This window comes from Prosthecobacter sp. (assembly GCF_020439865.1).
In the GTDB taxonomy this organism is placed as follows: Bacteria; Verrucomicrobiota; Verrucomicrobiia; order Verrucomicrobiales; family Verrucomicrobiaceae; genus Prosthecobacter.
The window spans coordinates 1-42945 of the sequence record NZ_JAGRPF010000043.1; the positions used below are offsets into that span (position 1 = coordinate 1).

32 protein-coding genes are annotated in these 42945 nt (G+C 58.9%); 23 read left to right on the top strand and 9 right to left on the bottom strand.

Going from position 1 to position 42945, the window contains the following annotated elements; genetic code table 11:
* Both KDL09_RS04135 and fbaA read right to left on the bottom strand, forming a co-directional pair.
* On the bottom strand, nt 1-245 hold a 245-nt coding region (locus KDL09_RS04135), incomplete at its 3' end, for a hypothetical protein (RefSeq protein WP_294381702.1).
* 60 nt (nt 246-305) lie between these two features.
* On the bottom strand, nt 306-1337 hold the full coding sequence (gene fbaA / locus KDL09_RS04140) for a class II fructose-bisphosphate aldolase (protein ID WP_294381704.1): 1032 nt from the start codon (nt 1335-1337) through the stop codon (nt 306-308).
* A 176-nt stretch (nt 1338-1513) separates the two neighbouring features.
* On the opposite strand from fbaA, the gene KDL09_RS04145 reads away from it, so the two are divergent.
* The 6 genes from KDL09_RS04145 to KDL09_RS04170 all read left to right on the top strand — a co-directional run bounded on the left by KDL09_RS04145 (nt 1514) and on the right by KDL09_RS04170 (nt 8203).
* A complete protein-coding gene (locus KDL09_RS04145; protein ID WP_294381707.1) occupies nt 1514-3238 on the top strand; it encodes an SUMF1/EgtB/PvdO family nonheme iron enzyme in 1725 nt (574 codons plus the stop codon).
* A gap of 129 nt (nt 3239-3367) precedes the next feature.
* Entirely contained in the window at nt 3368-4906 is a 1539-nt protein-coding gene (locus KDL09_RS04150) for an MFS transporter (protein WP_294381710.1), read from the top strand.
* A 240-nt stretch (nt 4907-5146) separates the two neighbouring features.
* Nucleotides 5147-5593 (top strand): MarR family transcriptional regulator, encoded by a 447-nt coding sequence (locus KDL09_RS04155; protein WP_294381713.1) that lies wholly within the window; start codon nt 5147-5149, stop codon nt 5591-5593.
* A gap of 81 nt (nt 5594-5674) precedes the next feature.
* Nucleotides 5675-6337: a polyphenol oxidase family protein gene (locus tag KDL09_RS04160; protein WP_294381716.1), complete on the top strand. Its 663-nt coding sequence runs from the start codon at nt 5675-5677 to the stop codon at nt 6335-6337.
* A gap of 6 nt (nt 6338-6343) precedes the next feature.
* Nucleotides 6344-7183, top strand: a complete 840-nt coding sequence (gene ispE, locus KDL09_RS04165; RefSeq protein WP_294381720.1) for a 4-(cytidine 5'-diphospho)-2-C-methyl-D-erythritol kinase — start codon at nt 6344-6346, stop codon at nt 7181-7183.
* A gap of 273 nt (nt 7184-7456) precedes the next feature.
* Nucleotides 7457-8203, top strand: a complete 747-nt coding sequence (locus tag KDL09_RS04170) for a HesA/MoeB/ThiF family protein (RefSeq protein WP_294381724.1) — start codon at nt 7457-7459, stop codon at nt 8201-8203.
* Nucleotides 8204-8212: 9 nt separating this feature from the next.
* Here KDL09_RS04170 and KDL09_RS04175 read toward each other — a convergent pair whose 3' ends face one another.
* Nucleotides 8213-8542, bottom strand: coding sequence for a Dabb family protein (locus KDL09_RS04175; protein WP_294381726.1), 330 nt, complete (start codon nt 8540-8542; stop codon nt 8213-8215).
* A gap of 260 nt (nt 8543-8802) precedes the next feature.
* Between KDL09_RS04175 and KDL09_RS04180 the strand changes: the two genes are divergently transcribed.
* Nucleotides 8803-10365 (top strand): glucose-6-phosphate isomerase, encoded by a 1563-nt coding sequence (locus tag KDL09_RS04180; RefSeq protein ID WP_294381730.1) that lies wholly within the window; start codon nt 8803-8805, stop codon nt 10363-10365.
* A 77-nt stretch (nt 10366-10442) separates the two neighbouring features.
* Complete coding sequence (locus tag KDL09_RS04185) at nt 10443-10796, top strand: hypothetical protein (RefSeq protein ID WP_294381732.1); 354 nt, start codon at nt 10443-10445, stop codon at nt 10794-10796.
* Here KDL09_RS04185 and KDL09_RS04190 read toward each other — a convergent pair whose 3' ends face one another.
* Complete coding sequence (locus KDL09_RS04190) at nt 10797-11546, bottom strand: RDD family protein (protein ID WP_294381735.1); 750 nt, start codon at nt 11544-11546, stop codon at nt 10797-10799.
* 70 nt (nt 11547-11616) lie between these two features.
* On the opposite strand from KDL09_RS04190, the gene KDL09_RS04195 reads away from it, so the two are divergent.
* Complete coding sequence (locus KDL09_RS04195; RefSeq protein ID WP_294381738.1) at nt 11617-13353, top strand: ABC transporter ATP-binding protein; 1737 nt, start codon at nt 11617-11619, stop codon at nt 13351-13353.
* A 76-nt stretch (nt 13354-13429) separates the two neighbouring features.
* On the opposite strand, the gene KDL09_RS04200 is transcribed toward KDL09_RS04195, so the two are convergent.
* Both KDL09_RS04200 and KDL09_RS04205 read right to left on the bottom strand, forming a co-directional pair.
* Complete coding sequence (locus KDL09_RS04200; RefSeq protein ID WP_294381741.1) at nt 13430-14077, bottom strand: hypothetical protein; 648 nt, start codon at nt 14075-14077, stop codon at nt 13430-13432.
* Between the two features lie 91 nt (nt 14078-14168).
* Nucleotides 14169-23384, bottom strand: a complete 9216-nt coding sequence (locus KDL09_RS04205; protein WP_294381744.1) for an Ig-like domain-containing protein — start codon at nt 23382-23384, stop codon at nt 14169-14171.
* Nucleotides 23385-23624: 240 nt separating this feature from the next.
* On the opposite strand from KDL09_RS04205, the gene KDL09_RS04210 reads away from it, so the two are divergent.
* Nucleotides 23625-25610: a DNA gyrase/topoisomerase IV subunit A gene (locus tag KDL09_RS04210; RefSeq protein ID WP_345781068.1), complete on the top strand. Its 1986-nt coding sequence runs from the start codon at nt 23625-23627 to the stop codon at nt 25608-25610.
* Nucleotides 25611-25614: 4 nt separating this feature from the next.
* Here the strand turns inward: KDL09_RS04210 and purB are convergent, their stop codons facing one another.
* Nucleotides 25615-27042, bottom strand: coding sequence for an adenylosuccinate lyase (gene purB, locus KDL09_RS04215; protein WP_294381750.1), 1428 nt, complete (start codon nt 27040-27042; stop codon nt 25615-25617).
* A 440-nt stretch (nt 27043-27482) separates the two neighbouring features.
* Here purB and KDL09_RS04220 point away from each other — a divergent pair, with 440 nt between their 5' ends.
* Nucleotides 27483-28049, top strand: a complete 567-nt coding sequence (locus KDL09_RS04220) for a response regulator (RefSeq protein WP_294381753.1) — start codon at nt 27483-27485, stop codon at nt 28047-28049.
* A gap of 64 nt (nt 28050-28113) precedes the next feature.
* On the opposite strand, the gene KDL09_RS04225 is transcribed toward KDL09_RS04220, so the two are convergent.
* Nucleotides 28114-29040 carry an amidohydrolase family protein gene (locus KDL09_RS04225; RefSeq protein WP_294381756.1) on the bottom strand — a complete coding sequence of 309 codons (927 nt, stop codon included), beginning with the start codon at nt 29038-29040 and terminating at the stop codon, nt 28114-28116.
* A 75-nt stretch (nt 29041-29115) separates the two neighbouring features.
* On the opposite strand from KDL09_RS04225, the gene KDL09_RS04230 reads away from it, so the two are divergent.
* From KDL09_RS04230 to KDL09_RS04280, 11 genes are all read left to right on the top strand, one after another.
* Nucleotides 29116-29715: a TIGR00730 family Rossman fold protein gene (locus KDL09_RS04230; protein ID WP_294381759.1), complete on the top strand. Its 600-nt coding sequence runs from the start codon at nt 29116-29118 to the stop codon at nt 29713-29715.
* A gap of 730 nt (nt 29716-30445) precedes the next feature.
* Nucleotides 30446-31456, top strand: coding sequence for an NAD(P)-dependent alcohol dehydrogenase (locus tag KDL09_RS04235; RefSeq protein WP_294381761.1), 1011 nt, complete (start codon nt 30446-30448; stop codon nt 31454-31456).
* Between the two features lie 31 nt (nt 31457-31487).
* Nucleotides 31488-33221 (top strand): arylsulfatase, encoded by a 1734-nt coding sequence (locus tag KDL09_RS04240; RefSeq protein ID WP_294381763.1) that lies wholly within the window; start codon nt 31488-31490, stop codon nt 33219-33221.
* A 32-nt stretch (nt 33222-33253) separates the two neighbouring features.
* The gene (locus tag KDL09_RS04245; RefSeq protein ID WP_294381766.1) at nt 33254-33715 is read left to right on the top strand and encodes a hypothetical protein; all 462 of its coding nucleotides are present in this window, start codon (nt 33254-33256) and stop codon (nt 33713-33715) included.
* A gap of 99 nt (nt 33716-33814) precedes the next feature.
* Nucleotides 33815-34441, top strand: coding sequence for a hypothetical protein (locus KDL09_RS04250; protein ID WP_294381769.1), 627 nt, complete (start codon nt 33815-33817; stop codon nt 34439-34441).
* Nucleotides 34442-34562: 121 nt separating this feature from the next.
* On the top strand, nt 34563-34928 hold the full coding sequence (locus KDL09_RS04255; RefSeq protein WP_294381772.1) for a hypothetical protein: 366 nt from the start codon (nt 34563-34565) through the stop codon (nt 34926-34928).
* Nucleotides 34929-34963: 35 nt separating this feature from the next.
* A complete protein-coding gene (locus tag KDL09_RS04260) occupies nt 34964-35353 on the top strand; it encodes a phage holin family protein (RefSeq protein ID WP_294381774.1) in 390 nt (129 codons plus the stop codon).
* Nucleotides 35350-35727 carry a hypothetical protein gene (locus tag KDL09_RS04265; RefSeq protein WP_294381777.1) on the top strand — a complete coding sequence of 126 codons (378 nt, stop codon included), beginning with the start codon at nt 35350-35352 and terminating at the stop codon, nt 35725-35727. Before KDL09_RS04260 ends, KDL09_RS04265 begins: the two co-directional genes overlap by 4 nt.
* A 15-nt stretch (nt 35728-35742) precedes the next feature.
* A complete protein-coding gene (locus KDL09_RS04270) occupies nt 35743-36846 on the top strand; it encodes a type IV pilus twitching motility protein PilT (protein WP_294381781.1) in 1104 nt (367 codons plus the stop codon).
* 38 nt (nt 36847-36884) lie between these two features.
* Entirely contained in the window at nt 36885-37988 is a 1104-nt protein-coding gene (locus tag KDL09_RS04275; protein ID WP_294381785.1) for a type IV pilus twitching motility protein PilT, read from the top strand.
* A gap of 77 nt (nt 37989-38065) precedes the next feature.
* On the top strand, nt 38066-39466 hold the full coding sequence (locus KDL09_RS04280) for a hypothetical protein (RefSeq protein WP_294381790.1): 1401 nt from the start codon (nt 38066-38068) through the stop codon (nt 39464-39466).
* 18 nt (nt 39467-39484) lie between these two features.
* Here KDL09_RS04280 and KDL09_RS04285 read toward each other — a convergent pair whose 3' ends face one another.
* Entirely contained in the window at nt 39485-40198 is a 714-nt protein-coding gene (locus tag KDL09_RS04285; RefSeq protein ID WP_294381794.1) for a hypothetical protein, read from the bottom strand.
* A 182-nt stretch (nt 40199-40380) separates the two neighbouring features.
* Between KDL09_RS04285 and KDL09_RS04290 the strand changes: the two genes are divergently transcribed.
* On the top strand, nt 40381-41589 hold the full coding sequence (locus KDL09_RS04290) for a saccharopine dehydrogenase family protein (RefSeq protein WP_294381797.1): 1209 nt from the start codon (nt 40381-40383) through the stop codon (nt 41587-41589).
* Nucleotides 41590-42945: the final 1356 nt, after the last annotated feature.

Sequence of the window (42945 nt, forward strand, 5' to 3'; positions counted from 1 at the left end):
AGGTGCTGCCAGTCAACAGCTGGTGAGAGGTCCGAGTCTCCGAGGTGCTGCCAGCCAATGGCGGGTGAGAGGTCCGAGTCTCCGGGGTGCTGCCAGCCAATAGGCGGTGACGTTCCGGACTCTCCGGGATGCTGCCAGCTATTGGCGGGTGAGGAGCCGGAGTGAGCTTTCTCCTTGGGGATGAAGGCGGGAGGCGTGGTGGGGAGAGCCGACGAGTCGTCGCCACTCCCAAGCGAAAGGGCCATGCTTTCGCATGGCCCTCGTGGGAGTGGGAGACCCCGAACGGACGGACAGGAATGTCCGTCTTACACGGTGCCGAAGATGGTCTTGCCGGTGCTGAGGAGGTCGTCGCAGGCTTCCTTCATGCGGTCGCAGAGGCCCTGCTCGCCTTTCTTGAGGTAGGAACGCGGGTCGTAGGCTTTCTTGTCGCCGATCTCGCCGTCGATCTTGAGGACGCCGTCGTAGTTCTTCATCATGTGGGCGACGATGGGACGGGTGAAGGCGTACTGGGTGTCGGTGTCGATGTTCATCTTGATGACGCCGTAGCCGAGGGTCTCGCGGATTTCTTCGAGCGGGGTGCCGGAACCGCCGTGGAAGACGAGGTCCATTTCGGCAGCGGCGCCGTACTTGGCGGTGACGGCGGCCTGGCCGTCCTTGAGGATGGTGGGCTTGAGCTTCACCGCGCCGGGCTTGTAGGAGCCGTGGACGTTGCCAAAGGTGGCGGCGAACATGAAGCGACCGATGCCGTTGAGGGTTTCATACACGGTGACCATGTCCTCGGGAGTGGTGTAGAGCTTGTCATTGGAGACGCCCGAGGTGTCGTGACCGTCTTCTTCACCGCCGACGACGCCGGCTTCGATTTCGAGGATGATTTCGAGCTCGGCGCACTGCTGGAGGAGTTCCTTGGAGATCTTCATGTTCTCTTCGAGCGGGAGCTCGGAGCCGTCGAACATGTGGGAGTTGAAGAGATTGCCTTTGCCGGCTTCGCGGCGCGCCTTGGTGGCGGCGATGAGGGGCTTGAGGAATTTTTCGACGTTCTTCGGATGGCAGTGGTCGGTGTGGAGGGCGACGAGGACGTCGTACTTCGCAGCGAGGATGTGCACGGCCTCGGCGAGAACGATGGCGCCGAGGGCCATGTCTTTGACGGAGGTGCCGGAGGCGAACTCACCGCCGCCGGTGGAGACCTGGATGATGCCGTCGGATTTGCTCTCAGCGAAGGCCTTCAGCGCGCCGTTGATCGTGGGGAGGGAGGTGACGTTGATCGCAGGATAGGCATAGCCGCCTTTCTGAGCGGCATCGAGCATGGCACGGTATTGGGCGGGGGTGGCTACGGGCATCTTAGGGTGTTGTTAGGGAGTTGAGCGCCCGAGGGAAGCAAGAAACGGGCCGGGTGCAAGAAGCGCTTCGCATGAGGCCATCCGCACTTCGGTAGACGGAGCAGCAGCAGGTGCAATCTGCCCGGCTGCTTCCTCGCATTGGACATCCCCCCAAGCCTATGCTATCCGCACGACCCATGTTTTCTCCCCGACCTCTTGTCTCTCTGCTGGCACTTGCTCCCGCGCTTCTCGGCGCTGCGGAAAAGGTGGACTTCAACACCCAGATCAAGCCGCTGCTCGAAGGCGCCTGCACGCACTGCCATGGTGCCAAGGAAGACAAAGGTGACTTCCGGATGCACACACTGGAGGACATCAAAAAGGGTAACGAAAACGGTCCCGGCCTGACGCCAGGAGATTTGAAGAAGAGCTCGATCTACACCACGCTGCTGCTGGCTCCGGATGAGGACACGGCGATGCCGCCGAAGAAGGAAGGCATGCTGGAAAAGAGCCAGATCGAGGTGATCAAGGCCTGGATCGAACAGGGCGCCGACTGGCCCGCAGGCGTGGTGCTGGAGCAGACGCCGCGCATCAAGTTCGAGAAGCACATCCAGCCGATTCTGGAGCAGAACTGCCTGTCCTGTCACAACCCTGACAAGGCGAAAGGTGATCTGATCCTGAGCACGAAGAAGGAAGCCTTCACCACCGGTGAGAACGCGCCGAACATCGTGGCCTTTGATCTGAAGAAGAGCGCGATCTATCACTCGACCACGCTGGCTGCCGACGATGACGATTTGATGCCACCGAAAAAGAGCGGCGGTCCTTTGAGCAAGGAGGATGTCAATTTCCTCAAGCTGTGGATCGAACAGGGCGCCCCATGGCCGGATGACCTGAAGCTGACAGCAAAGGAGAAGAAGGCGCCGGGCACGAACAATCCGGACAACATGGAACTGGTGAAGAAGATCCACGCCTTCATCGTGCAGACTTCGAAGGAGAAGAAGGAAGCGGAGATGAAGCCGTATGATTCGAAGATCCCCAAGACGGGCATCCCGTTCAGCATGGTCGTGATCCCGAGCGGTGAATTCACGATGGGCAGTCCTGAGGGCGAAGAGGGCCGCAGCGATGACGAGAGCCCGCAGGTGAAGAAGACGCTGAAGCCGTTCTGGATGGGCAAGTACGAAGTGACGTGGGATGAATACGAGCCTTTCCAGCTCACCAGTGTTGGCCGTAACAAGGACGGCTCCCGTCAGGTGTGGAAGCCGACCGACAAGCCGGAAGATCTGATCTCCCAGCCCACCCCGCCCTATCAGCCGATGGATTTCGGCATGGGCCGTGACCATTTCCCTGCGATCTGCATGACCCAGCACGCGGCGAACAAGTACTGCCAGTGGCTGAGCGCCCAGACCGGTCACTTCTACCGTCTGCCCACGGAAGCAGAGTGGGAGTATGCCGCACGCGCCGGAACGAAGACCGCCTACTTCTTCGGCGATGATGCTTCACAACTGAAGGATTACGCATGGTACTTCGACAACGCGCCGAACTTCCAGTACTCCAAGATCGGCAAGAAGAAGCCGAATCCCTGGGGCCTCTACGACATCTACGGCAACGTGTGCGAGTGGTGCCTCGATCAATACACGCCGACCACACCTTCGGCCGCCATTCTCGGCAACGACTGGGTGCGGTCGAAGACCCCCTACCCTCACGTCGCCCGCGGCGGCACGTATGACGATGATCCCGAGTACTGCCGCAGTGCCGCGCGCAAGGCCTCCGATCCTCTGTGGAAGCAGCAGGATCCTCAGCTCCCGAAGAGCATCTGGTATCTGACCGACGCGACGTGGCTGGGCTTCCGCATCGTGCGTCCGCTGGAGATTCCGACGGTGGAAGAAATGTTTGCCGCCTGGAACAACGGTGTGGCAAAGGAGTAACCGAAAGTCACCTCCCGACATATCACTGACAGGCCGCTGCCACCTCAGCGGCCTGTTTTTTTTGCTCGCCATCGGCATCGAACTGCGTTCAACCTCTTCACTTCACTCTCTCCCACCCCGACCTGACTCATGACGCAATCCAACTCCTCCTCCCGTGGCGCTGTCGCCGCCCTTGTTGCTGCCTTCCTTGGCTGGCTCTTTGACGGTTTTGAAATGGGACTCTTCCCGCTGATCGGGAAACCCGCATTGCAGGATCTGCTGCCTGGCTCCACAGCCGTCATTCAGGGACAATGGTTCACCGTGATCATCGCCGTCTTCCTCGTGGGCGCAGCGACCGGCGGCGTGCTGTTTGGCTGGCTGGGTGACAAGCTGGGGCGCGTCAAGGCGATGACGCTGGCGATCTTTACGTATGCAATTTTCAGCGGGCTCTGCGCCTTCGTAACCGAGGCCTGGCACTTCGCCGGACTGCGCTTCATCGCATCGCTCGGCATGGGTGGTGAGTGGGCGCTTGGCGTCGCGCTGGTGAACGAAATCTGGGGCGGCAAGAACCGTGCATGGATCGCCGGGATGATCGGCGCGGCATCGAACATCGGCTTCCTTTTGACCGGACTGATCAGTTGGAGGCTCAATGAAAGCCTGGACGTGGTGACCGGCTGGATTCACGCGATGGGCCTGTCGCCGGAGAATACCGACTACCTCCTGCACAATCGCGCGTGGCGGTTCATCGCCGTAAGCAGCGCACTGCCCGCGATCATCAATTTCTTCATCCTCGTCTTCGTGCCCGAGTCCCACAAGTGGGAGGAGGAAAAGAAGTCTGGCAGCACCTCGCACTGGGCGACGATGGATCTCATGGGCGTGCTCATCGCGTGCGTGGCAGCCATGGGGATCATTTACGTCTGGTCGCCCTTGGCGTCGCTCGGCGGTGGGGTGGCCGGTATCGTGACCTTGGCGGGTCTGGCAGTCGCTCTGTGGGGTTACATGCACCCAGTGCGTCAGTACATGTCCCGTTCCGTGGCTGCCGGCAGCACCCAGTCCGCCGACCGCAGCACGATCATGCGGAATTTGCTCATCGGGGCCGGTCTGGCAGCCGTAGCCCTGCTGGGCACATGGGGATCGGCGCAGCAGGCAGCACGCTGGGCTTCCGATCTTGCCCCGAAAGGCAGCACACTTCCGATTATCGATTATGTGGTGATCTCCACTGCGCTCGGTGCCATTCTGGCGACCCTGATCACGCCCCTGATCGCCGACAAACTGGGACGCCGTGTGACCTACACACTGCTTTGCGCTGCGAGCCTTGCTGCTTCATTGGGCTTCTTCCGGATCAACGTGCCTTTCACCGGTGACAGCATTCCCTCCACTCTGATGGTCAGCGCCTTCCTGCTTGGCGGCATCACTGCCTCCTTCTACGGTTTCTTCCCGCTCTACTTCCCCGAACTCTTCCCCACCAGCGTGCGCGCCACCGGCCAGGGGTTCTGCTTCAACTTCGGCCGTCTCATTGCTGCCATTGGAGCTCTGCAGTTCGGTAATCTCATGCTCATGTTCAAAGGCGAGAACGTTACGGCTATCCAGTCAGCCGCGAATGCCTACTCGGTGCTTTCCTGCATTTATCTGGTTGGCATGGTTTTGGTCTGGTTTGCCCCAGAAACCAAGGGGCGCTCGCTACAGTAAAGGAGCAGATTCATGCATGGGGCAGTGTGAAGGGAGCAGGGCGAGAAAGTTTTCTTGCCTTCGATCCTTTCGTGGATAATAATTCACGTATATTAACCTCTCAGAAATAAGAATCTTTTAACCGAGATGAGTAAAAATTTATGGATTCTATGATTTTATCTTGATCCTACCTTTGGAACTCGTTACATTAACCATAATTCGAGATTTTCTCGGAACCCATAGCTCTAAGGAACCACCTCCATGATTAACGGAACCAAAACCCCAGCCAAAGACCACGCCAAACTGGCAGATTTCATCCTGTTCAGTCAGCGCGAGTTCCTGCTGAATCTCTCCCGCGAGCTGAACCGAGATAACATCTCCTTCGCTCAGTTCTTCCTGCTCAGCTACCTCGCCACCTCGAAGGAGCTGACCATGACGGATATCGCCCGCAAGATGGGACACTCCACCGCAGCCGCCACCGGCCTTGTGGACCGTCTTGAAAAACTCGGCCTGATGGAGCGCACCCACGCCGTCGATGATCGCCGCAAGGTGCTGGTCCGCATCACTTCCCGTGGGATCGAACTGGTCAGCCGTCTGCGTGACGAACTGCAAAACCAGATCGCCGACGCCATGAGCGAAACATCTTCAGAAGACGCAGCCAGCTTCATGACTTCCTATCGTGCGTTGGACACGGCGGAGGTCCGCTGATCGATCTTCTTCCCCTCTTTTTGCAAAGGCGCATGGTTTTGTCCGTGCGCCTTTGTTTTTTTCATGACAGCATCTGGGACGATGAATGCCAACCTGTGGATGACCTTCCCCGCTCTCGAAGAGTTGCCCGGCTTTGCGCATCGTTTTACCCTGCGGCACACTGAGATCGATGTGGATGCCGAGCGTTCGGTGGTCGTAGATCGTCTTTGGCGATGGCACCGCTCGCAGGTCGAGGAAATGGGCTTTCCGAAAACCTCTCTGTGCATCGCCGAACAAGTTCACGGGCGCGAGGTGGCGGTGGTCTCCGCTCCTGGCGGCGAAATCATTTCAGGCACGGATGGAATGATCTCCAACACGCTAGGTCTGATGATCGGCATCTATGTGGCTGATTGCTGTGCCGTCTATTTGGTGGACAAGCGCACAGGGGCCTTTGGCGTGCTTCATTCCGGCAAAAAAGGTTCCGAGTTCGGCATCACCGCACACGCGATTGATCGAATGAAACTCCACTTCGGCACCAACCCTGCCGACCTGCATGTTCAACTCAGCCCCTGCATCCGTCCCCCCGCCTACGAGATCGATTTTGCCGCCCAGATACGGCAACAAGCGCTGGACGCCGGGGTGCCGACCCGGCAGATACATGACACCGGACTCTGCACGTCTTTGGATTTGCGTCGGTTTTATTCCTACCGCATGGAAAAAGGCCGCACGGGGCGCATGCTGGCGCTTCTGGGACGCATCGCCTGATTTGTCATGACTTTTCATTCCCCCGCCAAGATCAACCTCTGGCTGCGCATTCTAGGAAAGCGCGCCGATGGCTTCCATGAGGTGCAGACCCGCCTGTGTCGGTTGGCACTGGGAGATACGGTTGAGATCGAGCTTCGCGGCACTGGCAAAGACGTCTCCCTGACCTGTTCTGATCCCACCGTACCCCTGGATGAATCGAATCTCGCCCTGCGTGCCTTGCGTGCCTTTGAGAACCGCACCGGCAAGCAGTCCTCATGGCGCATTCATTTGGAAAAAAAAATCCCGGCAGGTGCCGGCCTTGGTGGCGGCAGCAGCAATGCAGCCACTGTGCTGAAAGGAGCCAATCAACTGGCCGGATCTCCATTGTCTCAGGCGCAATTGCTTGAATTGGGAGCTCAGATAGGCTCTGACGTGCCCTGCTTCGTCATCGACAGTCCAGCAGCTGACGGCGCAGGGCGAGGGGAACAGGTGACTGCGGCTGATTTTCCTTGGCAACTGCCGCTTGTCTTGATCAAGCCCCCCTTTCCCATTCCCACTCCTTGGGCCTACAAACGCTGGGCTGCCTCAAAGGAAATGCCAGGTGTCCTCTACGCTCCACAACTTTGCCCTTGGGGTGCAATGGTGAATGATCTGGAGCGGCCTGTTTTTGAGAAGTTCTTGCTCCTGCCGTCCATGAAAACTTGGTTGCTCGAGCACGGCGAGGTTCAGGCAGCCTTGATGTCCGGTTCTGGCAGCACCATGTTTGCGATCACTCAAACCCCGGTTCAGGCGGCAGAACTGGCGGAAAAAGCCCGGGAATGGTGCGGTGAAACGGCTTGGATTCAGCCTACTCAAACAGCCGGCTGAGGCGTCCGAGGCTTTGCCTCCCAAAAATTTGGGGCCGGGCGGCTCCCGATTCCGCCCGGCCCCTGGTTTGATCAACCTCAACTTAATCCTGCGGTGAAGCAGGGTTTTAGTTAACAACCAATCACTCTCAAGACCCAGTCTATGGAGGGCTGAAATCCCCGCATGAACTGTTGATGGGGTTAGATTGGCCACTTCACAGAGTGTTGAAAAAAGATGAAAAAAGTTTTTGCTGAAGGCAGTCGCGCCCCTCCGCCGTCTCTCTAAGCCTCACCCATGCCTGATCTCCCCCCTCTGACCAACCACGAGCGCGCCGTTTATGAATGGCAAATGTGGGTGCCGGGCGTGGGAGAGGAGGGCCAACGAAAGCTCAAGGCCTCCTCGGTGCTCATTTCGCGTGTCGGGGGATTGGGAGGGCTGGTGGCACTGGAACTCGCCGCTGCCGGTGTTGGTCGCCTCATTCTTGCGCATGGTGGTGACCTACGCCCCTCTGACTTGAATCGCCAGCTCCTGCAAACCCACGAGCACATCGGGAAGCCGCGCATGGAATCCATCGTACGTCGGCTGCACGACCTCAATCCCCGCTGTGAAGTCATTGGCGTGCCTGAAAACGTCACTTCCCTCAATGCGTGTGACCTTGTCGCCAGGGCGGACGTCGTGGTGGACGCCGCCCCGATGTTCCAGGAACGCTTGGCATTGAACGCCGCCGCAGTGCGCGCAGGCAAGCCGATGGTCGAATGTGCGATGCACACCCTTCAAGCCAGCGTGACAACATTCATGCCAGGGAAAACGGGCTGTTTGGCATGCTATGTTCCCGAGGTGCCTGCGGATTGGAAAAGGCAGTTCCCTGTGTTTGGAGCCACGTCGGGAACGGCCGCCTGCATCGGAGCGATGGAGGTGATCAAGCTCATCACCGGCATCGGCAGCACACTTTGCGGAGAATTGCTCTCGATGGACCTCGGCACGATGCAGTTTCGCAAAGTGAAGTTGCCCAAACTGGCAGACTGCGCCGTGTGCGGCTGAAGTGCGGCGTCACTTCGCCACGTAGTCAACCACGCAGACCTTGTCGAGCAGTGGTTTCAGCTTCGCCACAAAGGCCTGATGTTCCGCATGCGGCAGATAGACGTTGAGCCCATCCTTGTCCGCGAAGGTCACGAAGAAGCAGTGAGTAAAGCCGTCATTCAGCCCCTCCGGACTCACGTTCGTTCCCCACTCATAGCCTTTCACCGTATCGATCTTCTTTGCCAGTTCGCCGAAGGCCTTTTCAATGCCCTGCACCTGTTCAGCCGTCGCCTCATCCTTGAACTTGAAAAGAACCACATGGCGGTAAGGAGCATCGGCGGCGGAAGCGGAGGAGATCATGGCGAGTAGGAGGAGACAAAAGGCAAACGTTCGGGCTTTCATGGCTGCGCATTCTGCCGTGCTCTCCATTCACGTCAATCTCGGCCTAAGAGCACACGGAGCCGGGACTCACCTGCTTTTTGTGAGCCCTCCCACACCTGGCGTCTGGCGTCCAAACCGGTTGCGGCGCGGCATGGGACGTGCTTTGAACATGGCTTAATGCGTGAACGCCCGCACACGCCAAGCAGCCAACACTCCAATCCATTCATCCTCTCTCCGCCATGAGCCACTGGGACCGTTTCCAAAAGTATTTTGTTCGCTACTCCGACCTCGGGTTTTCCATCGATATCAGCCGTATGGCGTTCGAGGACAGTCTTTTCACCACGCTGGCTGAACGCATTGAATGTGCCATGAAGTCGATGGATGCGCTTGAAGCCGGAGCCATCGCGAATCCGGATGAGAAGCGCATGGTCGGGCATTACTGGCTGCGGAACTCGCAACTCGCGCCGAGCGAGGCCTTGAAGCTGGAAATCGACACGACTCTGGAGGCGACACTAAAGTTCGCGAAGGATGCGCATGCGGGAGTAATTACGGCGGCCAACGGAAAGAAGTTCACCCGCGTGCTGGTGGTTGGCATCGGCGGTTCCGCGTTGGGGCCGCAACTGGTGGCTCATGCGATCACCCCGGCCAATCCGCCGATGGCGATCTCGTTTTTCGACAACACGGACCCTGACGGCATTGACCGCGTGGTTGCCGAAATCGGCGACGAACTGGCAACGACGCTGACACTGGTGATTTCCAAGTCCGGCGGCACGAAGGAGACACGCAATGGCATGCTCGAAGCCGAGGCGGCCTACAAGAAGGCAGGGCTTGAGTTTGCCAAGCATGCCGTGGCGGTGACCGGTGACGGCAGCGAACTGGACAAGCACGCCAAGGCACAGGGCTGGCTGGCCGGTTTCCCGATGTGGGACTGGGTGGGTGGTCGCACTAGTGTGATGAGCGCCGTGGGGACGATTGCAGCAGCGTTGCAGGGTGTGGATGTGCGGCAGTTCCTCGCCGGTGCTGCGGCGATGGATGCAGAAACACGCATCCGTCCTGCACGTGAAAACGCAGCAATGCTGCTGGCGCTGATGTGGTATCACGCAGGCAAAGGCAAGGGTCTCAAGGACATGGTGGTGCTGCCCTACAAGGACCGGCTCGTGCTGTTCAGCAAATATCTTCAGCAGCTTGTGATGGAAAGCCTCGGCAAGGAGCACGACCTCTCCGGAGCAGTGGTGAATCAAGGCATCGCTGTCTATGGCAACAAGGGCAGCACGGATCAGCATGCTTACGTGCAGCAGCTCCGTGACGGTGTGAACAATTTCTTCGCCACCTTCATCGAGGTGCGCAAGGCACGCGACACGGGCGCCTTTGAGGTTGAGCCTGGATTTACCAGTGGCGACTATCTGCAGGGTTTCCTGCGGGGCACACGCAAGGCGCTGGCTGAGAAGGGCCGGGAATCAATCACGCTCAGCATTGCAGAAATCAATGCCTTCAGCCTCGGCATGCTCATCGGCCTGTTTGAACGTGCCGTGGGCTTTTACGCCGGCTTGGTGAACATCAACGCTTACCATCAACCCGGGGTTGAGGCAGGCAAAAAGGCGGCCACTGAGTTTCTCACTCAGCTCGCCAAGGTGCGTGATGCGCTCACAAGCACGGGCATGACTGCGGATGAGGTGTCGGCCAAGCTCGGGATCGACGCCGAAGATGCCTTTCACATGCTGAATCACCTGACAGCGAACGGTCTGGCGAAAACTGTGGCGCTAGGCGTGAATCCCGTTCAGGATCAATTTGCCGCATCGTGACAAATCGCCGTTTGCACACGTATGTTGGGCATTCTATTAATCGCTTCCTCTGAGGAAGCTTGCCCCAAGAAGTCGTCATGCGTGAAATTCCCATCCAGTATCAAATCGCCTGCGTCATTTTGACCGCCCTGTTCATCTGGTCGTTCAGTATCGCTCGTGAACCGCGTGGCTGGCGGCGATTGTTTCAATCCATGTTCGCCAAGTCGGAGACTTTCTCCGTGAACAGGAACAAGACCATTGATGAGGCCTTGAAGCGCTATGGCATTGTCATTGCCATGATCATTCTGGTGGTGGACGTGTCGTGTTTCGTCATGGGGGTGACCTACCCGTTTCGTCAGAAACTGAAGTCCCTTTCTCCCGAACAGCGGGAGAACATGAACGAGATCAACAAATTTGAAAACACCAAGTCCGGCGTCTCACCGCTGCCTTGATCAGTAGTTCCGCCTTGTCACGATGGTGTCGGCCACCAGGTCGTGCAGGCAACGGCGGTCCTTGCGGAAAATCATCAGCACGTTTCCAAGTGACAGGATGGGTCCGACCACCTGAATGCTCTCGATGACCGCGAAAAGGAACCACCGTAAAAACACGGCCTTCACAAAGCCGGCCTTGGAGCCATCTTGGGCACGTACAATCTGAATGCCTGTCAGGAGTTTGCCAATCGATTGACCGCGGACTCCGAGCAATACCACATTCGAAAGCACAATGATGAGCATAAGCCAGCTCATGGTCATCACGGTTGGATTGCCTGCTGTCTGCACCTTTTCGATCTGCCGCTGCAGCGCATCTATCAACGCTGTTGGATCGTTTTGATGATCCCGTATTTCAGCCTCAAAGCCCGCATCCATCATGGCCGAGAACAGCACAAAGAGCGGGACCAGCATCATTGTCCAGTCGATGAGCCTGGCTGCAAGCCTGAGTCCTCGCGGGGCCATCTCGACATTCAGCGTCCGATCTTGCCTGACTTCTTCCCGCAATGCGGTGAGATCCGGCGGATCGCCCCGTGTCACCCCGGCTTCCTCGTCCAGTCGCTGCAAGTGTTCCCCAAGAGCCTGCCATTCCTTCATGCCCTCCGCCCAGCACAAGTCCGTGGGAAGGAGGCGCCCGTTGCGCAGCCCGGCGCTTACATCAAGATCACTGAAGGTGCCGAGCTGTTCTTCGCCGCGTGCCAGGTGGTATTTCATGTGGTTGTCGGTTGCTGAAGACCGGATGCTAGATAGCTCCTAACCAGCCTGCATCAAGCCCCCATCCCATTTGAAAACCATCGTCCGCGTCTTTTCCTATCTGCGTCGCTATCCATTGCTCGGAACGGCGCAGATTGCGTGCGCCATCCTCGGCACGCTCATGGTGATTGTGTTCCCGTCCATCACCCGCGAGGTCATGGATGTCGTCGTGCCAGGAAAGCAATGGGATCGTATAACGCCTCTCGCGTTGTTCGCTCTGGCCGCCTACTTTGCCCAGCATCTATTCAATTCGCTGCGCATTCAGCTCAACAACACCTTTGAGCAGAAGGTCATCTTTGATCTTCGCAGCGACATCTATCAACGCCTGCAAACCCTGCCCCTGCGCTGGTTCGACAACCGCCCCTCCGGTGATATCATGACCACTGTTTCCGAGGACATTCCCTCCGTCGAACGCGTGCTCATCGACGGCATCGAGCAAGGACTCGTCTCCGTTCTGCAAATCGTTGTCGTCGGTGCGTTCATGCTGCAGGCCGATCCCACTCTCACGCTTTACGCGCTCATTCCCCTGCCCTTTCTCGTCGTCGGCGCCCTCACCTACACTCGCACCTCGCGCGATCGGCATCGTAAGGTTCGCAAGGCCAGCAGCGCCATGAACTCGCTCCTCCAAGACAACGTCTCAGGCATGCGCCAGATCAAAGCGTATGCCATGGAGAGCGAAGAGCACACCCGCTTTAATCGAGCGAGTGACGCCCTGCGCCGCGCCACACTGCACGTCATGCGCATCTGGGCCATTTACCGTCCTGGCATGCACTTTCTCACCAGCATCGGCATGGTCATCGTGCTCTGGGTCGGCGCGCGTCAGCTCATGGCGGGCAGGATTCAAACCGGTGACCTCACAGCTTTTCTCCTTCTGCTCAAATTCTTCTACGATCCCATCGAGAGCCTGCACCAGCTCAATCAGATCCTGCAGGCCGGACGCGCAGCCGGCGAGCGCGTGTTCGACATCCTCGATGCGGAACCCGAGGCTGACACCACCGGCGGGCGCGAACTGGCGACCATCACCGGGCATGTGCGCTATGAAAATGTCGGTTTCAGCTACGCGGGAAAAACTCCCACCGTGCACAGTGTTTCGCTCGATGCATACCCGGGTCAGACCATCGCGCTGGTCGGTCCCACCGGTGCGGGCAAATCTACGCTCATCAACCTCCTCACGCGTTTCTACGAGTACGATGAAGGCGTCATCACCATCGACGGCGCCCCTGTTCATGAACTCAACAAAGCCTGGCTCCGTCGTCACATCGGCTACGTCACGCAGGAAAGTTTTCTCTTCAACGGCACCGTGCGCGAAAACTTGGTGATCGGTCGTCGCGACGCCACGGATGAGAAGCTTTGGGAGGCTTTGAAGAGCGCCAATGCCGACGCTTTTGTCAGACGACTTCCTGATTTGCTCGACACCCATGTAGGCGAACGAGGTGTGAAACTCAGCGTTGGCGAAAAACAGCGCATCAGCATTGCCCGCGCCTTGCTGCGCAATCCGCCAATTCTCCTTCTCGATGAAGCCACCGCCAGCGTCGATACCGAGACCGAGCGCCAGATTCAGGAGGCTCTGGAACGCCTCATGGCCCATCGCACGAGTTTCGTCATTGCGCATCGGCTGAGCACGGTGCGAAATGCCGACCGAATCTACGTTCTCGATCACGGCCGCATCCTTGAGCAGGGCAGTCATGATGAACTCCTTGTGCAGGATGGCATGTATGCCCGCCTGTGCCGCACTTCCCTCATCGCGGCCGAGCGTCCTGCAGGATGAGCGATGCCATCTGGGGGGGAGAACTTCGTTCAACAGACCACAGGCCTCTTTGCCTTACTTGTCGGGGCATTTCCTCTCACTGGCGTTGGCTGAACTTGGACAATTGCACCAGGTCAATCAACGCCTCACGATCCTTGTCGTTGTTGGTCGTCATGGTGATGGCAAAATCGTAGCCTTGAATCAGTCGGCCATACATTTTCTGAACGCCCAGGACGCTTTTGCCGGATGGATGCATGATCTCCACCTCCCAGGTTTGGAACTCCAGTCCGTTGATCGTTTCCACGCCTGACTTCATCCGGCCCAACTTCACGCCCGACTGCGCATAGCTGTTTCTGATCAACTCAATGACGCCCTTGTGCGTTTCCTGCCACGGGCCGTCGGCGGCCTCGTCATAGGGCTCGATCGTTGAAAGCAAAGTGTTGAAGCGGTCTTTGCGAAGATTGAGGAGCTGCTTGAGTCCCGAGACATCCACTGTCGCTTCCGCCGTTTTCTCGATGGCCTTCAGCCCCTGCTCCTGAAGCTTCTTGGTTGTCTCCTTGGTCATGACATCCCAGCCTGCAGGGACACGCGTGCTCCAGCCGATTTCTTCCGCCACGTAGGCCAGCGATTCGTCGAGCTTCCCTGTTTCAATCTCCTGCTGTTTCTCCGTCAGTGACTGCCCTTTTCGACACGCACTCAGCCCCAGACAGAGCAGAATCCCAAACATGACATGGATCGGTTTCATAGGCGGAGGGATGTCCTGTGCGTTTTTAGCGCATGTGCTTCCTCCGCGCAATCATCACCTCTGGGCGAGTTTCCAGCACGTCTTTGTAATGTTATGGCGCAGGAATGATCCAGGCCGGACGGTCGGTTTGGGGCTGGGCTTTGATGAAGGTGGCGCGCCCAGATTTGAGAAGGGCGACATCGTTTTGGGAGAGCATGGTGGCGTCACCCGTGGGGATCCAGATGGGAACCGGCTGACCGGGCATCTGGAAAAGCCAGTAGCCGATGTAGCCGGTTCCAGGAATGGAGGCATCGCCCTTCCAGAGCTGGAGTTGATCCGCTCTGGCAAAGGATGTAGAAGCGACGAAACCAGAACTGGTGAGTCCGGCCTTGGCTGGCGTGGTGTCGAGTGGCCAGGGATTCGCCACGAGGTTGTAGCCTGTCTTCAACGGACAGGCGAAGGCGGTTGTGCGCACGCTGCCAGTCGTGAGCATCGTCGGAGGGATGGATGTGATGATCTGCACCATCAATCCCATGCCCGGCGGGATGGGCACATCGTTCATGCTGGAGAGCGTTTCATCACCACTCAGGACCCAGCGTTGCTCGCCGCCGTTCGCATAGAGCCAGCAGGTGCGATAACCGGAAGGGGCGTAGAACAGCACCTGATCGGCGCTGACGGCGATGTCAGCTCCATGGAAGTTCGCAGGGTCAAACACCTCTCCAAGCGTGCGATGCGGCCGCAATGCGACACGCACGCCAGCGAGATCAGTCCAAGCCGGCGTGGCGAGCGTGTTGTTTGCCGAGCCCGTGGCGATGACGCAGGCGTCAGGGGTGATGCTTAGTAGATCAAGCCGGTGACCTGTCTGCGGGCCGCTCACGACCTCGAGATAGTAACGCCGCGTGGGATCGGCGTTCGCCGCAAGGGCCGCCTGCTCGCCGAACGTGAAGCTGTCGGCACCGACGTTGGCGATGATCCCGGTGAACAGAGCGTCACTGACGAGGTTTAGCCCAAAACTCTGGGTGCCAGCGCGCAGACCTGCCTCCTGCCACCCCACAGGCGTGCTGACCGCGCTGGTGCCATCGCTCTGCGTGACGCGCAGACGGATGATTCCGCGAGCGAGACTCTGACCAGTGAGCGTGTGAAGATTGCTCCATGTGACGCGTTCGAGGCCATTGCCTTGATCGACGACTGTGGGGGCGACGACGAGAGGAGTCCAGGTGATGAGATCATCGGTGCCTTCGAGCACAAAGGTGAAACCGCTTTGCCCCGCGGGTCGCAGGAGTGTGGCGTCAATCCTGCTTTGATCGCGTGCGATGAGTTGCAGTCCCTCGCCGGGCAGGCTGATGCCACTGGAGGTGGAACTGCCAAGTGCGCGTTCCAACAAATCGGACGTGCCATCACTGTCAGCGTCTGAGGACGACGGTGGAGACGCTGAGCCAAGCGTGGTGGTGAGCGTCGAGGACGCGGAAGTTGTGCTGGCTGCGCTGACGAGCAATTGGCTGTTCGGAATGATTCCCCGTGCCTGGCTGGCGCTCTCCCAGACGAGCCTGGCCGTGGCGTCGCCACCATGCTCGTAGAATTCCATGGTGACAGAGACAGGAACACCGGCCTGAAGGCTGACAAGCCCGGTGTCCCATGATTCACCGTGATCCGTCCAGTTATCGACGAGCAATTTGCCATCCACCCAGAGACGTACACCGTCATCGCTCACCGAAACGATGTCATACACCTCGGTGTAAAGCGGGACGATGAATCCTTGCCAGCGAACACTGAAGCCGTCCGACGGAATGCGTGCATCGGGGCTGCCTGCTCCCCAGGTGAAATCGAGGGTGGAATCGATGCGGGTAAAGCTGAGCTGCTCGAAGTTTTGGCCGACGTAGTAGTCTGCGCTGAGACCATTCGTGACAACTACGGGTGCGTACGTCACGGAGAGGATATTCGAGACCGTATTGCCGTTGCCCGCGCCATCTTGCGCGGCTCCGGCCGGCAGACTGATTGTGACGTCACCCGCCGTTGTCGGCGCCACGGTGACGGACCACACGGCACCCGCTGCTGAAAGAGCGGTCACAGTGCCGTTGGTGACGATGAATTCGGATGCGAGCAGTCCGGTGACATTCTCACTAAACGTGGCAGTGACCACAAAGGGAGCTGAGACGTTTGCTGACACAGTGGAAAGCACCACCGAAGGCGGCGTAGTGTCAGCGAGTCCGTAGTTCACGGTGAGCAGGTTCGAGACCGTGTTCCTCGTCCCTGCACTGTTCAACGCCGCATCCGCCGGGATTCTTACCGTGACGCTTCCAACCGCGGTCGGAGTGATGGTAACACTGTAGCTCGATCCGCTGCCACTGAGAGCCGATGCCGTGCCGTTGGTCACCTGAAAGTCCGCCAACGATAGTCCCGTCACGGACTGGCTGAAGGTGGATGTTACCATGAACGGTGCGGTGACATTCGTTGAAGCGGTGGTGAGAACAACGCTCGGCGGAGGAATGACAGGAGCGGTGTAGTTCACACTCAAAGCGTTTGATGCAAGGCTGGTGTTGCTCGCAGCATCCACTGCTGAACCGGCTGGCATTGCCACGGTCACAGCCCCATTTGTGACGGGAGTCACAAGAATGCTGTAAGCAGATCCGCTGCCACTAAGGGCAGAAGCGGTGCCGTTGGTGACATTGAAATCACTCAACGTAACACCCGTGACCGGTTCGTTGAAGGCGGCGTTCACCGTAAACGGCGCGCTCACGCTGGTTGAAGCTGTGGAGAGTGCGACTGACGGCGGCGTGGTGTCGGGCGCACTTGTGGTATTGATGAACTCGATCCAGTTAAAATTAACCCCGCCGTCGGGGAACTCGATCCGGACAACCGCGGAGCCCGAACTGGCGACATTTATGCCGGACACGCTGAAGTCGCTCCAACTGTTCCATCCGCCGGTCGCGGTGATGTTAAACGTGGTGACGGTGGTGCCATTGATCAGCAGGCGCATCCGGGAAGGACCTGCGAGCACCGTGGCCATGCGAACCTTGATGTCATAGGTTCCCGGCGAAAGCATGGTGGTGTAGCGCACCCACTCACCGGCTTCGATCCAGCCAATTGAAGGCGTGTTGTCCGTGTCTTCCGACGGTTCAATATCGACACTGGTGTCGCGATAATTGAGCCCTGAAGACAACTGGCCGATGTTTGCCGTGTCGGTATCGTGGTAGGCGACGCCTTCCCCACCTTCATCGAAATCTTCGGCCTGCAGTTTGAGCGTCTGCACGACACCCGGCGAGTAGGTGACGTTGAGTGTGTTAGAGGCGAGATTTGTGTTCGTTGCCACATCACTCACGGCTCCTGACGGCAGCATCACTGTCACCACCCCGGCGGCGACCGGAGTGATCGTGACACCATAACTCGTTCCGCTGCCGGTAAGCGTGGATGCGGAACCGTTGGTCACGGCAAAATCACTGAGGGCGAGTCCGGTCACGACTTCGCTCGAAGTGATGCTGACGTTGAAAGCTCCGCTCACCGTGGCGTTCACCGTCGCGAGCGTAACCACCGGTCTGGTCAAATCCGAGCTGTTGGTGATGTTGAGCGTGTTAGAGGCGAGATTCGCCACGCCGAGGGAATCCGTCATCACACCCGCAGGAACGACAATCTGCACCGCAGGAGATGACGGCGTCACATTGAAACTGAAATTGGTGCCCGTGAGGGCGAAACCACTGACTGACCCACCGGTGACATTCACGTCGGTAACAGTGAAGCCGGTGGCAGACTCGCTGAGAACTCCGGTGACGGCGAATGTGCCGTTGACCGTCGCGCTTGCGACTGCGAGCACGATATTGATCGGCGCAGGCGCATTGGTCGGCAGGTCATCGATCTGGGAGACGTAGGCCGCGAGCTGATCGACCTGCGCCGTCGTGAGGGTGAGCCCCTGATGAGCGCGGATGGCATCTGCCAATGTTGTTGCGCTGCCATCGTGCAGATAGGGCGCAGTCCGCCACGTGCCGCGCAGCGTAGGAACATCCAGACCGGTGAGTGGTCCGCCAAGGCGCTTGCCACTGACAGGCTTGATCGTGCTAATGTCTGCAAAGACGTTTAGTGCACTGTTGGTAAATCGGGTGCCGCTGTGACAGGCTGCACAATTTTGTGCCTTGAACAACGTCTGTCCGGCTGTGCCGCTCGTGGTGAGGGCGCCGCTGCTGGTGCGGTTCGGGCTGTTTCCATTGGTTGAGAGTGATTGCACATAGGCAGCCAGCGCGTCGAGATCAGCGCTGATGCCCGCCTTCAGATCTCCGAGGGGTTGATTGCGGGTGCCTGCATTGAAGTGCGCATCAGTCATCAGTCCGGTGCCGCCTGCAAGGTTGCGTATCTGTGCTTCAAAATCCTGCACCTCGTCGAAGTTGCCTGTCCAGTGCAGCATGCCGTGGGTTGCATGACCTCTGAGTGTGATGGTGTTGCGCAACCCTTCACCGAATCCGGTCAAATCCCACACGCGGCCATCGTGGCCGCCATCGTTGTGACAGGAGGCGCAGCTCATGTAGCCCTGCAACGCGAGCCGGGGATCCTGGGCGTCGTAAAAGTGCTGTTTCCCCTTCAACACCTGTGCCGTGAGCTTTTCAGTGGTGACGGTGTTAAGCGTGGCACTGGTTGTTGGCGCATTGCTGCCGCCCTGCTGAATGCCGCCCACGTCATGCACCGTGATCGTACGATCCATGAAATTCTGCACATACAGTGTGCCGCCATCGGGAGAGACAACCACGCCCTGTGGTGCACGTCCGGCAGGAAAGCGGATGACTTCCTGACGAGACCACGCGTCGAGGATCACCACCTCGCGGGTCGCTTCCAATGTCGTGTAAACATAGATGCCCCATGGGTCGAACGCAGCAGCGCTCGGCATGCCGGCATTGTCCACATCAACCCTCGAGGCCAGGTGCTCGGCCTGCGTGGCGAGGTCAATGCGCGAAACGATCGAACGTACGGTGTTTTCGTGATTCAAAGGGAGTCCGTCACGCAACGTGCCGCGTTGAATGTTGTCCTGCTTCGACGGCACCCAGGCAGACAGTCCATCGGGCGAAATGACAGCCGCACCGAGATAGTTTGGCAGTCCGCGCGCTGACGTCTCCGTGTCGGACGCCGTGCTTGGATTGAGCAAAATCGTGCGCTGCACCGCGAGCGAAGCCGTGCCGATCACCACCACCTGGCCGCCTGCACCGGTGAGATTGGGGGTGGCGGTGTTTTCGCCGACGACACGTGGTGTGACGAAACGCGTTGCATAGAGCTGCGTCCCGTCTGCTGAGATCGACAGATGGCGAACGGGGCCTCCTGCGGCGATCGAAGCGAGTTGCGCCCCCGTGCTGGGGTTCAATTTCAACACGGTGCCCGTATCCTCCAATGCCACCCACGCCGCCGTGCCCGCAGGATCGAAGACAATGCCAAATGGACGTGACCCACGGGCCAGACTGACTGTCGAGACCACCTTCCGAGTGCTTGTGTTGATGATGCTGATCGTCGCTGTCTCAGAATTCGTCACCCACAGCCTGCCGTCGGGTGCAAAGGCCAGCGCACGAGGAGAAGTGCCCACGGTGAGCTCGGTGTAGCGCGCCTTGGTCACGACATCGAAAGCGGTGACGCTGTTGTTGTCCGGATTGACGCACCAGACACGATCGTTGCCCGTGGTCAGATCCTGAAACGCAATGCTTGAGGAGATGTTGGGCTTCCTGGTCGTCAAGGGCGCATAGACCGCTTGGTAGAACGTGCTGGTGATGGCCACGCCGGTGTCATCCGTGGCAGTGAGCGTCACCAAGTAGCGCCCGGGTCCCGCGTAGGTGTGGGTGATGCTCGTTGTCGCAGACCACGCCGTCTCGGGCGTGCCGTCACCAAAGTTCCATCGGTAACGTGGGTTCACTCCATTGGATGACTGAGCCGTAAACGTGAGAGAACTGCCTGTTGCCTTGGGCGCAGATGCGAGAGGCTGCAGTGTGAGCCCCGGAGAAACAGTCCAGGTAAAAGACACGCTCGCAGGAGCGCTCAATCCGTCATCCGCACGAATGGTCACATTGAAGGTGCCTGCGGTGGTCACCGTCCCCGAAATCACTCCCGATCCCGATGAAATGCTCAACCCTGGAGGCAGTCCCGTCGCGCTGAATGTGATCGGATCATTTTCAGGATCGTTTGCCAGAACTGGAAGTGACACCACCGCTCCGACCACCGAGCTTTGATTGCCCGGACTGGTGATCTGAGGCGACTGATTCTGCGGCACCGTGCCTGTAGGATGGCGGAGATCGCGCAGTTCGATGATGTCCGAGAGGGACAGCGGTGCGTGGTGCAGCGTGACCTCGTCCACGGCCCCGCCAAAGAACGCAGTACCCGGACTGTCAGCCGCTCCGACCACCAGCGGTTTGGCAAGGTTGACCACGTAGATGCCACTGTCTTCGGCCACGAGGGAACCGTCGATGTAAAGCCTGCGAACTCCTGTTCGGGTGCTGCCGCTGACACTCGTCGTGCGGAATGTGGCCGCCACGTGCGTCCATTGTCCGACAGACACAGTGCCGCCGTTTAACGCCGTGGTATCCGCTCCGGTGCGCAGTTGCCAGCGACTGTCCGCCGTGATCCACAGACCATAGCCTCGTTTGGTGCTGGTCGATTCGTCACGCGAAGCCAAAACGCACCGCGCAGTTCCGGCCGACGCGTCGCTGCGCACCCACGCGGCAATGGTGAAATCATTTGGATTCAGCGCCGCATTGTAGGGCACCACAACGCTTTGGCTGCTGCCATCAAACGAGGCGCTTCGTCCTGTGCCTGGATTGCCGCTAAGCGCCGGATTTGAGATGGTGGTGTTTGCTCCGCCGCTGGCAGCGCCTTGAATGGCAAACAGACTCGACGAGGCGGCTTTCACTTCGCCACTCACACCGCCCCAAGCCAGTTCCTCAAATCTCCAAGTAACTGAAGGATTCTCAACAGGCAGGTAGGGCGAGAGATAAGTGCCACCGATGACCGAAACCGTCGAGTCGCCCGGCTTTTGCCAGCCCACAGAGAGATGATCGTCGCCGTTTCCTTCTTTCATCAGAGCCTCGATGTAGTAAGGCGTTCCGGCCTGAAGCGTGATCAACACCGAAGTCTGTTGCGGGTACCAAGACCATGTCTCAGACGGCACCCATGCGGGCTGACTCGCGATCTCCACCGCATTCAGAGGATTGGCATCAGTGCTGAGCAACAGTCTCGATTGATCGTCACTCGCGATGTAGAAACGATACTGTCCGGTGACCGGCACATGGAGAAAGCCTCGAACACGCTGTCCGGTCTGGTCATCCCAGTTCGAAGGTGTCTCAAATGAGGACAGCAGATCTCGACCGTTCGGATTGGCAGGATAGACCGTGTTACCGGTCAGGCTGGCTAGGGTGGTCCCACTGATACTTGTCCACCACTCGCGCATGATCTGGCCGTTTCCGAGATTTGGCAGCAGGACGATCCAATTGAATGAAACCGATGCTGACTGCCCCGCTTCGCTCACCAGAATCGTGGCCCGATAGGTTCCCGGTGCCGCCGTGACCGTGCCGGAGATCAAACCTGTGACGGCGTTGATTCCAAGCCCCGCAGGCAGCCCGCTGGCCGAAAAGCTCAATGCACCACCGGCCGCGCTCGCATTGATTTGCAGGGATGCCACGCTGTTTTGATTCACTGTCTGCTGGCCGGGATTTGTCACGACCGGAACAGTGTCATTCGTCACCTGAACGATGTGAGACTTCGACCACACACCGTTCGCGTCGACGGCAAACATCATCCAGTAGCCTGGTGTGAGAACGTTGATGCTCGAAGGCGCGCTTACAGCATAGACACCCGCCGAGGGAGTTGTGTGCGTGAAGCGAACGTGGCGTAGTCCCGTGCTCACCGAGTGAGTCAATCCAGACATGCTGATGCAACTGAAGTACTGCACTCCGTTACTTGCGTTGACGGTGAAAACAGTGGCAGGACCGATGCGATCAGGTGCCGCCGTGATTTCAGGTCTGACCGCCGGTGTGCCGTCTGAATTGAACAGCTGAGGCGGTGTGAACACCTGCGCGTCCTGATGATCAGTCAGCGCATCCCCGGACAATCCGCCACCACCGGACCAGACGCGTCCGTCCGGAAGCAGCATCGCCAGCGAGTGGTAATTTCGCGGCACAGTGAGGTCCGCCACGGCACGCCACTGTCCGGTAGTGGGATTCCAGATCTCAGGCGAATAAACCGTCCCCACGTCACTGAAAAATTGCCCGGAGGTGTTTCCTCCGACGATCATGACTTCGCCGTTCGGCAGCATGACCGAGTTGGCAAACGAGCGCGCACTCGCCATCGGGGCCACAGGTGTCACCACCGGAGTCGCGGCGTTCAGATCGACCGTGAAAGCCTTGTTCACCACTCTTCCATCGTCGATGGCGGTGAAACCGCCCGTCACAAGCACCTTGCCCACGTCATACATCGCCCATGCGCCCTGTTTCGGGTATTGGGTGCCCGGAGTCGTGGCGCCCGCAGAGGTCATCGATCCCGTGCCGCTTGTGGTGATCCAGTCCATGGACGGATGGGGGCCGAAGTGCGCCACACGCCCGTCTGGAGCCACGAGGAAAAAGGGATGCCAGTTGGTCTCGATCGCATTCGCGATCGGAGGATTGGCCACGTTTTGCCAGGCGATGCCGCTCATGCGCCTCCACCCGGAACTCGCGTTCCACTGCTCAATGGTTCCATTGCCATTGCCACCACCGTTGCCTCCTGCTGTCAGCACTTCGCCATTTGGCAGCGCGATGCTGGTGTTGTACCATCGACCGTCAGCCATCGTCTGCGCCGGAATCCATTCGTTGGTGCGCCAGTCAAACAAACTCGCCAGCGCCGTTGTTCCATTGATGCCGTTACCACCGTTCACCAGCAGACGGCCGTCTTGAAGCAGCGACAGTCCGCCGCAGAACATGTCGTGACGCCCATTATTGATCTCGGTGAACTGGCCTGTGGCCGGATCCCATACCGCAGCATAGGTGAATTGAGGCCCGTCAGGAAAGGTCGTGCGCTGATTTGATGCGTAGGTGAGGAGCCGTCCGTCAGGCAGCATGGCAGCTGTTACCGGGATATGCGGCGTCCATGGTATGACCGCACTCCAACTCCCTTTCGTCGCAAATTCGGCTGGTGAGACCGCACCAATGTTCATCACCACGGCTTCGGCCGCTGGTGCCAACCGTGCAGCCTCCGCCATCAGCGCATCGGCTTCGGCGTGACTGGCGACGTCAGCCCGGGTGTGGGAGCCGAGCACTAACAGCGGTACAAGCAGGCCCTTGAGCAGACGTCCCGGGCGTCGGAATTCCCGCTGAAAAATAGCGATGCCGCGAATCATGGATGAGCAGGTTTTCAAAACCGAGGATCAACCTTCCTGCTGAGCGCCTTCACAATTCAGGAGTTTGTAAATGCGCTTTCGCCTCGTGAACCTTCGGCACGAATTGATAGTTCGCATCGCGTCGCTTCACGTCCTTGCACTCCCCCACGCATTGCCTATCCTCGCCACCCCTGTTCCCTTCCCCTTTGCACCGTGGCCAAAAAGTCCTCCAAAAAATCCGCTGAAGAAGCCTTTTCCCCAATTCTTCCATCCGCCGCTCCCGTGGAGCACAAGCCGGTGGACACTCTCTATGGTGACTGGTTCCTCGACTACGCCAGCTACGTCATTCTCGAACGCGCCGTTCCTCACATCAACGACGGCCTGAAGCCGGTGCATCGCCGCATCCTGCACAGCATGGATGAACTCGAAGACGGCCGTTACAACAAGGTCGCCAACGTCGTCGGCAACACGATGAAGTACCACCCTCACGGTGATGCGTCGATCGGCGACGCCATGGTGCAGCTTGGCCAGAAGGATTTGCTGATCGACACCCAGGGCAACTGGGGCAACACGCTCACTGGCGACAACGCCGCCGCCCCCCGTTACATCGAAGCACGCCTGTCAAAGTTCGCCCTCGACGTCGTCTTCAGCCCGAAAGTCACCGAATGGGCCGCCTCCTATGACGGCCGCAACAAGGAGCCGGTGACCTTGCCCGTGAAATTTCCCCTTCTGCTTGCTCAGGGTGTCGAAGGGATCGCGGTCGGACTTTCGTGCCGCATTCTGCCGCACAACTTCGTGGAGCTCTGCGACGCCAGCATTGCGGCATTGCGTGGCGAGCAGTTTGATCTCCTGCCCGATTTCATCTCCGGCGGCATCATGGATGCCACCGACTACAACGGCGGCCTGCGCGGCGGGCGCATTCGTGTGCGAGCCAAGATCGAAGACGGCCCGAAGAAGAACATACTCGTCATCACCGAGATTCCCTATGGCACCACCACCGGTGGATTGATGGACAGCATCGTGGCCGCAAACGAGAAGGGCAAAATCAAGATCGCCCGCGTTGATGACAACACCTCGGACAAGGTGGAGATCGTCGTCCAGCTTCCAAGCGGCACCGACACCGAGCAGACGATCCAGGCCCTTTACGCCTTCACGGACTGCGAGATCTCGCTTTCGCCGAATGCGGTCGTGATCCAGGACGACAAGCCGCGCTTCATGAGCGTGAACGATCTGCTCAAAGCCAGCGCCGAGAACACCAAAAAGATACTCGGGCATGAGCTCGAAATCCTGCTAGGCGAACTGAATGAAAAATGGCATTTCAGCTCGCTGGAAAAGATCTTCATCGAGAACCGCATCTACCGCCGCATTGAAGAGTGCGAAACCTGGGAGGCAGTCCTGGACGCCATTTGGAAAGGCCTCAAGCCGCACCTCGCCCTGCTCAAACGCGAAGTGACCAATGACGATGTCGCGCGTCTGACGGAGATCAAAATCAAGCGCATCTCCAAGTTCAACAGCTTCGAAGCTGACGAGCAGATCCGCGAACTCGAGGAGGAGATCGATCAGGCGGAGAAGTTACTCCGGGGGCTGACCAAGTATACCATCCGGCATTTTGAGGAATTGAAAAAGACCTACGGTGCAGGCCGTGAGCGCAAGACCGTCATCAGCAGCTTTGATCGCGTGGCCGCCGCCGAGGTCATTGTGCAGGGCGAGACTCTCTACCTGAATGCGAAGGACGGCTTTGCCGGCACCGGCCTGAAACGTGAAGGCGAGCCCATTTGCAAATGCTCCCCGCTGGACGACGTGATCTTCTTCACCCGCGAAGGAAACATGAGCGTCACCAAGGCCGCGCCGAAGTTCTTTGTGGGCAAAAACCCGCAGTACGTCAATCTGTTCAAGAAGGACGACACTGCTGTCTACACGATGATCTATCGCGACGGCCGCCAGGGGAATCTCATGGCAAAACGTTTCCGCGTCGGCGGCATCACCCGCGACAAAGAGTACGTGCTGACCAAGGGCACCCCCGGCTCGATGGTCCTGTATTTCATCCGCCACGAGACCGAGGAGGATTCCAACGCCCAGAACGTCATCGTCCACCTCAAGCCGGCCCTCTATCTGCGCAACCTGTCGATCAAGTTCCCCTTCAACTCCATCGCCATAAAAGGCCGAGAGTCGCAGGGCAACATCATCACCAAACATGCGGTGGATCGCGTCGTGCGCGAGCCAAAGAGCGGCGAGAACGCCTCGTGAGGCTCTACAGAATCACCCCGGGCTGATAGGCTGCAGCCTGCGGGAATTCGTGGGTGATCGCCGCCACGCGGGCGCAGAAGGCATCAACCTGCTGCGGGGCGTCACCTGCGTTGGTTCTTCCTGCGTCAACAACGCGCTGCATGTCGGCGGCGGTGAGAGTGAGACGCGGATCATGCACGAGCCGGGTCAGAAGATCGTTTTCGCGGACCTTGCCGGTGCGCATGTCCTTGGCGACCTGCACCGCATGCTCCTTGATCACTTCGTGGGCGGTTTCCCGCCCTGCTCCCGCCTTGACCGCCTCCATCATGACAGTGGTGGTCAACAGGAAGGGCAGATAGCGCATCAGTTCCTGCTCAACGACGGCCTCAAAAACCTCCATTTGATTGAGAACGGTAAGGAGTGTCTCGAGCAGGCCGTCCATGGCCAGGAAAGCGTCCGGAAGCATTACGCGACGCACCACGGAACACGAAACATCCCCTTCGTTCCACTGATCCCCTGCAAGACCGGCCGCCATGGCCAGATACCCTTTGAGAATGACGTGCAGGCCGTTGATGCGCTCGCAAGAGCGGCTGTTCATCTTGTGGGGCATCGCGGAAGAACCCACCTGACCTTTGGCAAATCCTTCACTCGCGAGTTCCTGCCCCGCCATGAGTCGCAACGTGCGCGCGAAACTCGACGGGCCGCTGGCTAGCTGACAGAGCGACGCCACAACCTGCAAATCGAGGCTCCGTGGGTAAACCTGCCCAACAGCGTTGAAAGAGGCTGGCATTCCGAGATGCTTCAGAATGCTATTTTCGAGTTCAGACGCTTTGCCCGCATCTCCATTGAAAAGCGTGATTTGATCGAGTCGTGTGCCGACTGCGCCCTTCAATCCACGAGCCGGATAGCTTGCGATGAGGTGCTGAAGATCGCCAAACGCCACGAGCAGTTCCTCGCCGAACATGGCGAGGCGTTTGCCGAGAGTTGTCACCTGAGCGGCCACGTTGTGGGTGCGCGCAGTCAGTGGGATGTCCCGGGTCTCCGCCGCGCGCCGGGCGATTCCTGCGAGCGAGGCGACGCATTTGGCACGAATGTCCAGAAGCGAGCGAAACACCTGCAACTGCTCGACATTTTCGGTCAGGTCACGGCTCGTCATGCCCTTGTGCAGATGCTCGTGCCCGGCAAGATCGCAGAATTCCTCGATTCGAGCCTTCACATCATGGCGGGTCACACGCTCGCGCTCCATGATGGAGGCCACGTTGACCTGATCCTTAACCTTTTCATAGGCCTCGATCACACCATCCGGCACGCTGATGCCCAGATCACGCTGACCCTTCAGAACGGCGATCCAGTAATCACGCTCCAGCCTGACTTTTCCCTCTGGTGACCAGAGGGCGCGCATGGAGGTGGTGGCATAGCGTTCAGCAAGGACATTGGGAATGAATTCGGACATAGGAAACCTGCATCTAGGCGAAGCGATGCAGCTTGGCAAATGGCTTGCCGCCTCAGCCATTTCAATCCGGCTCCTTTCCACGCCAATCAGACAATCCCTCAATTTCCACGACTCATTGGAGGCACAATCAAGAGTCGATCCAAGGTCTGTACTGGTTCTATAGCGCACCGTGAAGCACTCCATGTTCTGGCCTGCCCGTTAATGTATGGATTTCTTCAGGATTTCCGAAGTTTTTCATATATTGCGCACTTTTGGTTTGCAATTGTGGCTACAATTCGCAAATCTACCAATTATCCCGAACCAATCATTTAGCTGAATGCCGACAATTACCTTGTAATAATGGAAATTATAACCTAACCTTGCTCAGACGCCACCAACGCGACTCAGTATTTATTTCTGAAAACAGACAGTTTTAGCCGACAGACCTCAATCCCACCTATATGGCCGACCTCAATGCACCCGAACTCATGACCGTGAAAGAGACGGCGGAGTACCTCCGCATCCCTCTTCCCACGGTCTATTACCTCGTCCAGCGCGGGCAATTGCCAGCGGTGCAAATCGGAGGTCGCTGGCGCATTAAACGCAGCCTGCTTGACCGTGATGTTTTGCGCAAAGAAGATGAGGCTGGGCAACCTACCGTGATGGTGGTCGACGACGACCCTGCTCTTCAGGCTCTTTTCAAACAGTTCCTCAAGAAGGCTGGATTTGGCCGCCTTGTTGTCGGCACTGGAGCCGAAGCCATCTCCATGGCGAAAAAACAGAAGTTCGACTTTGTCTTCTTGGACCTTAAACTTCCAGACGTGCCTGGAGATGAGGTTTACTCGCAGCTCAAAGCTCTCTATCCGGATCTCCCGATCGTTGTCATCACAGGCTATCCGGACAGCGAGATCCTCAGCCGCATCCTCTCCCATGGCCCGGTCACCGTGATCAAGAAGCCGATCGAATACGATCAACTCAACCTCGCGGTGAAACAGCTCGGCCATAAAGGTGCCGAGGCAGCAGCCTGAGTTTTTCAGCAGCAATCACTCTCGAAGCAAAGTCCCGTCAGCAACCTGACGGGACTTTTTTGTATCAGACCGAAGCGGAAGAGAAAAACACCTTCTCTGCCGTGCCTCGAAGCATCCAAGCCTTGTCCTGATCGCTCAGGAAATCCAGACGATCACGTATCAGTGCGATGGAATCGTGGTAGTTGTGACCAGGATCCACTTGGAACGGGCAGTCACTCGCCCACATCACTCGTTGCGGGCCGAACGCATCCCGCACCTGCCGAACAAGCCCGCCCATGTCCAGATATGGAGCCTTTTTAGTCCCCAGTGCATAGAATGCGGATGCTTTCACGTGAGTTTTGGGGTGACGTGCAAGGCGCAGCAAATTCCGGACCTCAGCCGGCTTCGCTGGACCAGCCATGCCAAGCCGGGCGAAATGGTCCACGACCACGCTCGTGTCGGGATACCATTCACACATCTTGTCGATCAAAGGGAGTGTGTCGGGATTGATCAGCGGACAGACGCTCACCTTCAATTCGGCTGCAGTTTTCCAGAGCGTCGCCATGCCCGCGGAACCGATCCAGTCAGACAAGTTCCCTGCCTTTCCGGCATTGATGCGGAAGCCGCGCACCCCCTGCCGCACCAAGCTGCGCATCGTGCCTGACACGTCCTCTGCATGCTCGTCAACAATCGCCACACCGCTGAAGACACCCGGATGGGCGCGCATCATGTCCAACATGTACCGGTTGTCATACTGGTAGTAACTCATCTGGATCAGAACAATGCGCCTCACGCCCTCCGGTCTGCAGTGGGCAAACAGCTGCTCAGGCGTGAAACTCGGCGGGCGCATGTCACTGATGGCATAGCCCCGGGCGAGGGGGTATTTTTCAACATCCGGCGTCCACACGTGAACATGAGCATCGATCCAGTCCCCTTTCCTGGCTGAGGGCACAAGCGAGCAGCCTGCAAAGGCGGCTGTGGAGGCGAGGAAGGAGCGGCGGGTCTGTTTCATAGAAAAGCAGTTTCCAAGTACGCACTTGGGAACGCAAGCCTTTGCATGGCTGCATGAACTCATTCATCATTCCACATGTCCAAACTGCGCCGAATCTGTGTCTATTGTGGTTCCAGCTCTGGAAACGACCCCATGCATCGGAGCGCCGCACATGCTCTCGGCGCATTCCTCTCAGAAAACGGCATCGGTGTCGTCTATGGTGGCGGAAATGTCGGCCTGATGGGGGCGCTAGCTGACGGTGCGCTGTCAACAAAGGGAGAAGTGATCGGGGTGATTCCTCAGGCGCTCATGGAGAAGGAGCTTGGCCATGGCGGCGTCACCGAACTGCATGTCGTGAGCAGCATGCACGAGCGCAAGCAGATGATGGTCGATCTTAGCGACGGCTTCATTGCCCTGCCGGGGGGATTTGGCACCTTGGATGAGCTGTTTGAGACCCTGACCTGGTTGCAGCTCTCATTTCACAACAAGCCGGTGGGATTGCTTAATCTCGGTGGATTCTATGACGGATTGATCGATTTCATCGCTCACATGAGCCTTCAGGGCTTTCTCAAACCTGAACATGCGGCCTGTGTGTTAGTTGAAAGTGATCCGGCGAGTCTGCTAGCCACGATGACCGACTTTCGGCCGCCGGACCTAGGAAAGTGGATCGAGAAACTCGCCGCCGAAACGCGCTAGTCACCCCTTCAAGAGGTCGAATCAAAGGAGTCAGGCCGAAATGGCTTGTTCGCATGATCCCCCTACACAGAGAACACTTCTTGACAGGTTGTTCACAGGGCAGTGCGAATTCTCATTCTTGTGTTTGTCCCCCTTGCCGCCCCCTGAAATAAAACGAGATGGTGTACACCCTTTAAGTGTAAGACTCTGAGTGTGGAACCCTTGCTTTTGAATCGTGGAACGCTCGGAGGGCTAGATTTCATGAAACAATTTCGACTAACTTCTAATGTACGGCCCCATGGCTGACATGTTGTTAGAAATGGTTTTTCATGCCAAGAATTGAGGTTATTTAGAATGTTGAAGTTAAACAATCTAAATAGACTTTAAACGTCCTAGAAGAGGTCCATTCGAAGCGTGCCACGGTTACGAGAACCTAACCTCCTGCTCCTCCAACCCGGCAAAACAGCGTCACTTTGAAGTGACTTCGAAACGTTGAGTCTTATCCGTAAATTACCTACGCCGGGGCGCATTTATCAAAAGACATGTGTTCAGCTAAGTTTTTTTCAATTTTGATAAGCCGCTCCAGATTCCCCTCTGCAGCGGCGCAAGTCGCATAGTCGCCCTCAATTTGTTCACAGGTTACCGAAGGCTGGTCTCTGCTTGAGGTCTCGTAAATCGCAATAACACATAGCCCTCCATTTCGATCTTGTGGCAAAGTTTGACATTCGTTAGCCTGCCGACTCCCAAATTGATGAAAGCCTATCAGATTACTGGAACCAACGGATTGGACTCCCTTCAGCCAGCCTCACTGGCAGACCCTATCCCCGGTTCCGGGGAAGTGCTGATCCGGGTTCGTGCGGTCTGTCTCAATTACCGGGACTACATGAACGTTCTTGGCATCCGTGGCGTAACCGGGCCGGTGCCACGTACTCCTTGCTCTGACGGTGCCGGTGAGATCGTGGCCGTGGGGGATGACGTCTCAAATCTAAAGGTTGGCGACCGCGTGGTATGTCCGTTCATGCCGACATGGCTCGACGGAGAATTCAGCCAGGCTCATGCCTCGCAGGCCTTGGGAGGCGCAGTGGACGGCCTGCTGCGTGAACTCGCGGTGGTTCGTGCCGAGAGCCTCCTTCCTGTTCCTGCACATCTTTCTCTGGAAGAGGCAGCCACTCTTCCCTGCGCGGCTGTCACGGCTTGGGATGCCTTACATTGCCGGGGAGGGATAAAGGCAGGTGAAACTGTTCTTGTGCTCGGCACCGGTGGTGTCTCGGTTTTTGCCCTGCAGTTCGCCAAACTGGCAGGCGCACGCGTATTGGCGATCACAAGCAGTGAGGAGAAGGCCGCGAAGCTTGTCGAACTGGGAGCAGATGCGGTGTGCAACTATAGGACCAATCAAGCCTGGGATGATTGGGCATTGGCGCAGACTGGCGGACGCGGAGTGGACAAGGTGATCGAAATTGGGGGACCGGAAACGCTGAATCGCTCCCTCAATGCCACGCGTTTCGGAGGGCACATTTCCCTCATCGGCGTTCTCACCGGCACCAGTGGTGAAATCCAGATGGTGCAAATACTGCGCAAAGGCATCCGTCTCGACGGCATCTATGTCGGGTCTCGAGCCATGTTCGCGCAGATGCTAGCGGAGATTGAACGTGTGAAATTAAGACCCGTCATCGATTCAACCTTCGAGTTCGACAACGCTCACGACGCTTTCCGACGGATCGAAAGCGGAAAACACTTCGGTAAAATCGTGATCCGGGTGTGAGATCACCGGACGGGGATCGTTTCGTGGGGCCATGTATCTGCGCTCCCTGTTTCTCTGTCTGACCTTCGCCACCCTTTCCGCTACGATCTGTCTTCGAGCAGCCTCGCCCAACATCATCCTCATCATGTCAGACGACATGGGGTTTTCGGATCTTGGTTGCTACGGTGGGGAAATCCAGACTCCGATTCTCAACAAGCTGGCTCAAGGTGGCGTGAGACTGAATCAGTTCTACAACACCGGACGCTGCTGCCCTACCCGTGCCTCGTTGCTGACCGGCCTGTATCCTCACCAGGCGGGCATCGGCCATATGATGGAAGATCGAGGGCATGACGGCTATCGCGGAGATTTGAACAACCACTGTGTGACAATTGCAGAGGCGCTGAAACCGGCGGGCTATCGGACCTATGCGGTCGGCAAATGGCACGTCACCAAGCACGTGCAGCCGGAGGGGCCCAAGCACAACTGGCCGCTGCATCGCGGCTTTGACCGCTTTTATGGCACGATCACAGGAGCCGGGAGCTTTTATGACCCGGGCACCCTGACCCGTGACGACAGGCTGATCTCCCCATTTGCCGATCCCGAATACCAGCCCAAAAAGTACTACTACACCGATGCCATCAGCGATCACGCGATCCGGTTCATCGATGAACATGCCCGTGATCAGAAGGAGAAACCCTTCTTCCTCTACATGGCCTACACGGCGGCACATTGGCCAATGCACGCCTTGGAGGAGGACGTGGCCAAGTATCGTGGCAAGTACGACGCAGGCTATGAATCCGTGAGGCAGTCCAGACTTATGCGCATGAAGGAGATGGGATTGATCGCCAAAAATGCCGAGCTTTCCCCGACGGCCGGCGATTGGACCAACGTGACGGCCAAGGCCTGGGAAGCTCGCTGCATGGAGGTGTATGCCGCGATGATCGACCGGATGGACCAGGGCATCGGCCGCGTGGTCGGAACGTTGGAGAAGAACCACCTTCTCGAGAACACCCTCATTCTCTTCCTGCAGGACAACGGTGGATGTCAGGAGGGTATTGGACGACAGGCCAGGCAACCGGAAGCCAATCAAAAGACTTATCCCGTCATCGCTCAGGACGCCATTCGTCTCGATATCATTCCCAAACAGACACGCGACGGCCAGTCGGTGAAGCAGGGACAGGGCATCATGCCAGGCGGGCCGAACGACTACATCGCGTATGGCGAGGCTTGGGCGAACGTTTCCAACACGCCGCATCGAGAATACAAGCACTACGTCCACGAGGGCGGCATCTCCACGCCGCTCATCGCCCACTGGCCGGCAGGCATTCCGGCCGCGCAGCAGGGGAAGATTGAACTTAAGGCCGGTCACCTCATCGACATCATGGCCACCTGCGTCGATGTCGCCCGTGCAAGCTATCCCACCGAATATCAAGGACAGGCAATCAAGCCGATGGAAGGTATCAGTCTCATTCCCGCCTTTCAGGGCAAGGACAACGGCGTGCGCTCCATCTTCTGGGAGCATGAAGGCAATCGCGCTCATCGCGTTGGTCCCTGGAAGATCGTGGCCAAGGAGAACAAGCCTTGGGAATTGTACAACATCGATGAGGACCGCGCTGAACAGCACGATCAGTCGGCCGCGAATCCCGATCGCTTGAAGACCATGGTCGCCGAATGGGACGAGTGGGCGGCGCGTGCGAATGTGCTGCCTCTTGGCGGATGGAAGAATCCTGTTTCGGGAAAAGGAGCGAAGAAGAAGGCCCAGGGAAAGGCAGGCAAGCTGGATTGATTTTGGAACAAAACGTGCTCCATTCCGCGTCCATGACACTCCCTCAGATCGCTCTCGATGTCCCCACTCTGAAACTGAGTCTATCCATCGTCGGTGGCCTGCTGCTGCTCGCAATGGTGCGAATCCTCTTTCTCCTTCGGACCAACAACCGCCTGCGGGAATCCACCGCCAAAATGGAGAAGCAGGTTCTCATTCAGCATCAGGAGATTCTTTCTGTTCGTCAGGATTCCAATGCATGGCGTGGTGAGCTTCAACGCATGTTCGATGCGTTTCGCGCCGAGTTTTCCAAACGCCTGGACGAATCCGAGCAACGTTACAAAGATGCCCGGGAGCGCTGTGAAACAGTGATCCAGCCGACGCCGGGGGCAGTTGCAGCCGCCGTGGCTCCTTCTGCGCCTCCGCCTCCATCACTTCCTCCTCCCGAGCAGCCCGTTCCTGCCGCCGTATTGGAAGAGCCCACTGTGACGCCGGTTCCGGCGCTCAACATCTCCTGACACCTGTCATCACGGGAGTCTGCGGGACATTGAAATTCCGTCAAAGCGAAGGACCGCAAGCAGGATTGATTTGGAACGGCATTTGCTTCATAAAAAGGCATGATCAACGCCATGTCCCAGGAGATGCAGGTTCTGCTTATCGGACTGACCATCCTTGTTGCTCTTTTTCTTTTGTCGCTTGTTCGCATCGTTCTGCTATCGCGAGCCAATCGCCGCATGCGTGAGGAGAGTGTGAAGATGGAAAAGCAGGCAACCCTTCAGCAGATGGAGGTCACCGCCATCCAGCATGACTCCAAATCCTGGCGAGAGAGGACGCAACGTCAGTTCGATGCTTTGCGCAGCGATATGGCTCATCGTCTTCAGCGGGCGGAACTGGGCGGCGCCCAGGCTGTCAAAGACTTGGACGAGGCCCATCGACAGGCGCTGACGGCGGCCTTGACCAAGGTCTCGGATCTGGAGGCCCGCCTCGCTGCCAAGCCCCCCGTTCCCGCCTTTCAGAAACCCGCTGCGGCGCTTCCCAAACCACCACCGCCTTCCTTGCCTTCGCTTCCAGCAATGGAAACGCTGCGACTGCAGGCGCTCGAATCAGAACTGGCCGCCGCCAAAACTGAAATCGCCCACGTGAGGCAGCAGAATGAAGCACTTCAACGTGCGCTCCTGTTGGCGCGGCGGAAGCAACCTGCCGTGCGCAAATCCGCCCTCCGCGGCGCGGCACGAAGCGCCTGAAGGAAGTAAGCACGAAGTGCTTTTTCCTCTCGCCAATGGAACGAGAGCGTCTTTATTCGTCCCCTCACGCCATGCGCCTCATGCGAATGGCCTCGTGTACCACATCAGCCCCTTTCGCACCATGACTGAGAACCCTACCGCAGACTCACCATTTGGCACCGTTTCGCCGCACGATCCCTTCCAGGCCGCGAAAGCCAGCGCTCTCAAAGCCGCTGAAGAACTTCGTGCTGCCGCCGCCCAAAAGGCCTCGGAATTCCGCAACGCTGCCGAAGCACGTGCCCAGCAACTCCGTTCCACGGCTGAACAAAAGGCGTCTGACATCAAGGAAAAGGCGGGGGAATTTGCCGACAACACTTTCAGCGAAGCCCGCGAGCGTTACGCGGATCTGCGCGCCGAAGCTGAAAAGTTTGCACGTGAGAAACCGCTGCAGGCCCTGCTTACCGCATTCGGTGTTGGATTTGTCGTCGGCGCCATTCTGCGTCGTTGATTCTCCATCACGCAACTTCCCTCATGAATTCAGGCATGCCGCCCGCATCCGAGGAACGCGCCAGTGCATCAGGACTGCTGCGCTCTATCGCCTTGTACGTTGAGGCGCGTGGACGCCTTCTGCACATCGAAGGGCAGGAAGCGGGTGCCCGCCTCTCCGGCATGATCGGCATGTTTATGCTCGGGCTCGCGGCTCTCATCATCGGCTGGATGCTCGCCGCTCCTGCGCTCGTTTGGATCATCGCCGAGACCAATGGCTGGCACTGGACCCGTGTAGCGCTCGCCGGCGCCGGCATTCATCTCTTCCTCGCGCTGCTTCTGCTGGCCGGTTTGAAATCCAGGCTCCGCAGCACCCAGTTCTTTGAGGATTCCTTTAACCAATTCCGCAGAGATCGCGAATGGCTCGCCAGCAACAAGAACAAATGACACCGAAGCAGCAAGCTTTGCGTGATTTGGAGGACGCCCGCGCGTCCTTGGCGCACCATGCCTCCTTGGCGGTGGACGAGTGGAGTCCGCGGGCGCTGATCACCCGCAGTGTGGAAAAACATCGCACCCTTTGGATTGCCGCCGCCGCCATCGTGGGAGCAGCCCTCCTCAAATTCATCTGGCCTTCTGGCGAACCCCATCCAAAACACGGTATCTTCGGCGCCGGCTCTAAGAAACGGGGCCTCTTCGCGTTGCTCCTCAGTCCGCTGCTGGCTCTCGCTCGTAAGTCGGTACTGGACCACGGCACCCAGTTGTTTGAAACTTACCTGCGTCAGAAAGTTTCTCCGAACGACACGGATGCCGGAACAGTCTAGCGTCACCACCTTTTCATGTCTGATCCCAACCAACCCCCACAAGATCTTCTTCCCGTTCTGGGCTCCGTGGACGACTACCTGCGTTTTTGCATGGAGTATGATGCGTCCGACCTCCATCTCGCCACTGGTGCGCAGCCTGCGTGGCGGCGTTACGGCAATCTTCAGCCCATTTGGAGCAACGCGGCCCTGCTCACCCCGGAAGACGCCCGCCGACTTGCCTACGGTTTCCTTGGCGAAGCTCAGATCAAGCAGCTCGAAGCACGTGGTGACGTCGACTTCGCCTACTCGCCCAACTACGGTCGTTTTCGCGCTTCCGTCGTGCAGCAGCGTCTCGGCATCGACATGGTGTTCCGTGTGATCAAGACCCAGATCAAGACCGTCGAGGAGCTCGGTCTGCCGGACACCGTCAAGACGCTCACCCGCTTCCACAACGGACTCATCCTCGTAACCGGTCCCGTAGGATGCGGTAAATCAACCACGCTCGCAGCACTGGTCGATTCCATCAATGCCGAGCGCCAGGATCACATCATCACGCTCGAAGATCCGATCGAATACATCATCGAGCCCAAAGGCTGCCATGTGAACCAGCGCGAGGTTCACACGCACACGGCTTCCTTCGCCGCCGCTCTCCGCGGTGCGCTTCGTGAAGACCCGGACGTCATCATGGTTGGTGAAATGCGCGACCTTGAAACCATTCAGCTCGCCATCACCGCTGCTGAAACGGGTCACTTGGTGCTCGGCACCCTGCACACCGGCAGCGCCGCACGCACGCTCGACCGCGTGCTCGACGTGTTCCCAATCGACCAGCGCGACCAGATCCGCATCATGGTGTCTGAATCATTGCGCGGCATTCTTTCCCAGCAGCTCGTGCCAAAGATCGACGGCAACGGTCGTGTCATGGCGCTCGAGGTGCTCGTCAACACACCTGCCGTCGGCAACTGCATTCGCGAAGGCAAGACCTTCATGCTCGCGGGCGTCATGCAGACCGGCAAAGGCGTCGGCATGGTGACCATGGACGACGCATTGCGCAATCTCTACGCCACCGGCCAGATCAGTCGTGAGGAGTGTGAGTCCCGCTCCGAAGACAAGATTCAGATGAAGAAGTTCTTCGAATCCTGATCACGCATCATTCAAAAATCGAGAACTGAGATCTCTCCATGCCAATCATTGATCAATACTTTCAGAAGCTCATCGAAATGGGCGGCTCCGACCTTCACCTCAGCCAGGGACAGCCGCCAAAAGTTCGCGTCCACGGCAGCATCAAGCCCATCGCAGACAACATCCTCGACAAGCATCTCATGGAAACCATGATGCGCGAGATCTGTGACACCCGCGCCTGGGAGCGCTACGCCGAGAAAGGCGACCTCGACTTCGCCTACGAGATGGATGAGGACAACCGCTTCCGCTGCAACTACATGAAGCAGCAGCACGGCTACGCCTGCGTGTTTCGTATCATTCCCACGAAAATCGCCAGCCTCGAACAGCTCGGCATTCCGCCCGTGGTGAAGGAGTTCGGCCACATGCGCAGCGGGCTCGTGCTCGTCACCGGGCCCACCGGTTCGGGCAAGTCCACCACGCTGGCCGCCCTGCTCGACTACATCAACGTCAACTTCCGCCGCCACATCATCACGATCGAGGAACCGATCGAGTTCGTGCACCGCAACAAGAAGAGCATCATCACTCAGCGCGAGGTGCCCATTCAGACGCCCTCATTCGCCGACGGCCTTCGCGCCGCGCTGCGTGAAGATGCGGACATCGTGCTCGTGGGTGAAATGCGCGACCTTGAAACCATCTCCCTTGCGCTCACCGCAGCGGAGACCGGCCTGCTCGTGTTCGGCACCCTTCACACGAACAACGCCCGCAAGACCGTTGACCGTATCATTGACGTCTTCCCCTCCGACCAACAGAGCCAGGTGCGAACCATGCTCGCCGCTTCGCTCAAAGGCGTCGTCGCCCAGCTCCTCATGAAGAAGTCCGACGGCAAGGGCCGTGCGGCCGTGAATGAAATCATGGTGTCCAATCCCGCCGTCGGCGCCATCATCCGTGAAGGTGCCACGCAGAAGCTTTACGACGTCATCATCGGTGGCAAAGCGCAGGGCATGCAGTTCATGGACGAGGCCATCTGGCAGAAGCTGCGTGACGGCTACGTCACGCCGATGGAAGCCTACATGAAGGCCATCGACAAGAACCGCTTCAAAGCCTTCCTCCCGCCAGAAGACGCCGGCCTCGCCGCCGCCAGCGGTGGAGACGCGAACAAGTGACCTGGGGAGAAGCCGTGTTGGAGCAGTTGAGTCTTGTTTCGGCAGAAGCCGTGAATTAGCATCCCTTTAATTCAAGGATGAGCACGGCTTCAGAGGGAATTCCGACCGACCACCCACCACGCACCGGCGATCATCCCAGTGCGCTGGCAATTCTCACGGCCACCGCAGTGGGCGGGGTCATCGCCACACGTCTGGGCAAGGCACCGCTCGCCCTTGCTGCCGGGGCGGCTGCGTATGCCCTGCTCAAGCCCAAGAGTCACGTCACGTCGAAGCCGGTTCCCGTTCCGGCACCGGAACCCGCGCCACTTCCTCCACCTCCTCCAGCAGAGAGCACGCCACAGAATCAGATCGAACAGTGGCTTGTCCGGCAGATGGATCGTGAGACGCAGCTTGCGCACGTCGAGTTGCCCACCTCACCAGAGCCTGCGCCTCACTCCGTCATCGAGGACGACTACCAGCCGCAGTCGCTTCTCATGGATGATGCGCCCGAGGACGTCGAACACTCCTTGTCTCACGAAGCCTTGGTTCAGCTCACTCAGCCCGCGCGGAGGCTTCCGCCACCTGACATCAAGCAGGAGCCGGATCTGCCTGCGCTTCAGGCTCTCGAAGCCACCGAGTCCGCGCCGACCTCCGGAGCGGCTTGGCTTCTCGGTGTGGAGCCCCTGCCGAGTGTGGGTGAAGACACGGCGTTCTCTTCGTTTTCCAGCCGCATGTTTTCCTCCGCACCCGAGGAGGAAAAGTCGTGCATGTCGCCGCCTTCGTTTGCCGCTCCCACCTTTCAAGGGGCCGCTCTCCCTGACGAAATCGAAGTCCCTTCCCAGCCGGAACCTGAGACGACCGCAGCTTCCGTCGAGCCGACACCGCTCGTGCACATCACGCCCACGCTTCCGGGCGGAGCGGGTTTCCCTGCCGCGCCTGCCGAGTCCGCGCCCGATCCCGTAGGTCCTCCGCCGGTTTCGTTTTTTGCGCCACCGGCATCCGACATCACCCCGCCTCAGTTCACCTGGGCGCCGCCACCCATCGAGCACGCCACATCAGCACCCGCCGCCAAGACCATCGAGCCTTCTGGCGACACTCCGGAAATTCCGGTGCAGGTTGCCAGCCCGGGAGAAGCGTCCTTCGATCCCCCGCCACTTGAAAACGTGCTCGACAATCCTTGGCAGCCCCCGCCCGAACTCGTGGCCAAGCCGTCACCGGTTGTTGCGCCGCCGCCTGTTCCCCCCACACCCGCTGGTCCGGTGGTCGAGGCGGAGATCGTGCTGCGTCCCCGCGCACCGACGCAGAACGCCGTCATTCCCAAATCGTCCAAGCCTGTCTCCCCGCGCTTCGCCAAAAACATCCCGCCGGACAATGAGAACCAGGAAGCTTCTCAGGCACCTGCGGAAAGTGAAGACAAGTCCCTGCCCCCCGCCCCGGTGCAAACTCCGCGTGAGCAGCGAGCCCGCCCTACCTGGCGCTCCTGGTGGCGCGGGGATTGAGCGCTTGCTCGTGATCTCTCATTCTTCAGCCGGCTCTTCGGCTTTGAGCTTCTTCCGCTCTGTGTAGGCACGGTCGGCGGAGATCGCAAAGATCTGCTTCTTCGCATCCACGGGATAGATCCACTCGGCGCGCACGCTTTTCACGGCATAATCCGTCAGGCCCGCCACAAAGATCCGGTCAGGCTCCGTCTGCGTGATGCCCTGCGTCATCACGGGTTTGCGGTCCAGATCAAACCGCCCCGGCACCGGCACCATCACGATCGGCCAGGAGTCGCACCAGGCACCGTCCTTCAGCACGCCGCGCACCTCAATGCGCAGCCACAGCCGCTCTTTCTCAATGCGGTTGATCGCCGCATGCTCCGCTTTCTGCCTGGCCTCCAGCGCCGCCATTTCCACCTTCGACTTTTCCTTCTCCTCCAGCGCCTTGATGCGTTTGTCCTTCACCTCGGGCAGTTCCGCCGCCGCTTCGCGTGCGTTAAAACCATGAGCTTCCTGCACCAGCAGCGGCATCTCGATCAGCGGCAGCGTGGCCACCCCGGTCGCGTGTGAAAAGGTGATCTGGCTCGCCGTCACCTTCTTCACCTTCACCTCGCGATAGACGTCCCCACGCGCCGTGCAGAGCCATTCGTATTCGCCCGGCTTTCCTGGAACCGGCTTCACCTCGTTCTTCCGCACCTCCTCTTCCGCGTGCAGCAGGGCCGCGCATAACAGGAGCAGGACGATGAATTTCATGCAGCATTTTCCGGCAGGGTGCCCGGTGGTCGCCAAAGATGGCCCCACGCCTCGCTCCGTCAACTCCGGCGCCTTCGGACGGCCCGTCTCCCGCATTTCCGTCGCTTGCATTCCCCCCATGCCTGCTAGACTCGCGCTCCTGCCAGTTCGTCATTCATCACTCTGATTTCGTCATTTCAATCATGTCTCACAAAGTCCTCATCATCGGAGCCGGCGGCGTTGGCCGCGTCGTCGTTCACAAGTGCGCCCAGCTTCCCGACGTCTTCGGTGAAATCATGCTCGCCTCCCGCACCAAGTCGAAGTGCGACAGCATTGCCGCCGAACTCAAGCGCCCCATTCAGACCGCCGCCGTCGATGCCGACAACGTCCCCGAACTCGTCAAGCTGCTGAAGAGCTACCAGCCTGAAGTCGTCATCAACGTCGCGCTTCCCTATCAGGATCTCACCATCATGGACGCCTGCCTCGAGGCCGGCGTGCATTACATCGACACCGCAAACTACGAGCCTCGCGACGTCGCCAAATTTGAGTACCACTGGCAGTGGGCCTATCAGGAAAGGTTTAAAGCCGCAGGTCTCACCGCGCTGCTCGGCTGCGGCTTCGATCCCGGTGTCACCAATGTTTACACCGCCTATGCGATGAAGCACCACTTCAGCAAGATCGACACCCTCGACATCCTCGACTGCAACGCCGGCGACCACGGCAAGGCCTTCGCGACCAACTTCAATCCTGAGATCAACCTCCGCGAAGTCACCGCCAACGGCCGCTACTGGCAGGACGGCAAGTGGGTCGAAACCAAACCGCTCGAAATCAAGCGCAGCTTCCCCTTCCCGGACGGCATCGGCCCGAAGAACATTTATTGCCTCTACCACGAAGAGCTCGAGTCCTTGACCAAGCACTTCGACATCCGCCGCGCCCGCTTCTGGATGACCTTTGGCGATGCCTACATCAAGCACATGGAAGTCCTCGTGAATGTCGGCATGACCGGCATCCATCCCGTGAAGCACAAAGGCGTCGACATCATCCCCATCGAGTTCCTCAAAACGCTGCTCCCCGAACCCGGAACCCTCGGCCCTGATACGAAAGGCAAGACCTGCATCGGCAACTGGATCGAAGGCACTGGCAAAGACGGCCAGCCCAAGCGCTACTACGTTTACAACATCTGCGACCATCAGGAGTGCTACAAGGAGACCAACTCGCAGGGCGTCAGCTACACCACCGGCGTCCCCGCCATGATCGCCGCCCGCCAGCTCCTCACCAATCCGTCCGAGTATCGCCAGCCCGGCGTCTGGAACATCGAGCAGCTCAATCCCGATCCCTTCATGGCCGACCTCAACGCCTACGGCCTCCCCTGGGTCGAGACCTGGCCCACCGAGGCGCTGCCCGGAGAGTAATCCCCGGTAGGGACGCGCTGCGCCGCGTCCCATTTCTTCTTCGGCAAAGGCCCCCATCACCCGAACGATTGGCCGAAAAAGGAGCCGAGCCGAAGGATGGAGGCGAGACAGGCCATGCGCTGCATGGGGCAACGCCCGACTGCGCGGGGAGCGTAGGAGCCAACAGAAGACAAAAACATCCGGTCTTTTTTAATCTCTTTCGTCTCTTGATTCCATTGTCCCCGGTAGGGACGCGCTGCGTCGCGTCCCATTTTCTTCGTCGGACCCGACGCAGCGGGTCCCTACCCCGGAGGGCAACGCTCCGGCGTTGCCGACTTCGGCAGACGCAGAGGTCTGCCCTCCCAAGGAGCGGGGAACTCCGTTCCCCATCTTCCCCGTGGGGCCGGAGACCCCACCTCCTTGTTCCTCCCTCCCATCCCGGTAGCGACCCCCGCTAAGTACGACGGACACTCCTGTCCGTCGCTCCCCACCGCACCCGCCTGCCGACCCGACAGACAAGAGTGTCTGTCGTACTTCCTCCCCCGGTAGGGACGCGCTGCGCCGCGTCCGACTCGGCTGGGAGACAAGTAGGGACACGGCGCAGCATGTCCCTACCCCATGGAACGGACCGCCAACCAAGCCACCCCGGGCATTGATCATCAGCGCCTTGGAGAAGGTTTTGCTCGGTCCAGCTCCATGCCAGCCATTGGCGGGTGGCACCCGGGAAAGTCCGGAGCGTCACCGGCTGTTGGCTGGCACCACCCCGGAGACTCCGACCTCTCACCAGCTGTTGGCTGGCGGCACCTCGGAGACTCGGACCCTCTCACCAGTTGTTGACTGGCGGCCCCTCGGAGACTCGGGCCTCTCACCGGCTGTTGGCTGGCGGCCCCTCGGAGACTCGGACCCCTCACCGGCTGTTGGCTGGCAGCACCCCGGAGACTCGGACCCCTCACCGGCTGTTGGCTGGCAGCACCCCGGAGACTCCGACCTCCCACCAGCCGTTGGCGGGTGGCACCCTAGAAACTCCGACCTCCCAGCAGTTGTTGGCTGGCAGGGTTCCGGACTCTCCGGGTGGTCAGAACGCATTGGCTGGCGGCGTTCCGGAGATCCCTTCCCGGCAGCGCCGAAAGCCTCCTCGCTCTCGTCCGGTTCCGGCATGGCGTCGCGTGATTCATCGCCGCCTATTCCACCACAGGCCCCGGCGGGAAGTCGAAGCAACTCGGGTATGAACTTCAGCCCTCCGCCAACTGGTCCATCGACGCCTCCACCACGACCACCGCCAGCGGCTTGTTCAGCGCCTTGGACAGGCGCTCCACCGTGTCCAGCGTCGGGTAGCGCTGCTGGGTCTCGATGAAGTGCAGGCCCATGGGCGAGATG

Bases quoted from the DNA above. Each gene is read 5' to 3' on its own strand.
- KDL09_RS04250 (WP_294381769.1), top strand. From the start codon at position 33,815: ATGATCAACGCCATGTCCCAGGAGATGCAGGTTCTGCTTATCGGACTG.
- KDL09_RS04245 (WP_294381766.1), top strand. From the start codon at position 33,254: ATGACACTCCCTCAGATCGCTCTCGATGTCCCCACTCTGAAACTGAGT.
- KDL09_RS04175 (WP_294381726.1), bottom strand. From the start codon at position 8,542: ATGATCTCCTCCGCTTCCGCCGCCGATGCTCCTTACCGCCATGTGGTT.
- KDL09_RS04170 (WP_294381724.1), top strand. From the start codon at position 7,457: ATGCCTGATCTCCCCCCTCTGACCAACCACGAGCGCGCCGTTTATGAA.
- KDL09_RS04275 (WP_294381785.1), top strand. From the start codon at position 36,885: ATGCCAATCATTGATCAATACTTTCAGAAGCTCATCGAAATGGGCGGC.
- KDL09_RS04260 (WP_294381774.1), top strand. From the start codon at position 34,964: ATGCCGCCCGCATCCGAGGAACGCGCCAGTGCATCAGGACTGCTGCGC.
- purB (WP_294381750.1), bottom strand. From the start codon at position 27,042: ATGTCCGAATTCATTCCCAATGTCCTTGCTGAACGCTATGCCACCACC.
- KDL09_RS04255 (WP_294381772.1), top strand. From the start codon at position 34,563: ATGACTGAGAACCCTACCGCAGACTCACCATTTGGCACCGTTTCGCCG.
- KDL09_RS04205 (WP_294381744.1), bottom strand. From the start codon at position 23,384: ATGATTCGCGGCATCGCTATTTTTCAGCGGGAATTCCGACGCCCGGGA.
- KDL09_RS04230 (WP_294381759.1), top strand. From the start codon at position 29,116: ATGTCCAAACTGCGCCGAATCTGTGTCTATTGTGGTTCCAGCTCTGGA.
- KDL09_RS04160 (WP_294381716.1), top strand. From the start codon at position 5,675: ATGAATGCCAACCTGTGGATGACCTTCCCCGCTCTCGAAGAGTTGCCC.
- KDL09_RS04180 (WP_294381730.1), top strand. From the start codon at position 8,803: ATGAGCCACTGGGACCGTTTCCAAAAGTATTTTGTTCGCTACTCCGAC.
- KDL09_RS04155 (WP_294381713.1), top strand. From the start codon at position 5,147: ATGATTAACGGAACCAAAACCCCAGCCAAAGACCACGCCAAACTGGCA.
- KDL09_RS04150 (WP_294381710.1), top strand. From the start codon at position 3,368: ATGACGCAATCCAACTCCTCCTCCCGTGGCGCTGTCGCCGCCCTTGTT.
- KDL09_RS04240 (WP_294381763.1), top strand. From the start codon at position 31,488: ATGTATCTGCGCTCCCTGTTTCTCTGTCTGACCTTCGCCACCCTTTCC.
- KDL09_RS04190 (WP_294381735.1), bottom strand. From the start codon at position 11,546: ATGAAATACCACCTGGCACGCGGCGAAGAACAGCTCGGCACCTTCAGT.
- KDL09_RS04235 (WP_294381761.1), top strand. From the start codon at position 30,446: ATGAAAGCCTATCAGATTACTGGAACCAACGGATTGGACTCCCTTCAG.
- KDL09_RS04200 (WP_294381741.1), bottom strand. From the start codon at position 14,077: ATGAAACCGATCCATGTCATGTTTGGGATTCTGCTCTGTCTGGGGCTG.
- KDL09_RS04285 (WP_294381794.1), bottom strand. From the start codon at position 40,198: ATGAAATTCATCGTCCTGCTCCTGTTATGCGCGGCCCTGCTGCACGCG.
- ispE (WP_294381720.1), top strand. From the start codon at position 6,344: ATGACTTTTCATTCCCCCGCCAAGATCAACCTCTGGCTGCGCATTCTA.
- KDL09_RS04290 (WP_294381797.1), top strand. From the start codon at position 40,381: ATGTCTCACAAAGTCCTCATCATCGGAGCCGGCGGCGTTGGCCGCGTC.
- fbaA (WP_294381704.1), bottom strand. From the start codon at position 1,337: ATGCCCGTAGCCACCCCCGCCCAATACCGTGCCATGCTCGATGCCGCT.
- KDL09_RS04185 (WP_294381732.1), top strand. From the start codon at position 10,443: ATGCGTGAAATTCCCATCCAGTATCAAATCGCCTGCGTCATTTTGACC.
- KDL09_RS04225 (WP_294381756.1), bottom strand. From the start codon at position 29,040: ATGAAACAGACCCGCCGCTCCTTCCTCGCCTCCACAGCCGCCTTTGCA.
- KDL09_RS04145 (WP_294381707.1), top strand. From the start codon at position 1,514: ATGTTTTCTCCCCGACCTCTTGTCTCTCTGCTGGCACTTGCTCCCGCG.
- KDL09_RS04220 (WP_294381753.1), top strand. From the start codon at position 27,483: ATGGCCGACCTCAATGCACCCGAACTCATGACCGTGAAAGAGACGGCG.
- KDL09_RS04265 (WP_294381777.1), top strand. From the start codon at position 35,350: ATGACACCGAAGCAGCAAGCTTTGCGTGATTTGGAGGACGCCCGCGCG.
- KDL09_RS04270 (WP_294381781.1), top strand. From the start codon at position 35,743: ATGTCTGATCCCAACCAACCCCCACAAGATCTTCTTCCCGTTCTGGGC.
- KDL09_RS04280 (WP_294381790.1), top strand. From the start codon at position 38,066: ATGAGCACGGCTTCAGAGGGAATTCCGACCGACCACCCACCACGCACC.